Origin of the sequence: Streptomyces sp. NPDC013455 (assembly GCF_040632975.1) — a bacterium.
Lineage (GTDB): Bacteria > Actinomycetota > Actinomycetes > Streptomycetales > Streptomycetaceae > Streptomyces.
The window spans coordinates 224,679-280,845 of sequence record NZ_JBEYCX010000008.1 but is presented as its reverse complement, the minus strand read 5'-3'; the positions used below and the strand labels follow the sequence as shown (position 1 = coordinate 280,845).

General features: G+C 72.6%; 49 protein-coding genes and 1 tRNA gene (2 of these 50 only partly in view). 31 read left to right on the top strand and 19 right to left on the bottom strand.

Going from position 1 to position 56,167, the window contains the following annotated elements; genetic code table 11:
* Window positions 1-240, bottom strand: partial view of a serine hydrolase gene (locus tag ABZ576_RS16245; protein ID WP_360740590.1) — the 5' portion only. It extends 684 nt beyond the left edge of the window; only the first 240 of its 924 coding nucleotides appear in the window; it begins with the start codon at window positions 238-240; its stop codon lies beyond the left edge, outside the window.
* Between the two features lie 493 nt (window positions 241-733).
* Window positions 734-1,192, bottom strand: a complete 459-nt coding sequence (locus ABZ576_RS16240) for a MarR family winged helix-turn-helix transcriptional regulator (protein WP_360740588.1) — start codon at window positions 1,190-1,192, stop codon at window positions 734-736.
* Window positions 1,193-1,464: 272 nt separating this feature from the next.
* Here ABZ576_RS16240 and ABZ576_RS16235 point away from each other — a divergent pair, with 272 nt between their 5' ends.
* Window positions 1,465-1,821 (top strand): peptidase inhibitor family I36 protein, encoded by a 357-nt coding sequence (locus tag ABZ576_RS16235; protein ID WP_360740586.1) that lies wholly within the window; start codon window positions 1,465-1,467, stop codon window positions 1,819-1,821.
* A gap of 640 nt (window positions 1,822-2,461) precedes the next feature.
* Here the strand turns inward: ABZ576_RS16235 and ABZ576_RS16230 are convergent.
* Both ABZ576_RS16230 and speB read right to left on the bottom strand, forming a co-directional pair.
* Window positions 2,462-4,147: a thiamine pyrophosphate-binding protein gene (locus tag ABZ576_RS16230; protein WP_360740584.1), complete on the bottom strand. Its 1,686-nt coding sequence runs from the start codon at window positions 4,145-4,147 to the stop codon at window positions 2,462-2,464.
* 36 nt (window positions 4,148-4,183) lie between these two features.
* Window positions 4,184-5,152 carry an agmatinase gene (speB, locus tag ABZ576_RS16225; protein WP_360740582.1) on the bottom strand — a complete coding sequence of 323 codons (969 nt, stop codon included), beginning with the start codon at window positions 5,150-5,152 and terminating at the stop codon, window positions 4,184-4,186.
* A gap of 190 nt (window positions 5,153-5,342) precedes the next feature.
* Between speB and ABZ576_RS16220 the strand changes: the two genes are divergently transcribed.
* Both ABZ576_RS16220 and ABZ576_RS16215 read left to right on the top strand, forming a co-directional pair.
* Complete coding sequence (locus ABZ576_RS16220) at window positions 5,343-6,908, top strand: helix-turn-helix domain-containing protein (protein WP_360740580.1); 1,566 nt, start codon at window positions 5,343-5,345, stop codon at window positions 6,906-6,908.
* Between the two features lie 79 nt (window positions 6,909-6,987).
* Complete coding sequence (locus tag ABZ576_RS16215) at window positions 6,988-7,776, top strand: phosphatase (RefSeq protein WP_360740578.1); 789 nt, start codon at window positions 6,988-6,990, stop codon at window positions 7,774-7,776.
* A gap of 70 nt (window positions 7,777-7,846) precedes the next feature.
* Here ABZ576_RS16215 and ABZ576_RS16210 read toward each other — a convergent pair whose 3' ends face one another.
* Entirely contained in the window at window positions 7,847-8,194 is a 348-nt protein-coding gene (locus ABZ576_RS16210) for a hypothetical protein (protein ID WP_360740576.1), read from the bottom strand.
* A gap of 323 nt (window positions 8,195-8,517) precedes the next feature.
* Between ABZ576_RS16210 and ABZ576_RS16205 the strand changes: the two genes are divergently transcribed.
* Entirely contained in the window at window positions 8,518-8,712 is a 195-nt protein-coding gene (locus tag ABZ576_RS16205; RefSeq protein ID WP_360740574.1) for a hypothetical protein, read from the top strand.
* 79 nt (window positions 8,713-8,791) lie between these two features.
* Here the strand turns inward: ABZ576_RS16205 and ABZ576_RS16200 are convergent, their stop codons facing one another.
* The 3 genes from ABZ576_RS16200 to ABZ576_RS16190 all read right to left on the bottom strand — a co-directional run bounded on the left by ABZ576_RS16200 (window position 8,792) and on the right by ABZ576_RS16190 (window position 11,642).
* A complete protein-coding gene (locus tag ABZ576_RS16200; protein ID WP_360740572.1) occupies window positions 8,792-9,658 on the bottom strand; it encodes an acyl-CoA thioesterase II in 867 nt (288 codons plus the stop codon).
* A gap of 8 nt (window positions 9,659-9,666) precedes the next feature.
* Window positions 9,667-10,824, bottom strand: a complete 1,158-nt coding sequence (locus ABZ576_RS16195) for an acyl-CoA dehydrogenase family protein (RefSeq protein ID WP_360740570.1) — start codon at window positions 10,822-10,824, stop codon at window positions 9,667-9,669.
* A gap of 218 nt (window positions 10,825-11,042) precedes the next feature.
* Complete coding sequence (locus ABZ576_RS16190; protein ID WP_360740568.1) at window positions 11,043-11,642, bottom strand: TetR/AcrR family transcriptional regulator; 600 nt, start codon at window positions 11,640-11,642, stop codon at window positions 11,043-11,045.
* A gap of 96 nt (window positions 11,643-11,738) precedes the next feature.
* Here ABZ576_RS16190 and ABZ576_RS16185 point away from each other — a divergent pair, with 96 nt between their 5' ends.
* The 10 genes from ABZ576_RS16185 to ABZ576_RS16140 all read left to right on the top strand — a co-directional run bounded on the left by ABZ576_RS16185 (window position 11,739) and on the right by ABZ576_RS16140 (window position 24,732).
* On the top strand, window positions 11,739-13,355 hold the full coding sequence (locus ABZ576_RS16185) for a carboxyl transferase domain-containing protein (RefSeq protein WP_360740566.1): 1,617 nt from the start codon (window positions 11,739-11,741) through the stop codon (window positions 13,353-13,355).
* An 11-nt stretch (window positions 13,356-13,366) separates the two neighbouring features.
* Window positions 13,367-15,322 (top strand): biotin carboxylase N-terminal domain-containing protein, encoded by a 1,956-nt coding sequence (locus ABZ576_RS16180; RefSeq protein ID WP_360740564.1) that lies wholly within the window; start codon window positions 13,367-13,369, stop codon window positions 15,320-15,322.
* Window positions 15,319-16,263, top strand: coding sequence for a hydroxymethylglutaryl-CoA lyase (locus ABZ576_RS16175; RefSeq protein WP_360740562.1), 945 nt, complete (start codon window positions 15,319-15,321; stop codon window positions 16,261-16,263). The genes ABZ576_RS16180 and ABZ576_RS16175 overlap by 4 nt, the downstream gene beginning before the upstream one ends.
* Window positions 16,264-16,268: 5 nt before the next feature.
* Window positions 16,269-17,429, top strand: a complete 1,161-nt coding sequence (locus ABZ576_RS16170) for an acyl-CoA dehydrogenase family protein (protein WP_360740560.1) — start codon at window positions 16,269-16,271, stop codon at window positions 17,427-17,429.
* Between the two features lie 133 nt (window positions 17,430-17,562).
* Window positions 17,563-18,612 (top strand): ABC transporter substrate-binding protein, encoded by a 1,050-nt coding sequence (locus ABZ576_RS16165; protein WP_360740558.1) that lies wholly within the window; start codon window positions 17,563-17,565, stop codon window positions 18,610-18,612.
* 145 nt (window positions 18,613-18,757) lie between these two features.
* Window positions 18,758-19,612 (top strand): siderophore-interacting protein, encoded by an 855-nt coding sequence (locus ABZ576_RS16160; protein ID WP_360740557.1) that lies wholly within the window; start codon window positions 18,758-18,760, stop codon window positions 19,610-19,612.
* A gap of 120 nt (window positions 19,613-19,732) precedes the next feature.
* Entirely contained in the window at window positions 19,733-21,175 is a 1,443-nt protein-coding gene (gene desA, locus ABZ576_RS16155) for a lysine decarboxylase DesA (protein WP_360740555.1), read from the top strand.
* Window positions 21,159-22,445, top strand: a complete 1,287-nt coding sequence (locus ABZ576_RS16150; RefSeq protein ID WP_360740553.1) for a lysine N(6)-hydroxylase/L-ornithine N(5)-oxygenase family protein — start codon at window positions 21,159-21,161, stop codon at window positions 22,443-22,445. Before desA ends, ABZ576_RS16150 begins: the two co-directional genes overlap by 17 nt.
* Window positions 22,442-22,966 carry a GNAT family N-acetyltransferase gene (locus ABZ576_RS16145; RefSeq protein ID WP_360740552.1) on the top strand — a complete coding sequence of 175 codons (525 nt, stop codon included), beginning with the start codon at window positions 22,442-22,444 and terminating at the stop codon, window positions 22,964-22,966. The genes ABZ576_RS16150 and ABZ576_RS16145 overlap by 4 nt, the downstream gene beginning before the upstream one ends.
* Entirely contained in the window at window positions 22,963-24,732 is a 1,770-nt protein-coding gene (locus tag ABZ576_RS16140) for an IucA/IucC family siderophore biosynthesis protein (protein ID WP_360740550.1), read from the top strand. The genes ABZ576_RS16145 and ABZ576_RS16140 overlap by 4 nt, the downstream gene beginning before the upstream one ends.
* A gap of 65 nt (window positions 24,733-24,797) precedes the next feature.
* Here the strand turns inward: ABZ576_RS16140 and ABZ576_RS16135 are convergent, their stop codons facing one another.
* Complete coding sequence (locus tag ABZ576_RS16135; RefSeq protein ID WP_360740548.1) at window positions 24,798-26,399, bottom strand: beta-N-acetylhexosaminidase; 1,602 nt, start codon at window positions 26,397-26,399, stop codon at window positions 24,798-24,800.
* Window positions 26,400-26,479: 80 nt separating this feature from the next.
* Between ABZ576_RS16135 and ABZ576_RS16130 the strand changes: the two genes are divergently transcribed.
* Complete coding sequence (locus ABZ576_RS16130; protein ID WP_360740546.1) at window positions 26,480-27,352, top strand: DUF4429 domain-containing protein; 873 nt, start codon at window positions 26,480-26,482, stop codon at window positions 27,350-27,352.
* Between the two features lie 57 nt (window positions 27,353-27,409).
* Here the strand turns inward: ABZ576_RS16130 and ABZ576_RS16125 are convergent, their stop codons facing one another.
* The gene (locus ABZ576_RS16125) at window positions 27,410-28,975 is read right to left on the bottom strand and encodes a metallophosphoesterase family protein (RefSeq protein ID WP_360740544.1); all 1,566 of its coding nucleotides are present in this window, start codon (window positions 28,973-28,975) and stop codon (window positions 27,410-27,412) included.
* A gap of 165 nt (window positions 28,976-29,140) precedes the next feature.
* Between ABZ576_RS16125 and ABZ576_RS16120 the strand changes: the two genes are divergently transcribed.
* Both ABZ576_RS16120 and glmS read left to right on the top strand, forming a co-directional pair.
* The gene (locus ABZ576_RS16120; RefSeq protein WP_360740542.1) at window positions 29,141-29,398 is read left to right on the top strand and encodes a hypothetical protein; all 258 of its coding nucleotides are present in this window, start codon (window positions 29,141-29,143) and stop codon (window positions 29,396-29,398) included.
* A gap of 42 nt (window positions 29,399-29,440) precedes the next feature.
* Window positions 29,441-31,258, top strand: coding sequence for a glutamine--fructose-6-phosphate transaminase (isomerizing) (gene glmS / locus ABZ576_RS16115; RefSeq protein ID WP_360740540.1), 1,818 nt, complete (start codon window positions 29,441-29,443; stop codon window positions 31,256-31,258).
* A gap of 265 nt (window positions 31,259-31,523) precedes the next feature.
* On the opposite strand, the gene ABZ576_RS16110 is transcribed toward glmS, so the two are convergent.
* Entirely contained in the window at window positions 31,524-32,051 is a 528-nt protein-coding gene (locus ABZ576_RS16110; RefSeq protein ID WP_360740538.1) for a universal stress protein, read from the bottom strand.
* A 314-nt stretch (window positions 32,052-32,365) separates the two neighbouring features.
* Between ABZ576_RS16110 and ABZ576_RS16105 the strand changes: the two genes are divergently transcribed.
* The 4 genes from ABZ576_RS16105 (at window position 32,366) to ABZ576_RS16090 (ending at window position 35,256) form a co-directional block, all read left to right on the top strand.
* Window positions 32,366-32,635: a hypothetical protein gene (locus ABZ576_RS16105; RefSeq protein ID WP_360740536.1), complete on the top strand. Its 270-nt coding sequence runs from the start codon at window positions 32,366-32,368 to the stop codon at window positions 32,633-32,635.
* 378 nt (window positions 32,636-33,013) lie between these two features.
* Window positions 33,014-34,234, top strand: a complete 1,221-nt coding sequence (locus ABZ576_RS16100) for a helix-turn-helix domain-containing protein (protein WP_360740534.1) — start codon at window positions 33,014-33,016, stop codon at window positions 34,232-34,234.
* 210 nt (window positions 34,235-34,444) lie between these two features.
* A complete protein-coding gene (gene orn / locus ABZ576_RS16095; RefSeq protein ID WP_360740532.1) occupies window positions 34,445-35,047 on the top strand; it encodes an oligoribonuclease in 603 nt (200 codons plus the stop codon).
* A gap of 136 nt (window positions 35,048-35,183) precedes the next feature.
* Window positions 35,184-35,256: transfer RNA gene (locus ABZ576_RS16090), tRNA-His, on the top strand.
* A 186-nt stretch (window positions 35,257-35,442) separates the two neighbouring features.
* Here ABZ576_RS16090 and ABZ576_RS16085 read toward each other — a convergent pair.
* Window positions 35,443-36,498, bottom strand: coding sequence for a LacI family DNA-binding transcriptional regulator (locus tag ABZ576_RS16085; protein ID WP_360740530.1), 1,056 nt, complete (start codon window positions 36,496-36,498; stop codon window positions 35,443-35,445).
* A 313-nt stretch (window positions 36,499-36,811) separates the two neighbouring features.
* Between ABZ576_RS16085 and ABZ576_RS16080 the strand changes: the two genes are divergently transcribed.
* The 4 genes from ABZ576_RS16080 to ABZ576_RS16065 all read left to right on the top strand — a co-directional run bounded on the left by ABZ576_RS16080 (window position 36,812) and on the right by ABZ576_RS16065 (window position 41,572).
* On the top strand, window positions 36,812-38,140 hold the full coding sequence (locus ABZ576_RS16080) for an ABC transporter substrate-binding protein (protein ID WP_360740528.1): 1,329 nt from the start codon (window positions 36,812-36,814) through the stop codon (window positions 38,138-38,140).
* The gene (locus tag ABZ576_RS16075; RefSeq protein WP_360740526.1) at window positions 38,137-39,162 is read left to right on the top strand and encodes a sugar ABC transporter permease; all 1,026 of its coding nucleotides are present in this window, start codon (window positions 38,137-38,139) and stop codon (window positions 39,160-39,162) included. Before ABZ576_RS16080 ends, ABZ576_RS16075 begins: the two co-directional genes overlap by 4 nt.
* Complete coding sequence (locus ABZ576_RS16070) at window positions 39,159-40,043, top strand: carbohydrate ABC transporter permease (protein ID WP_360740524.1); 885 nt, start codon at window positions 39,159-39,161, stop codon at window positions 40,041-40,043. Before ABZ576_RS16075 ends, ABZ576_RS16070 begins: the two co-directional genes overlap by 4 nt.
* Window positions 40,044-40,141: 98 nt before the next feature.
* The gene (locus ABZ576_RS16065; protein WP_360740522.1) at window positions 40,142-41,572 is read left to right on the top strand and encodes a GH1 family beta-glucosidase; all 1,431 of its coding nucleotides are present in this window, start codon (window positions 40,142-40,144) and stop codon (window positions 41,570-41,572) included.
* Between the two features lie 35 nt (window positions 41,573-41,607).
* Here the strand turns inward: ABZ576_RS16065 and ABZ576_RS16060 are convergent, their stop codons facing one another.
* From ABZ576_RS16060 to ABZ576_RS16045, 4 genes are all read right to left on the bottom strand, one after another.
* Window positions 41,608-42,711 (bottom strand): hypothetical protein, encoded by a 1,104-nt coding sequence (locus tag ABZ576_RS16060; RefSeq protein WP_360740520.1) that lies wholly within the window; start codon window positions 42,709-42,711, stop codon window positions 41,608-41,610.
* A 254-nt stretch (window positions 42,712-42,965) separates the two neighbouring features.
* A complete protein-coding gene (locus ABZ576_RS16055; protein WP_360740518.1) occupies window positions 42,966-44,435 on the bottom strand; it encodes a cellulose binding domain-containing protein in 1,470 nt (489 codons plus the stop codon).
* A 134-nt stretch (window positions 44,436-44,569) separates the two neighbouring features.
* Complete coding sequence (locus tag ABZ576_RS16050) at window positions 44,570-45,973, bottom strand: HAMP domain-containing sensor histidine kinase (RefSeq protein WP_360740516.1); 1,404 nt, start codon at window positions 45,971-45,973, stop codon at window positions 44,570-44,572.
* Entirely contained in the window at window positions 45,970-46,674 is a 705-nt protein-coding gene (locus ABZ576_RS16045) for a response regulator transcription factor (RefSeq protein WP_360740514.1), read from the bottom strand. Before ABZ576_RS16045 ends, ABZ576_RS16050 begins: the two co-directional genes overlap by 4 nt.
* Window positions 46,675-46,772: 98 nt before the next feature.
* Between ABZ576_RS16045 and ABZ576_RS16040 the strand changes: the two genes are divergently transcribed.
* Entirely contained in the window at window positions 46,773-47,285 is a 513-nt protein-coding gene (locus tag ABZ576_RS16040) for a hypothetical protein (protein ID WP_360740512.1), read from the top strand.
* 52 nt (window positions 47,286-47,337) lie between these two features.
* On the opposite strand, the gene ABZ576_RS16035 is transcribed toward ABZ576_RS16040, so the two are convergent.
* Entirely contained in the window at window positions 47,338-48,204 is an 867-nt protein-coding gene (locus ABZ576_RS16035) for a fused MFS/spermidine synthase (RefSeq protein ID WP_360740510.1), read from the bottom strand.
* A gap of 34 nt (window positions 48,205-48,238) precedes the next feature.
* Window positions 48,239-48,646 (bottom strand): hypothetical protein, encoded by a 408-nt coding sequence (locus ABZ576_RS16030; RefSeq protein WP_360740508.1) that lies wholly within the window; start codon window positions 48,644-48,646, stop codon window positions 48,239-48,241.
* Between the two features lie 265 nt (window positions 48,647-48,911).
* Between ABZ576_RS16030 and ABZ576_RS16025 the strand changes: the two genes are divergently transcribed.
* Window positions 48,912-50,399 (top strand): hypothetical protein, encoded by a 1,488-nt coding sequence (locus tag ABZ576_RS16025; RefSeq protein WP_360740506.1) that lies wholly within the window; start codon window positions 48,912-48,914, stop codon window positions 50,397-50,399.
* Between the two features lie 443 nt (window positions 50,400-50,842).
* Here the strand turns inward: ABZ576_RS16025 and ABZ576_RS16020 are convergent, their stop codons facing one another.
* Window positions 50,843-51,439, bottom strand: a complete 597-nt coding sequence (locus tag ABZ576_RS16020) for a histidine phosphatase family protein (protein ID WP_360740504.1) — start codon at window positions 51,437-51,439, stop codon at window positions 50,843-50,845.
* 253 nt (window positions 51,440-51,692) lie between these two features.
* Between ABZ576_RS16020 and ABZ576_RS16015 the strand changes: the two genes are divergently transcribed.
* The 4 genes in view from ABZ576_RS16015 to ABZ576_RS16000 are tightly spaced (each overlapping or abutting the next) and all read left to right on the top strand, a layout consistent with a single transcriptional unit that may run on beyond the window.
* The gene (locus tag ABZ576_RS16015; RefSeq protein ID WP_360740502.1) at window positions 51,693-52,637 is read left to right on the top strand and encodes a phosphatase PAP2 family protein; all 945 of its coding nucleotides are present in this window, start codon (window positions 51,693-51,695) and stop codon (window positions 52,635-52,637) included.
* Window positions 52,603-54,006, top strand: coding sequence for a hypothetical protein (locus tag ABZ576_RS16010; protein WP_360740500.1), 1,404 nt, complete (start codon window positions 52,603-52,605; stop codon window positions 54,004-54,006). The genes ABZ576_RS16015 and ABZ576_RS16010 overlap by 35 nt, the downstream gene beginning before the upstream one ends.
* Window positions 53,997-55,586 carry a hypothetical protein gene (locus tag ABZ576_RS16005; protein WP_360740498.1) on the top strand — a complete coding sequence of 530 codons (1,590 nt, stop codon included), beginning with the start codon at window positions 53,997-53,999 and terminating at the stop codon, window positions 55,584-55,586. Before ABZ576_RS16010 ends, ABZ576_RS16005 begins: the two co-directional genes overlap by 10 nt.
* On the top strand, window positions 55,583-56,167 hold the beginning of the coding sequence (locus tag ABZ576_RS16000) for an AAA domain-containing protein (protein WP_360740496.1). It continues 753 nt past the right edge of the window; the window shows 585 of its 1,338 coding nt (coding positions 1-585); the start codon lies at window positions 55,583-55,585; its stop codon lies beyond the right edge, outside the window. The genes ABZ576_RS16005 and ABZ576_RS16000 overlap by 4 nt, the downstream gene beginning before the upstream one ends.

The window sequence follows — 56,167 nt, the reverse complement described above, 5'->3', positions numbered from 1 at the left end:
CGTGCAGGTGGTCTTGGTGCTGCGGTCGTACAGGCCGACGGCGACGGTGCCCTTGCGGTTGGCCAGGGCCGCCGTGATGTCCTTCGCCAGCTTGTCGGCCAGGCCCGCCTTGGCGGACGTGCAGGTGACCGCGGGCGTGGTCGCGGCGGCCGGCGTCGCGGCGGTGACGGTCGGTATGAGCACCGCGGCACTGACGGCGGCCGCGAGCGCGCCGGCCCGACTGAATGTCCGGTAAGTCATGGAAAGTCCCCTTGAACGTCGTACGGGCGTCCCCCTGAACGCCGTTGAGCGCACCCGTGCGCTGTCTGAGAGGACTCGCCAGGGCGGTCGGAAGTTGTACGCATGTTCGCAGGGCTGGAGTTCGGGGCCGCGGTGGGCGCCGGTCCACCGGCCGGAGCGGCCGGCCGTCGACCGGTCGCGGTGCCACTGGTACGACAGCGGGTTGTTCACGTGGCGTGACGGTGGCCGGCTCGTCGCTCCGTTTCCCCACGGCCACGGGCTGGAGCGCCCCCTGCTGGTCCGCCGTTCCACCGTGCCCCACAAGAAGGACAGGAAGACCGGCGGACCCGTCCGCGAGATCGCCTACTCTCTGTGCCGCACAGACCCCGGTGTCACCCTGGGCGCGCTGGTGACGGCCGCCGGGCAGCGGGGGACGGTGGAGGAAGCGTTCCGGGTGGCCAGGGGACGGGTGGGCTGCACGCGCTCACTCACCGTGAAACCACCGGCCGCAGCATCAGTGGTGCCAAGCCCGCCCGCCCGTGTTGTGGATGAACCGCTGCAACACCTTGAGGGTGGTCAGGTACTCCTCGTCGGAGATACCCGCGTGCCGTTCCGCCCAGAGCTCGTCCTGAAGGGCCGCGGCCTTGTCGTAGAACGCCCTGCCCTCGGCCGTGATGCCCAGGCGTCCCTCGGCATCCTCGGTGATCCAGCCCTGGGCGATGATCGTGTCGATCTCCGACTCCATGATTTCCGGGCCGGTGTCGAGGTAGTTCCGAAGGAGACGGGACACTTCGTCACGGGTCTTGACGGTGTCGGCCCTTGCCACCTGTGCGAGGACCCACCACTGCGGTTGGGTGGTACCGATGCCGGCCAGGGCGGCCCGGGTGCGGGCGACGACGGCCTTGTAGGCCGCCCAACTCCAGTAGCCGATGGGCTGCTTGATCAGGTCGGCGTCGCTGTGTGAGTACTCCATGGCCGGGCTCCCTGCCGTTGTCCGAGTCGGTTCGACGAGATCGACCGTAGAAACTCAACCGGACTTGAGGTCAAGGGCGTAGCGGTCGGCTCCTCCGGGAGGTTGCTGCTCACTCACCGTCAGAACACCGGTGTAGTACTAGTCCCACTTCTTCCCTCACATCCGCGACGGCTCCACTGTTTCCGGGCGTGTCCCGCCGGCCGGACCCCATCCTGGCGACGCCCGGTGCACCGCACTGCCGGGCATCCCGACTCCTCCACCGGAGAGCCCACATGAAGCAGCTCCGCGCCTGGACGCTGGCCGCCGCCCTCGCCGTGACCGCCGTTCTCCTGCCCGCGCAGACCGCGACGGCCCGCGCCGCCGCCCCCTCCTGTCCCGACGGCTCCGTCTGCTTCTGGAGCGGCGAGGGCTTCGGCGGCTCGTACTGGGAGTGGACGGCCCGCAGCGGCTACCGCGACCTGCCGCCGGGCCTGCACGACCACGTGGGCTCGTTCGTCGCCTCCACCCGCGCCTGCTTCATCAACTGGAGCCCGGTGGAGAAGCGTGACGTCTTCAACGGCGACTGGCGCTCCCAGTACCTGGGCGACTTCGGCGGACGGATCGACGGGGTGGGCCCGGGCGGCTGCTGAACCGCCGGGGCGTTCGCCTGGTCCCGAAGACCGTCCAGCGCGGACGGTTTTGGCTAGAGTTGCCGGTGACGTGCGCGGTTCTGGTTCCCGCCGCAAGGACACGGGCGTGAGCTCGTCGGCGCACGTCGGCGCGGTGAGGTCTGGCCCCGGGGGCCACCGGAGCCAGACCGCGGTGCATGCGCCGGGTGGGTCCGGCCGACTTGGGGCCGGTCGGACTCACCTCGCTCTTCGGCGAAGCAGTCCCCTTCGGCCCGAACCCCGTTCCCGTCGTCGCCCTACTTGGCGAACGCCTGCACACACACCGCGACAAGGGGGGCCAATGGCGTCAGGATCGCGACCGTGACCCGCGCCCACCGGGGAAGCGGTTCCGGCTCACGTTCCGTGGTGCCACGCCTTCTCCTTGCCATGCCCGTGCTCCTCTCGCCGTAGCGTCCCGCGGTGCGGGATCCGGCCCTGGCGGACCGGAGCACTGGACGGCGATCGAAGCACCAGCGACACAGAGCATACTGGCGCTCCCCGGCCAGGACGGCACCTTCCGACCATCAACTCGGCGGATGAATCGCTTACTTGACGCCCTGCGCGGTTGCGCGGGCCTCGGAGTCCGACGCGGTCTGGGTCCGGCTGCCACCGGCGCCCCCCGTCAGCCCAGGTGCGTAGGTGCGAACATGCGCAGCGTCGTGGGGAGGACGACCACCGACGGGCCGGGGGTGGACAGGGCCTTGGACAGGTCCTGTTCCAGGGTGTCCGGGGTCGTGCGCACGGCCGGTACGCCGAAGGACCCGGCGAGGGCCACGTAGTCGGGGCCGGGCAGGTCCGTCGCCGTGGCCTGCCCGAAGGCGTCCGTCATGTACTCGCGCAGGATGCCGTAGCCGCCGTCGTCGACGATCAGCCAGGTGACGTTCAGGGCGTACTGCCTCGCCGTCGCCAGCTCGGCGATGGAGTACAGCGCTCCGCCGTCGCCGGACACCGCCAGCACCGGCCGGGTGGGGTCCGCGACCGCCGCGCCCAGCGCCGCCGGGAAGCCGTAGCCGAGGCCGCCGGCGCCCTGGGCCGAGTGCATGCGGTTCGCGCCCCGGGGGTCGAACGCCGACCAGGCCCAGTACGCCAGGATCGTCATGTCCCAGAAGGACGGCGAGTCGGCGGGCAGGGCCCGGCGCACGGCCGCCAGCACGTCCTGCTCCAGGCCCAGGTCCTGGGCCGCGATCCGGGCCGCCACCTTCGCCAGCAGCTCGCGCACCCGCTCCGGCGCCGACTCGTCCGTGCGCTCCTCCACCGTCTCCAGCAGGGCCTGGAGGGCCGGTCGGGCGTCCGCGTGGATGCCGAGCGCGGGGTGGTTGGACTCCAGCTTGCCGAGGTCCACCTCGATCTGGACCACCCGGCCGCGCGGTCGGAACGTGTGGTAGTTGGAGGACAGTTCACCCAGGCCCGAGCCGACCACCAGCAGGACGTCGGCGTCCTCCAGGAAGTCGGTCGTGTGCCGGTCCTCCAGCCAGGACTGGAGGGACAACGGGTGCGTCCAGGGGAAGGCGCCCTTGCCGCCGAAGGTCGTCACCACGGGCGCCCGCAGCTTCTCGGCCAGCTGCCGCAGCTTCCCGGAGGCGTCCGCGCGGACCACCCCGCCGCCCGCGATGATCGCCGGGCGCGCCGCACGGGACAGCAGGTCGGCCGCCACCGCCGTCAGTTCCGGGCGCGGGAGCAGGTCGTCCGGGGTGGCGTCCACCGCCGTCACCACCGGCAGGTCCGTCTCGGCCAGCAGCACGTCCTGCGGGATCTCCACCCACACCGGGCCGTGCGGGGCCGTCAGGGCCGACGTCCAGGCCGCCGCGATCGCGGAGGGGATCTGCGAGGGGGTGCGGACCGTGTGGACCGACTTGACCACGCCCCGGAACGAGGCCGCCTGGTCGGGGAGTTCGTGGAGGTAGCCGTGGCGGCCGCCGCCCAGGCCCGCCCGGGGGACCTGGCTGCTGATCGCCAGGACGGGGGCGGAGGCGGCCGCCGCCTCCTGCAGCGCGGCGAGCGAGGTCAGCGCGCCCGGTCCGGTCGACAGCAGGAGCGGGGCCGCCTCACCCGTGACACGGCCGTACGCGTCCGCCGCGAAGCCCGCGTTGTTCTCCATCCGCAGGCCGATGTAGCGCAGCGAGGAGCGGCGCAGGGCGTCGAACACACCGAGGGCGTGCTGGCCGGGCAGACCGAAGACGGTGGTCGCGCCGAGCCCGGCCAGCGTCTCCACGACGAGGTCCCCGCCGTTGCGTCCGGCCGGAGGGTGCAGTGCGGCCTCCGTCTGCGCGGGCGTCGGGCGGAGCACCAGGTCGTGGTCGTGGGTCACTGTTCTCGGTCCCCGTTCTCGGTCCCCTGAGGGGTGTCAGGCGGTGCGGGCCGCCGCGATCTGGCGGCTCATGATGGTGGTCAGCTCGTAGGCCGTGTGGGAGGCCGCGACCGAGGTGATCTCGGCGTGGTCGTACGCCGGGGCGACCTCGACCACGTCCGCCGAGACCAGGTTGCAGGATGCCAGCCCGCGCAGGATCTCCAGGAGCTCGCGGGAGGTCATGCCGCCCGCCTCCGGGGTGCCGGTGCCGGGCGCGTGGGCCGGGTCGAGGCAGTCGATGTCGATGGAGATGTAGAGCGGGCGGTCGCCGATGCGCTGGCGCAGCTGGTCGGCCACCTCGTCGGCGCCCCGGCGGTAGACGTCCGCCGAGGTGACGATGCCGAAGCCCATCTTCTCGTCGTCGGTGAGGTCCTGCTTGCCGTAGAGCGGGCCGCGGATGCCGACGTGGGAGAGCGCCTCGGTGTCGAGGATGCCCTCCTCGACGGCACGGCGGAACGGGGTGCCGTGGGTGTACTCGGCGCCGAAGTAGGTGTCCCAGGTGTCCAGGTGGGCGTCGAAGTGGAGCAGGGCGACCGGGCCGTGCTTCTTCGCGACCGAGCGCAGCAGCGGCAGGGCGATGGTGTGGTCGCCGCCCAGGGTCATCAGGCAGGCGCCGGTGCCGAGCAGCTCGTCCGCCGCCGCCTCGACGGTCTCGACGGCCTCGTTGATGTTGAACGGGTTGACGGCGATGTCGCCGCCGTCCGCCACCTGCGCGAGGGCGAAGGGGGAGGCGTCCTGCGCCGGGTTGTACGGGCGCAGCAGCCGGGACGCCTCGCGGATCGCGTTGCCGCCGAAGCGGGCGCCCGGCCGGTACGAGACGCCGGAGTCGAACGGCACGCCGACGACGGCGACGTCGGCGGTGCCGACCTCGTCGAGGCGGGGCAGCCGGGCGAAGGTCGCGGGACCGGCGTACCGCGGGATGCGGGAGGAGTCGACGGGGCCGCGGGGCGTCTCGGTGCTGCTCATGGTCGTTTGCCTTCTTTCCTGCGCTTCGCCGCGCATGTACTGCTTCCCTACGACTCTACTGGTGTGCCGGGACCGGTTCGGACGCGAGTTCGGGGGTGGTCGGGCCCCTTCGACAGTAGGTGGCCGGGCGACGGCTGCGAAGTGTACGTTTCATCCATATGGCACGGACGGGATGGAGGGAACGCACACCATGCCGGAGACGGCCGCCCCGGCGGTCCCGCCGACCCCGCCGGTACCGCTCCAGTCCCTGCTGGCCCGGGAGGACCTCGCCCTGCGGCAGATCGCGGGCCCGGCGGACCCGGGCGTCGTGATCCACTGGGCGCACACCTCGGAGATGGCCGACCCGTACCCGTACCTGCTGGGCGGTGAGCTGCTGCTCACGGCCGGGGTGCACATCCCGGAGACGGCCCGCGGCGAGGGCGGCACGGGCCGGCCGGGTGAAGCCGGGGGCGCGGCGGAGTACTTCGACGGCTACGTCTCCCGGATCGTGGCGGCGGGCGGAGCGGCCCTCGGTTTCGGGCTGGCCCCGGTGCACGACACGGTCCCGCGGGCCCTGGTGGCCGCCTGCGACCGCCGGGGCCTGCCCCTGCTGGAGGTTCCGCCGCAGACCACCTTCTCCGGTGTGGCCCGCGCGGTCTGGCAGCTGATGGCGCAGGCGCGGACGGCCGAGCTGCGCCGCGTCACCGAGGCCCAGCAGCAGCTCGCGGCGGCCGCGGCCCGCCCGGACCCCGTCCCCGCGGTGCTGCGCCGGCTGGCCCAGCGGCTGGGCGGGCGCGCGGTGCTCTACGGGCCGGACGGCACGGAGGTCGCGGCGGCGGGCCGCAGGGCCCCGGAGGGCGTACCGGCGGCCCTGGCGGAGCTGGCCGGGGTGGTCCGACCGGTACCCCCGGCATCCCCGCAGCCCGGGGGCGCGCCGGCCGCCGACCCGCAGCCCGTCCCCCGGCCGCAGCCCGCCTCCGCCGCCGGCGCCCTAGGACCCACCCGCCTCTCCGTCTACGCCCTCGGCGCCGGCGGCGGCTTCGTGCTCGGGGTGGCCACCGCCCGGCGCGGTCCCGGCGATCACACCATCGCCTCCGTCGCCGCCGTGCTGCTGGCCCTGCTGACCGGCGAGCACCAGAGCGGGGCCGGGGCCGCCCGGTCCTCCGCCCTGGTACGGCTGCTGCTGGGCGCCCCGCCCGCCGAGGTGGCCCCCCTGCTCGGCACCGGCCGCCGCCTCGTCGTGCACGCGCGGCCGGACGCCCAGGTCCCGGACGCGATCGCCGCCTCCGCGCTCGGCGCCGCCCTGGGCTCACCTCTGGTCGACCTCGCCCCCGACCTCGTAAGGGTCCTGGTGCCGGCGGACCGGGAGCCGCAGCCGCAGCCCGGCTGGACGCTCGGGGTGAGTGCCGCCGCCGAGCCGCACGAGTGGCCGCAGGCCGACACCCAGGCCGCCCGGGCCCTCGCCCGCGCCCGCGCCACCCGTGCCCCGCTGGTCCGGCACGCCGCCCGGCCGGCCCTGGAGGACCTGGTCCCCCGGGCGGAGGCGCGGGCCCACGCGCGGGCGCTCCTCGCGCCGCTCGCGGGCCGGCCGGCGCTCGCCGAGACCCTGCGCGGCTGGCTGTCCCTGCACGGCAGTTGGGACCGCACGTCGGTGGCACTGGGCGTGCACCGCAACACCGTGCGGCAGCGGATCGCCCGCTGCGCCGCCCTCCTGGACGCCGACCTGGACGACCCGGACGTCCGCATGGAGTTGTGGTTCGCGCTGCGGCAGCAGTGAGCGCGCGAGCCGGGTGACGCCCGTCCCAGGGGGCGATATGCCGAGGACGCCCGCGGCACGCTGCCCCACAATGGGAGGCATGCCGATATCCGGGACACCCAGCCGCGCCCAGCTCCTCGACCACCTGGTGCGCACCCGTATCGCGGGGGACGTCGCCACACCTCGCGAGAACAACCTCTCCCACTACCGTCAGCTCGCCAACGGTGTCCGCAACTTCTGGTTCGGCCTGGAGCTGGGCGACCGCTGGACGGACGAGCAGGACGTGCTGGCGGTCATGGCCGAGCGCGTGGGTGTCAACGACGACCCCGAGTACCGGTACGGGCAGGACACCATCGATCCCGAACTGACCGTGGACGCGCTGGAGCGGATGGCGGCGCGGCTGCGCAAGGCGGCCGAGGGGCGGCAGCGGGTGCTGTTCGCGACCGGCCACCCGGGCGGCCTGCTGGACGTGCACCGGGCCACCGCCGCCGCGCTGCGCGCCGCCGGCTGCGAAATCGTCGTCATCCCCGACGGGTTGCAGACGGACGAGGGTTACGTCATGCAGTTCGCGGACGTGGCCGTGCTGGAGCACGGGGCGACGCTGTGGCACACCCACTCCGGCGAGCCGATGCGGGCCGTTCTCACGGGACTTGAGCGGCAGGGGCGTCCGCTGCCGGACCTGGTGGTCGCCGACCACGGCTGGGCGGGGTACGCCGGGCAGCACGGCGTGGACTCCGTCGGGTACGCCGACTGCAACGACCCGGCGCTGTTCGTCGCCGAGGCCGAGGGCACCGTCCAGGTGGTCGTGCCGCTCGACGACCACGTGGTCAGTCCCCGTCACTACGACCCGATGACGGCGTATCTGCTCGCGCAGGCGGGGCTTTCCTGACGCCGTGACAGGTGTGACGTGCGGTCCCGTCGCCGGGGCCGCACGTCGCGGTCAGTGGGTGGGGGCCGGGTCAGTGACCGTGCCCGCCTCCGCCGTGTCCACCTCCTCCGTGGCCGCCGCCGTAACCGCCGTGGTCACCGCCGTAACCGCCGTGGTCACCGCCGTAGCCGCCGTGGTCACCGCCGTAGTCGCCGTAGTCGTGGTCGCCCCAGCCGTAGTCGTCGTCATCGTGGTCCCACGAGCCCTTGTCGCCGTGGTGATGTCCCTTGTCGTCGTCTCCCCAGCTGTTGCTGTAGGAGCTGTGGGAGCCGTTGTCGGTGGCGGAGGCGGTGCCGGCCGTGCCGAACGCGGCTCCGCCGGCCAGCAGCAGGCCGGAGGCTGACAACGCGACAAGACGCCTCGTGCGCTGTGATCGCATGGAGATACCTTCCATTCCCATCGTCTCTCGCGGCTCCCGGGGAAGGCGCGAGGTGGATGGCCGCCGCCGCTGAAAGAAGAGGTGCGGCGCGGTCTTCAGGTGTCACCGCAGCCGGTTGAACGAAACGGCCTCAGGCTCCTCGACCACGGGGGTACACCGGGTGCACAGGGCATGCCGTTCGCTGCGGCTTTCACTCAAAGAGCCTAGACCCACAACAGTCACACGTCATCTCGGACGACACCCGGTCGCACCGTCCGGAGTGCGGACCGGCGGACCCTGCCGGAAAGTCGTGGCAAGTCCCTCTAGCAAAAAGGAGACACCCCATGCTTCGACGCATATCCCTGGTCCTCGCCGGTCTGCTCGCGGCCGGCGTCGTGGCCGCCGCTCCCGCCTCCGCCTACGGCGACGACGACGCGGGCGTCGACGGCGTCGGCGCCTGCTGGTTCTCCGGCGGCGCAGCGTCCGCCGGAGATGTGCATGCCAAGTGGTTCGACGGCGGCTGCGCCCACGCCGGCTGAGACCACGCGGGAGCGAGGCGGGCGGGATCCCCGGACGGGGGCCCGCCCGCCTCGCCGTGCCCGGGGCGGGCGGGGCAGGTCAGCGCGGGACGCGGACCACGCCCTCCTGGATGACCGTGATGGCGAGCCGCCCGTCCTGCGTGTAGATACGGGCCTGGCCGAGGCCGCGGCCGCCGTGCGCGGTCGGCGACTCCTGGTCGTACAGCAGCCACTCGTCGGCCCGGAACGGCCGGTGGAACCACATCGCGTGGTCCAGGGAGGCCCCGACGACGTCCCCGACGGCCCAGCCGCCGCGGCCGTGCGCGAGCAGGACCGAGTCGAGGAGGGTCATGTCGGAGACGTACGTGGCGAGGACGACGTGGAGGAGGGGATCGTCGGCGAGCTTGCCGTCGGTGCGGAACCACACCTGGGAGTGCGGCTCGCGCGGTTCGCCGTACCGGCCGAACGGCGGTTCTTCGACGTAGCGCAGGTCGATCGCCTCGCGGGCCTCCAGGAAGCGGGCGACGACCTGCGGGTCGAGGTGGTCGTAGCCGCTGAACCGCTCGCGGGAGGTGGGCAGCGCGACCGGGTCCGGCGCGGGTGGCATGGGGGCCTGGTGGTCGAGGCCGTCCTCGTACGTCTGGAAGGACGCCGACAGGGCGAAGATCGGCCTGCCGTGCTGGACCGCGACCACCCTGCGGGTGGTGAAGGAGCGGCCGTCGCGCAGGCGCTCGACGTTGTAGACGATGGGCGCGCCGGGGTCGCCCATGCGCAGGAAGTACGCGTGCAGCGAGTGGGCGGGGCGGTCGTCGGGGACCGTCCGCCCGGCGGCGACCAGCGCCTGGGCCGCGACCTGCCCGCCGAAGACCCGGGGGACGACGGCGGAGCGGGACTGGCCGCGGAAGATGTTCTCCTCGATCTGCTCGAGGTCGAGCAGATCGAGGAGATCCTGGAGTGCTTGGCTCACCCGTGTCCTTACAGGCCCATGTCCTTGGCGATGATCGACTTCATGATCTCGCTGGTGCCGCCGTAGATGCGGTTGACCCGGTTGTCCGCGTACAGGCGGGCGATCGGGTACTCGTTCATGTAGCCGTAGCCGCCGTGCAGCTGGAGGCAGCGGTCGATCACGCGGTGGGCGACCTCGGTGCAGAACAGCTTGGCGCTCGCGGCCTCGGCCGGGGTCAGCTCGCCGGCGTCCAGGGCCTCCGTGGCGCGGTCGGCGACCGCCTCGGCCGCGTCCACCTCGGCCTGGCAGGCGGCCAGCTCGAACTTGGTGTTCTGGAAGTGGGCGACCGGCTTGCCGAAGACGTGCCGCTCCTGCACGTACTGCTTGGCGAACCGGACGGCGGCCTTGGCCTGGGCGTAGGCGCCGAAGGCGATGCCCCAGCGCTCGGAGGCCAGGTTGTGGCCGAGGTAGGAGAAGCCCTTGTTCTCCTCGCCCAGCAGGTCCTCGACGGGCACCTTGACGTCGACGAACGCCAGCTCGGCGGTGTCGGAGGTGCGCAGGCCCAGCTTGTCGAGCTTGCGGCCGACCGAGTAGCCCTCGGACTTGGTGTCCACGGCGAACAGGGAGATGCCGTGCCGGCGGTCCTCGGCGGTGGGCGCGGCCGTACGGGCGCAGACGATCACCTTGTCGGCGTGCACACCGCCGGTGATGAAGGTCTTGGCGCCGTTGAGGACGTAGTGCGTGCCGTCCTCGGAGAGCTTGGCGGTGGTCTTCATGCCCGCGAGGTCGGAGCCGGTGCCCGGCTCGGTCATCGCGATGGCCCACATCTCCTCGCCGCTGACGAACTTCGGCAGGTAGCGCTTCTTCTGCTCGTCGTTGGCGAGCATCTTGATGTAGGGCAGGGCGAGCAGGACGTGCACGCCGGAGCCGCCGAAGCTGACGCCCGCGCGGGCGGTCTCCTCGTAGATGACGGCCTCGAACTTGTGGGTGTCCAGGCCCGCGCCGCCGAACTCCTCCGGCACGCTGATGCCGAAGACGCCCAGCTCGCCGAGCTTGTAGTAGAAGTCGCGCGGCGCCTGGCCGGCGGCGAACCACTCGTCGTACACCGGCACGACCTCGGCCTCGATGAAGGCGCGGAGGGTCTCCCGGAACGCCTCGTGATCCTCGTTGAACACCGTACGGCGCACGCCGCCACCTCCACGTACCTCGGCGCATGACTTCGGTATGTCTAAGCGCTTGCTCACTCAACCGTACCGGCGAGTACGGAATCGCGTCCAGAGGTGATCCGCCGTAACGCTCGTCACGCCGGGCCGGGCGTGCCGGGCGGGCCGCGACCCGCCGGCCACACGAGGCGGCCGCGCCGGCGACGGCCGCGCCGGCGACGGCCGGCGCGCGCCCGCGACGGCTACCGGGTGCCGGCCGCCGCGAACGCCCCGCGCGCCATCCGGTGCAGCAGGGCGGCGGTCGTGCCGCGGCCGGGCAGGGTGCCGGCGCGGCCCAGGTGGGGCGTGGAGTTCAGCAGGCCGAAGACGGAGTGGACGGCCGAGCGGGCGGCCGGCTCGGTCAGGTCCGGGTAGACCTCGCGGACCACCTCCACCCACAGCTCCAGGTACTGCCGCTGGAGCTGGCGCACCAGCTTGCGGTCGCTGTCGCGCAGGCGGTCCAGCTCGCGGTCGTGCAGGGTGATCAGGGGACGGTCGTCCAGCGCGAAGTCGATGTGGCCCTCGATCAGCGAGTCCAGCACCTCCGAGGCACCGGTCCGCCCGTCGGCCTCGGCCAGGCGGCGCTTGGCACCGGTCAGCAGCTGGCCGCTGATGCCGACCAGCAGCTCGGCGAGCATCGCGTCCTTGCCCGGGAAGTGCCGGTACAGACCGGGACCGCTGATGCCGACCGCGGCACCTATCTCGTCGACACCGACGCCGTGGAAGCCGCGCTCGGCGAACAGCCGCGCGGCCTCCTTCAGGATCTGCTCGCGCCGGGTGGGGGCGTCGGTTCTGGTGGCCATGCCGACAATTCTAGACAGCGAGGTTAGCGGTCGTTAACCTGAAGGAAATGGTTAACGCTCATTAACAGGTAGACCACCGGGTGAGGGGACCGCAGGATGCACGAGGCACCGGAGCTTCAGAGCGCGGCAGATCCCGCGTCGGAGGGCTGGCGGGCCAATGAACAGGCCCATCTCTCGCTCGTGGCCGAGCTGCGCGGCAAACTGGCCGCGGCGGCCCTCGGCGGCGGCGAGAGGGCCCGCGCCCGGCACACCGCGCGCGGCAAGCTGCTGCCACGGGACAGGGTGGACACACTGCTCGACGCGGGCTCACCCTTCCTGGAGCTGGCCCCGCTCGCGGCCGACGGGATGTACGAGGGACAGGCGCCGGCCGCCGGCGTGATCGCCGGGATCGGCCGGGTCGCCGGGCGCACGTGCGTGATCGTCGCGAACGACGCCACGGTCAAGGGCGGCACGTACTACCCGATGACGGTGAAGAAGCACCTGCGCGCCCAGGAGGTGGCCCTGGACAACCGGCTGCCGTGCGTCTACCTGGTCGACTCCGGCGGGGCCTTCCTGCCGATGCAGGACGAGGTCTTCCCGGACCGGGACCACTTCGGGCGCATCTTCTACAACCAGGCGCGGATGTCCGGCGCCGGGATCCCGCAGATCGCGGCCGTCCTCGGCTCCTGCACGGCGGGCGGGGCGTACGTCCCGGCGATGAGCGACGAGGCCGTGATCGTCCGCAACCAGGGCACGATCTTCCTGGGCGGCCCGCCGCTGGTGAAGGCGGCCACCGGCGAGGTCGTCACCGCGGAGGAGCTGGGCGGCGGCGAGGTCCACTCCCGGGTCTCCGGCGTCACCGACCACCTCGCCGAGGACGACGCGCACGCCCTGCGGATCGTCCGCGGCATCGTGGGCACGCTGCCGCCGGGCCAGTCGCCGCCCTGGGAGGTGCGGCCGGCCGTCGAGCCGAAGGTCGACCCGTACGGGCTCTACGGCGCGGTCCCCGTCGACTCCCGCACCCCCTACGACGTGCGCGAGATCATCGCGCGGGTGGTCGACGGCTCCCGGTTCGCCGAGTTCAAGGCCGAGTTCGGGCAGACCCTGGTCACCGGATTCGCCCGGATCCACGGCCACCCGGTCGGGATCGTCGCCAACAACGGCATCCTGTTCGCCGAGTCCGCGCAGAAGGGCGCCCACTTCATCGAACTGTGCGACCAGCGCGGGATCCCGCTGGTGTTCCTCCAGAACATCTCCGGGTTCATGGTCGGCAAGGACTACGAGGCGGGCGGTATCGCCAAGCACGGCGCCAAGATGGTGACGGCGGTGGCCTGCACACGCGTGCCGAAGCTGACCGTCGTCGTCGGCGGCTCCTACGGCGCCGGCAACTACTCGATGTGCGGCCGGGCCTACTCCCCCCGCTTCCTGTGGATGTGGCCCAACGCCAAGATCTCCGTCATGGGCGGCGAGCAGGCCGCCAGCGTCCTCGCCACGGTCAAGCGCGACCAGCTGGAGGCGCGCGGGGAGTCCTGGCCCGTGGAGGACGAGGAGGCGTTCAAGGCGCCGGTCCGCGCCCAGTACGAGCGCCAGGGCAACGCCTACTACGCCACCGCCCGGCTCTGGGACGACGGCGTGATCGACCCGCTGGACACCCGTCAGGTACTCGGACTCGCCCTGACGGCCTGCGCCAACGCGCCTCTGGGAGAGCCCCAGTTCGGCGTCTTCCGGATGTGAGGAGGGGAACCGTGTTCGACACAGTACTGGTGGCCAACCGGGGCGAGATCGCCGTACGCGTCATCCGTACGCTCCGCTCGCTGGGCGTGCGCTCGGTGGCGGTCTTCTCCGACGCCGACGCCGACGCGCGGCACGTCCGGGAGGCCGACACGGCGGTCCGGATCGGTCCGCCGCCGGCCGCCGAGAGCTATCTGTCGGTGGAACGGCTGCTGGAAGCCGCCGCCCGCACCGGCGCGCAGGCCGTCCACCCCGGCTACGGCTTCCTCGCCGAGAACGCGGGCTTCGCGCGCGCCTGCGAGGAGGCGGGGCTGGTCTTCATCGGCCCGCCGGCGGACGCGATCGCGCTCATGGGCGACAAGATCCGGGCCAAGGAGACGGTGGCGGCAGCCGGGGTGCCGGTGGTGCCCGGGGGCCGGGACCCCGGCCTCGCCGAGGCGGCCCGTGAACTGGGCGCGCCCGTGCTGCTGAAGCCGTCCGCCGGGGGCGGCGGCAAGGGCATGCGGCTGGTGCGGGACCTGACCGTGCTGGAGGAGGAGATCGCCGCCGCCCGCCGCGAGGCCCGCGCCTCCTTCGGCGACGACACCCTGCTGGTGGAGCGGTGGATCGACCGGCCCCGGCACATCGAGATCCAGGTGCTGGCCGACGGCCACGGCAACGTGGTCCACCTCGGCGAGCGCGAGTGCTCGCTGCAGCGGCGCCACCAGAAGATCATCGAGGAGGCGCCGAGCGTGCTCCTCGACGAGGAGACCCGGGCCGCGATGGGCGAGGCGGCCGTGCAGGCGGCCCGCTCGTGCGGCTACCGGGGCGCGGGCACGGTGGAGTTCATCGTGCCGGGCGGGGATCCCTCGCAGTACTACTTCATGGAGATGAACACCCGTCTCCAGGTGGAGCACCCGGTCACCGAACTCGTCACCGGGCTGGACCTCGTGGAGTGGCAGCTGCGGGTGGCGGCCGGGGAGCGGCTTGGCTTCACGCAGGGGGACGTGACGCTGACCGGGCACGCGGTCGAGGCCCGGATCTGCGCGGAGGACCCCGCCCGCGGGTTCCTGCCTTCCGGTGGCACGGTCCTGCTGCTGCGCGAGCCGCGGGGCGACTGGGCGTCCCCCCTGTCCGAGCGGGACCCGGAGCGCGGTGGCGTCCGCACCGACTCCGGGCTCAGCGAGGGCACCGAGGTGGGCAGCCTGTACGACCCGATGCTGTCCAAGGTGATCGCCTACGGACCCGACCGGCCGGCCGCGCTGCGCAGGCTCCGGGCGGCGCTCGCGGAGACGGTCACGCTGGGCGTGCAGACCAACGCGGGTTTCCTGCGGCGGCTGCTGGCGCACCCGGCGGTCGTCCAGGGGGACCTGGACACCGGCCTGGTCGAGCGGGTGGTGGACGAGCTGGTGCCCACCGGCGTACCGGAGGAGGTGTACGAGGCGGCGGCCGCCGTCCGGCTGGAGGCGCTGCGGCCCCGTGCCGGGGGCTGGACCGACCCCTTCTCGGTGCCGAGCGGCTGGCGCCTGGGCGGGACGCCGAAACCGCCCGCCTTCCACCTCCGGGTGCAGGAGCCCGTGGCGTACACGCCGAGGGGCGGTCACGACGTCACCGCGGACCGGGTGAGCGTCACCCTGGACGGCGTCCGGCACACCTTCCACCGCGCCGGTGACTGGATCGGCCGCGACGGCGACGCCTGGCAGGTACGCGACCACGACCCGGTGGCCGCGTCGCTGAACCGCGCGGGCCACGCGGGCGCCGACTCGCTGACCGCCCCCATGCCCGGCACGGTCACCGTCGTGAAGGTCGCCGTCGGGGACGAGGTGACCGCCGGACAGAGCCTGCTGGTGGTGGAGGCGATGAAGATGGAGCACGTCATCTCCGCGCCGCACGCGGGCACCGTCGCCGAGCTGGACGTGGCTCCCGGCACGACGGTCGCGATGGACCAGGTGCTCGCCGTGATCGCGCCGCACGAGGAGGTGGCGCGATGAGCGCCGACGGTCTGCCCATGGTCGTCCCGGCCGCCGGTCTGCCCGCGCGGGTGCGGATCCACGAGGTCGGCGCGCGCGACGGGCTGCAGAACGAGCAGCGGGCCGTGCCGACGGCGGTGAAGGCGGAGTTCATCCGCCGGCTGGCGGAGTCGGGCCTGACGACGATCGAGGCGACGAGCTTCGTGCGCCCCGACTGGGTGCCGCAGCTGGCCGACGCGGAGGAGTTGTTCGGCGAGGTCCGCGGGATCCCGGGGGTGGCCCTGCCGGTGCTGGTGCCCAACCGGCGCGGGCTGGACCGGGCGCTGGCCCTCGGGGCCGACCGCGTCGCCGTGTTCGCCAGCGCCACCGAGTCCTTCGCGAAGGCCAACCTCAACCGCACGGTGGACGAGTCGCTGGCCGTGTTCGAGCCGGTGGTGCGGCACGCCAAGGACGCGGGCGTGCACGTGCGCGGCTATGTGTCGATGTGCTTCGGCGACCCGTGGGAGGGCGCGGTGCCGCCGCACCAGGTGGCCCGCGTGTGCACGGCCCTGCGGGACATGGGCTGCGACGAACTGAGCCTCGGCGACACGATCGGGGTGGCCACCCCCGGCCAGGTGCGCGGCCTGCTCGGCCTGCTGAACGAGCGGGGCGTGCCGACGGACGTGCTCGGCGTGCACTTCCACGACACCTACGGCCAGGCGCTCGCCAACACCCTGGCCGCCCTCCAGCACGGCGTCACCACCGTGGACGCCTCCGCGGGCGGCCTCGGCGGCTGCCCGTACGCCAAGTCCGCCACCGGCAACCTCGCCACCGAGGACCTCGTGTGGATGCTGCACGGCCTCGGCATCGAGACCGGGGTCGACCTCGGCCGTCTGACCGCCACCAGCGTGTGGATGGCCGCCCACCTGGACCGGCCCAGCCCGTCCCGTACCGTCCGCGCTCTCTCCCACAAGGACCAGTGATCAGCATGGACCACCGCCTCAGCCCCGAGCTGGAGGAACTCCGCCGCACGGTGGAGGAGTTCGCGCACGATGTCGTGGCGCCCAAGATCGGCGATTTCTACGAGCGGCACGAGTTCCCGTACGAGATCGTCCGCGAGATGGGCCGCATGGGCCTGTTCGGACTGCCGTTCCCGGAGGAGTACGGCGGCATGGGCGGCGACTACCTGGCCCTCGGCCTCGCGCTGGAGGAGCTGGCCCGGGTGGACTCGTCGGTGGCCATCACCCTGGAGGCGGGCGTCTCGCTGGGCGCCATGCCCCTGCACCTGTTCGGCACCGAGGAGCAGAAGCGCACGTGGCTGCCCCGGCTGTGCTCGGGCGAGATCCTCGGCGCCTTCGGCCTGACCGAGCCGGACGGCGGCAGCGACGCCGGTGCCACCCGCACCACCGCCCGCCTGGACCCGGACACGGACGAGTGGGTGATCAACGGTACGAAGTGCTTCATCACCAACTCCGGTACGGACATCACCGGCCTGGTGACGGTCACCGCGGTCACCGGCCGCAAGCCGGACGGCAGGCCGGAGATCTCGGCCATCGTCGTCCCGTCCGGCACGCCGGGCTTCACGGTGGCGGCGCCCTACTCGAAGGTCGGCTGGAACGCCTCCGACACCCGCGAGCTGTCCTTCCAGGACGTCCGGGTGCCGGCCGCCAACCTGCTCGGCGAACAGGGCCGGGGCTACGCCCAGTTCCTGCGCATCCTGGACGAGGGCCGCATCGCCATCGCGGCGCTCGCCACCGGCCTGGCCCAGGGCTGTGTGGACGAGTCGGTGAAGTACGCCAAGGAACGGCAGGCGTTCGGCAGGCCGATCGGCGCGAACCAGGCCATCCAGTTCAAGATCGCCGACATGGAGATGAAGGCGCACACGGCCCGCCTGGCCTGGCGCGACGCCGCCTCCCGGCTGGTGGCCGGCGAGCCGTTCAAGAAGGAGGCGGCGCTGGCCAAGCTCTACTCCTCCACGGTCGCCGTCGACAACGCCCGTGACGCCACGCAGATCCACGGCGGTTACGGCTTCATGAACGAGTACCCGGTGGCCCGCATGTGGCGCGACTCGAAGATCCTGGAAATCGGCGAGGGCACGAGCGAGGTGCAACGCATGCTCATCGCACGGGAGTTGGGGCTGGCCGGCTAGGAAGTGCCGCGGTCCGCGCGCGGGGCCGGCACGGCGGGGGGCGACCCACCCCTGGACATCAGCTGAGGTTAGGCTAACCTACCTTCGAACTTGTCCGGCGGGCGCTTCGCCCCGTTCGAAAGCAGTCATACCCATGTCGCATGCCCGTGCCACCCACCTCACTCGCCGCGGACTGCTCGCCGCGGGCGGCGCCCTCGGACTCGGTGCCGCACTCGCCGCCTGCGGGGACGGCAAGGGCAAAGACGACACGAGCGACAAGGCCGCCAAGAACGCGTCCGGCCCCTGGTCCTTCAAGGACGACCGCGGCACGACCGTGAAGCTGGACAAGGTCCCGGCGAACATCGTGGCGTTCACCGGTGTCGCCGCCGCCCTGTACGACTACGGCATCCAGGTGAAGGGCGTCTTCGGTCCGACGAAGACCAAGGCCGGCAAGGCCGACGTCCAGGCCGGCGACATGGACGTCAGCAAGGTGACCGTCCTGGGCAACGCCTGGGGCCAGTTCAGCATCGAGAAGTACGCGAGCCTGGCCCCGGACGTGCTCATCACGACGCTGTTCGACGACGCCGGCACCCTGTGGTACGTCCCCGAGGAGTCGAAGAAGAAGATCGCCCAGCTGGCCCCCAGCGTCGGCATCTCCGTCTACGACCGCCAGATCACCCAGCCGCTGCAGCGCATGTGGGACCTCGCCGAGTCGCTCGGCGCGGACATGAAGGCCGCCGAGATCACCGCCGCCAAGAAGCGGTTCGAGGACGCCGCCGCCCGGCTGCGCGCCGCCGCGAAGGCCAAGCCCGACATCAAGGTGATGGCCGCCAGCGCGAGCGACCAGATCTTCTACGTCTCGGGCACCAACCTCTCCATCGACCTGGAGTACTTCAAGGCCCTCGGCGTGAACTTCGTGGAGCCGCCGGAGAGCGCCAAGGACAAGAACGGCGGCGGCGGCTGGTACGAGTCGCTGAGCTGGGAGAACGTCGACAAGTACCAGGCCGACATCATCATGATGGACGACCGCAGCTCGACGATCCAGCCCGCCGACATCACCAAGGCGACCTGGAAGAAGCTGCCCGCCGTCAAGGCCGGCCAGGTCATCTCCCGCTCCCCCGAGCCGATCCTGTCGTACGACAAGTGCGTGCCGCTGCTGACGAACCTGGCCGAGGCCCTGGAGAAGGCCAAGAAGGTCGGCTAGCCGCTTCGCCGCGAGGGCCGACGCAGCGCGGAGAGCCCCCTCGCACTCGGTGAACCGCCGGCCGTCCGTGGCCGGCCGAGCGGTTCACCGCGCCCCTCCGGGTGCGACCCCCAGCCCCCCCCTGAAACAGACTCAGGAGCCACAGATGACGACGGCCGTAGCCGCCCCGTTCCGTTTCTTCTCCCTCCAGGTCGTACGGACGAGGCGGCTGGGGCCGTCTCTCGTCCGGGTGAGCTTCGCCGGCCCCGACCTGCACGCCTTCCACTCGGACGGGTGTGACCAGTCCCTGTCGCTCTTCCTGCCCCACCCGGGGCAGACCGAGCCCGTCGTCCCGCTGGAGCTGGGCGACGGCTGGTGGCAGGGCTGGCGGGAACTGCCGGACGACGTCCGGGCGGTGATGCGGTCGTACACCCTCCGGTCCCTGCGGCGCGACGCCCAGGGCCACACGGCCGAGATCGACATCGACTTCGCCCTGCACGGCATCGACCCCGGCGCGGCCACCCCCGCCGGCCCCGCCTCCCGCTGGGCCGCGCGGGCCGCCGCCGGCGACCGGGTCCTGCTGCTGGGGCCGGCCGTCGCGGACAACCGCGCGATCCGCTTCCGTCCGCCCGCGGACACCGGCTGCGTGGTCCTGTGCGGCGACGAGACGGCCGTACCGGCCGCGACCGCGATCCTCGAATCCCTCCCGGCCGGCACCCGGGCGCGCGCCTGGCTGGAGGTGCCGCACGCCGGTGACATCCAGGACGTGCGCACGGACGCGGACGCGGAGATCACGTGGCTCGTACGGCACGACGGGTCCCCCACGGCCGTCGACGCCGTGCGGGCCGCCGCGCTGCCGGACGCCGGGCGGGCCTACGTGTGGCTCGCGGGCGAGTCCGGCACGGTCAAGGCGCTGCGGCGGCACTTCGTCGGCGAACGCGGGGTGGACCGGCGGCGCGTCACCTTCGTCGGTTACTGGCGGCAGGGCATGACGGAGGAACAGCTCCGGGCCGCGGAGTAACCCCCGCCGGGTGACGCCGGTCACCGGAGAGGTGTGCCACACACGATCAAACTTAGGTTAGGCTAACCTAAGTTGATCCGATCCGATCCTGCACGGACCGTCCCCTCGGAGGACCCCCACATGCGCTCGCACCTGCTCAATGGCCTCACCGCGGAGCACTACCGCCGCTCCGTGACCGAAGGAGTCGAGCGGGTGGCGGCCAAACTCGCCACCACCGACCGTCCGTTCACCGGCGTCACCGTGGACGACCTCTCCCCCCGTATCGACGCGATCGACCTCGACCAGCCGCTGGGTGACACCGCCTCCGTGCTGGACGAACTGGAGGACGTCTACCTCCGGGACGCGGTCTACTTCCACCACCCCCGCTACCTCGCCCACCTCAACTGCCCCGTGGTCATCCCGGCGGTGCTCGGCGAGGCGGTGCTCTCCGCGGTCAACTCCTCCCTGGACACCTGGGACCAGTCGGCCGGCGGCACCCTCATCGAGCGCAAGCTCGTCGACTGGACGGCCGCCCGCATCGGCCTCGGCCCGGCCGCCGACGGCGTGTTCACCTCCGGCGGCACCCAGTCCAACCTCCAGGCGCTGCTGCTGGCGAGGGAGGAGGCCAAGACCGAGTCCCTCGCCAAACTGCGCATCTTCGCCTCCGAGGTGAGCCACTTCAGCGTGAAGAAGTCCGCGAAACTGCTCGGCCTCGGCCCGGACGCCGTCGTCTCCGTCCCCGTCGACCACGACAAGCGCATGCAGACGGTCGCGCTCGCCCACGAGCTGGAGCGGTGCGCCGCCGACGGCCTGGTGCCCATGGCCGTCGTCGCCACCGCCGGCACCACCGACTTCGGCTCCATCGACCCGCTGCCGGAGATCGCCGAGCTGTGCGCCCAGTACGGCGTCTGGATGCACGTCGACGCCGCCTACGGCTGCGGACTGCTCGCCTCCCTGAAGTACCGGGACCGGATCGACGGCATCGAGCGCGCCGACTCGGTCACCGTCGACTACCACAAGTCCTTCTTCCAGCCGGTCAGTTCCTCCGCCCTGCTGGTCCGGGACGCGACCACCCTGCGGCACGCCACCTACCACGCGGAGTACCTCAACCCGCGCCGCATGGTGCAGGAACGTATCCCCAACCAGGTCGACAAGTCCCTCCAGACCACCCGCCGCTTCGACGCCCTCAAGCTGTGGATGACGCTGCGCACGATGGGCGCCGACGGCATCGGACAGCTCTTCGACGAGGTCTGCGACCTGGCCCGGGAGGGCTGGAAGCTGCTCGCCGCCGACCCGCGCTACGACGTCGTCGTCGAGCCCACGCTGTCCACCCTCGTCTTCCGCTACATCCCGTCGGCCGTCACCGACCCGGCCGAGATCGACCGCGCCAACCTGTACGCCCGCAAGGCCCTGTTCGCCTCGGGCGACGCCGTGGTCGCGGGCACCAAGGTCGGCGGCCGCCACTACCTGAAGTTCACCCTGCTCAACCCCGAGACACAGGCGGCCGACATCGCCGCCGTCCTCGATCTGATCGCCGGCCACGCCGAGCAGTACCTGGGAGAGTCCCTTGACCGCGCGTCCTGAAGCCCACGCCGAGACCTACGACTTCGTGGGGATCGGGCTCGGCCCCTTCAACCTCGGCCTCGCCTGCCTCACCGAGCCGATCGACGAACTCGACGGCGTCTTCCTGGAGTCCAAGCCGGACTTCGAGTGGCACGCCGGGATGTTCCTGGACGGCGCCCACCTCCAGACCCCGTTCATGTCGGACCTGGTCACGCTGGCCGACCCCACCTCGCCGTACTCCTTCCTCAACTACCTGAAGGAGAAGGGCAGACTCTACTCGTTCTACATCCGCGAGAGCTTCTACCCGCTGCGCGTGGAGTACGACGACTACTGCCGCTGGGCCGCCGGCAAGCTGAGCAGCGTCCGCTTCGGCACGACGGTCACCGAGGTGACCTACGAGGACGAGCGGTACGTCGTGCGCACCGAGGGCGGGGAGACCTACCGCGCCCGCCACCTGGTCCTCGGCACCGGCACGGTCCCCTTCGTGCCGCAGGCGTGCCAGGGGCTGGGCGGGGACTTCCTGCACAACTCCCAGTACATGCACCGCAAGGCGGAGCTGCAGAAGAAGAAGTCCATCACGATCGTCGGCAGCGGGCAGAGCGCGGCCGAGATCTATTACGAGCTGCTCGCCGAGATCGACGTGCACGGCTACCAGCTCAACTGGGTCACCCGCTCCCCGCGGTTCTTCCCGCTGGAGTACACCAAGCTGACCCTGGAGATGACCTCCCCGGACTACATCGACTACTTCCGTGCGCTGCCCGAGGAGACCCGGTACCGGCTGGAGAAGCAGCAGAAGGGCCTGTTCAAGGGCATCAACTCGGACCTCATCGACTCGATCTTCGACCTGCTGTACCAGAAGCACGTCGAGAGCGGCGACCGCCCGGTGCCCACCCGGCTGCTCACCAACTCCACGCTGAACACCGCCTCGTACGAGGACGGCGCCTACACCCTCGGCTTCCGCCAGGACGAGCAGGGCAAGGACTTCGAGATCCGCTCCGAGGGCCTGCTCCTGGCCACCGGCTACCACTACACGCCGCCGGCCTTCCTCGCGCCGGTCCGCGACCGCCTGCGCTTCGACGGCCACGGCCGCTTCGACGTGGCCCGCAACTACGCCATCGACGTCACCGGACGCGGCGTCTTCCTGCAGAACGCCGGCGTCCACACGCACAGCATCACCAGCCCCGACCTGGGCATGGGCGCGTACCGGAACGCGTACATCATCCGTGAGCTGCTCGGCACGGAGTACTACCCGGTCGAGAAGTCCATCGCCTTCCAGGAGTTCGCCGTATGACCTTCACGTTCCGTACCGTCGACCCGCTCCGGGACGCCGAACTGCTGCACTCCTGGGTCACCCACCCCAAGGCGGCCTTCTGGATGATGCAGGACGCGAAACTGGAGGACGTCGAGCGCGCCTACATGGAGATCGCGGCCGACGAGCACCACCACGCGCTGCTCGGGCTGCGCGCCGGCCGGCCCGCCTTCCTCATGGAGAAGTACGACCCCGCGCACCGGGAGCTGGTCGGGCTGTACGAGCCGCAGCCGGGGGACGTCGGCATGCACTTCCTGACCCCGGCCACGGACACCCCCGAACACGGGTTCACCAAGGCCGTCATCACCGCCGTCATGGCCCACCTCTTCGAGGACCCGGCCGTGCAGCGCGTCGTCGTCGAACCCGACGTCCGCAACAAGGCCGTGCACGCCCTGAACGAGGCCGTCGGCTTCGTGGCCGAGCGCGAGATCGACAAGCCGGAGAAGCGGGCCCTGCTGAGCTTCTGCACCCGCGAGCAGTTCGAGAAGGCGGTGGCCGCATGACCCTCATCGACTCCGTGGCCCACCTCTCCCCCGAGCGCTGGGCCACCGCCAACCGGCTGCTGCTGCGCAAGGCGCTCGCCGAGTTCGCGCACGAGCGCCTCATCACGCCCGTGGAGGAGGGCGGCCGGTACGTCGTGCGCAGCGACGACGGGCAGGTCGCCTACCGGTTCAGCGCCGTACGACGGGCCCTGGACCACTGGGAGGTGGACGCCGGCTCGATCACCCGGCACGGCGAGGACGGCGAGCTCCCGCTGGCGGCCCTGGACTTCTTCATCGAGCTGAAGGAGTCCCTCGGACTGAGCGACGAGATCCTGCCGGTCTACCTGGAGGAGATCTCCTCCACCCTCTCGGGCACCTGCTACAAGCTCACCAAGCCCCGCGTCACCTCCGCGGAGCTGGCGGCGAGCGGTTTCCAGGCCATCGAGACCGGGATGACCGAGGGCCACCCGTGCTTCGTCGCCAACAACGGGCGGCTCGGCTTCGGCGTCCACGAGTACCTGTCGTACGCGCCCGAGACCGCGAGCCCGGTCCGGCTGGTGTGGCTGGCCGCACACCGCTCGCGGGCGGCGTTCACGGCGGGCGTCGGCATCGAGTACGAGTCCTTCCTGCGCCAGGAGCTGGGCGAGCGGACGGTGGAGCGGTTCCACGCCGTCCTCGCCGAGCAGGGCCTCGACCCGGCCGACTACCTCTTCATCCCGGTCCACCCCTGGCAGTGGCGGAACAAGCTCAGCGTCACCTTCGCCGCCGAGGTCGCGCGCAGGCACCTGGTCTGCCTCGGCGAGGGCGACGACGAGTACCTGGCCCAGCAGTCGATCCGCACCTTCTTCAACACCAGCGACCCGCACAAGCACTATGTGAAGACGGCCCTGTCGGTCCTCAACATGGGATTCATGCGGGGCCTGTCGGCCGCCTACATGGAGGCGACCCCGGCCATCAACGACTGGCTGGCCCAGCTGATCGAGAACGACCCGGTGCTGAAGTCGACCGGCCTCACGATCATCCGGGAGCGGGCCGCCGTCGGCTACCGGCACCTGGAGTACGAGCGGGCCACCGACCGCTACTCGCCCTACCGCAAGATGCTGGCCGCGCTGTGGCGGGAGAGCCCGGTGCCCTCCCTGCAGAACGGCGAGTCCCTCGCGACCATGGCCTCCCTGCTGCACGTGGACGACCAGGGCGCCTCCTTCGCCGGCGCGCTGATCGCCCGCTCGGGCCTGACGCCCACCGAGTGGCTGCGCGGCTACCTGCGGGCCTACTACACCCCGCTGCTGCACAGCTTCTACGCCTACGACCTGGTGTTCATGCCGCACGGCGAGAACGTGATCCTGGTCCTGGAGGACGGGGCGGTGCGGCGGGCGATCTACAAGGACATCGCCGAGGAGATCGCCGTCATGGACCCGGACGCGGCCCTGCCGCCCGAGGTGCGGCGGATCCGGGTCGAGGTCCCGGACGACCAGAAGCTGCTGTCGATCTTCACGGACGTCTTCGACTGCTTCTTCCGCTTCCTCGCCGCCCACCTCGCCACCGAGGGCGTCCTGGCGGAGGACGACTTCTGGCGCACGGTCGCCGAGGTCACCCGCGAGTACCAGGAGGCGACCCCCGAACTGGCCGACAAGTTCCGCCAGTACGACATGTTCGCCCCCGAGTTCACGCTGTCCTGCCTCAACCGGCTCCAGCTGCGCAACAACCGGCAGATGGTGGACCTCGCCGACCCGTCCGGCGCGCTCCAGCTGGTCGGCACCCTCAGCAACCCCATCGCCGGATTCTGACCGGAAAGACGGACGGGCCCCCCGGAGTACGGTCCTCCGGGGGGCCCGTCGGCTCGGGGCCGGTGTCAGCGCGCCGGCCAGGGCACCTGCGGCGAGCGGTAGTAGCGGATGCCGAGGGCGTCCCAGCGCGGGCCCTGCGCGGCCAGCCGCACCCGGTAGGCGCTCCAGCCGTGCGTGGCCGCCGGCGACCAGCCCAGTTCGGCCGCGCCGGCGAGCCGCGGGAAGGCCATGTACTCGATATCGGCGGACGTATCCACGGTCTCCGACCACAGGGGCGCCTCCACGCCCCGCACCGCCGAGGCCGGGACACCGGCCAGATAGGTGCCCGGGTCCCAGTCGTAGGACCGCCTCACCTCCACCAGCCCCGCCCAGTCCGTGCCGGGCCCGGTGGACCTCGTGTACTTCATGTCGAGGTAGAGCCGGTCGGCCGGGGACAGGATCAGCCCCGTGCCGTTCCGGGCGGCCTGCGCGACGCGTGCCTTCTCCGCCGCGCCGGTGCCGTCCAGGCCCCAGTACTGGGCGAGGGCGCCCTCGGCCGGGTGCGCGCCGGTGAGCTGGTGCCAGCCGACGGCCTTCTTGCCGTACCGGGCGACGACCGGCTGCACACGGTCCATGAACGCCACGTAGTCGGCGTGGCTGGTGGAGTGCGCCTCGTCGCCGCCGATGTGCAGGTAGCGGCCCGGGGTGAGCGCGGCCAGCTCCCGGACGACGTCGTCCACGAAGTCGTAGGTGATCCGCTTGGGCACGCACAGCGAGCTGAAGCCGACCCGGGTGCCGGTGTACAGCGGGGGCGCCACGCCGTCGCAGTTGAGGGCGGCGTAGGAGGCGAGGGCGGCGTTGGTGTGACCGGGCATGTCGATCTCGGGGACGACCTCCAGGTGGCGGGAGGCCGCGTAGCGGACGATCTCCCGGTACTGCGCCTTGGTGTAGTGACCGCCGCGGCCGCCGCCGACCTGGGTGGAGCCGCCGTAGGAGGCCAGGCGCGGCCAGGAGTCGACCGCGATCCGCCAGCCCTGGTCGTCGCTGAGGTGCAGGTGCAGCGTGTTGACCTTGTACAGGGCCAACTGGTCGATGTAGCGCTTGACCTGGGCGACCGTGAAGAAGTGCCGGGAGACGTCCAGCATGGCGCCCCGGTAGGCGTACCGGGGCCGGTCCCGCACGGTGCCGCCCGCTATCCGCCAGGGGCCGGGCTGGACGGTCTTCTTCTCGACGGCGGCGGGGAGCAGCTGGCGCAGGGTCTGCACGGCGTGGAAGAGCCCGGCCGGGGTCCGCGCGCTGAGGGTCACCCCGTCGGCGGCGCTGTGCAGCCGGTACCCTTCCGCGCCGAAGTCGCCGTCCTGAAGCCGTAACCGGATGCCTGCGCCGCCCCGCTCGGTGACGGGCAGCGGGTAACCGGTGGCCGGGCGCAGCAGGCCGGCGAGGTAGGTGCCGATGCGGCGGACCTCGGGGGAGCCGTCGACGTGGATGCCGGTCGCGCGGGTGACCCGGTACGGGGCCCCGCCCGGCGAGACCGAGGCCGGTGCCGGGATCACCCGGTCCAGTGGGACCGGGGCGGCGGCGCGCGCCTCGGGGGCCGCGCCGAGGGTGACGGCACCGGCCGCCGCGAGCAGCAGAAGCGAGCCCAGAATGCGGGGAGTTCGGGGAGTCGTGCTGTGGTTCCGTCTCACATGCGCTCCCTTGGGGATGGGGTCGACCGTCAGACATGGTCGAGACCACTGTCCCGCAGATCGGGTGGAACAATCCCCGCATGGCGGAAATCATCCAGAAGGACGGCACCTGGACCTTTGACGGCGACGTGCTGCGGATCATCCCGGGCCGGGACAAGAACGTGAGCCCGCTCCGCCGGGAACTGGGCGAAGTCGCCGTTCCGCTGGGGGCCTTGGCCGGTGTCTCCTTCGAACAGGGGCGGCGGTCGGGGCGGCTCAGGCTGCGGCTGCGCGACGGCGCCTGCCCGCTGCTGCAGGCCACCGGCGGCCGGCTCGCCGAGGCGCACGACCCCTACCGGCTGACCGTGGAGCCCGACCGGTACGGCGTCGCCGAGTACCTCTCGGACGAGGTGCGCGACGCGCTGCTGCTGGACGGCGTCTCCCCCGCGCCGGTCACCGGGTACCTGCTGCCCGGCCCGGCGCTGCCGGCGTCCGCCTCCGCCGGGGACGGCACGGCGAGCTTCGACGGCGAGCGGGTGCGGCTGGAGTGGAACTGGAAGACGGAGGACGCCAAGGCCTCCGCCGGCCCGCGCACGATCTCCCTCGCGGACCTCGCCGGCGTTCAGTGGCAGCCGGCGGCCGGGCTGGAGAACGGGTACCTGCGCTTCCTGGTGCGCGGCGCCCCGGCCGGCGCACCGCCGAAGTACGACCCGAACGCCGTCGAGCTGTGGGGCTTCCGGAAGGATCCGCTGATGGCGCTGGTCGCGGCGGCGGTCCAGGCGCGCCTGCCGCACCCTTCGGCGGCGGGGGCGGACCCGCGCGAGGATCCGCCCCCGCCGGCCGGGAAGCCCGCCGGGGACGACCACGACACGCTGCTGCGCCGGCTGCGCGAGCTGGGCGAGCTGCACCGGGACGGGGTGCTGACGGACGAGGAGTTCGCCCTGGCCAAGCAGGCGGTCCTCGGCCGTCTGTGAGGACCGCCCGTGGCGGACGCGCCCGGCCGTCCGGGCGGCCCCGGTCCGCCGCCGCGTCTACTTGGCCCTGCGGGACACCGTGAAGTGGTCGATGCGCTCACCGGTCTCGGCGATGCCCGACACCTTCAGCGTGGTGTGCCGGCCCTTCGGCGCGGGTGTGACGTCCACGCGCAGGAAGGAGTAGTCGAGGTAGCGCACCCGGGACCAGGCGACGGTCTCGTGGACCTTGCCCTCCTTGGTGTTGACGAACGAGGCGACCGAGTCGAGCTCGTGCTCGTGGCCCTCGTAGGTGTCCGGGGCGGAGAAGGCGTACAGGCTGCGGCCGGCCGCGCCCGCGGTGACGTACACCACACCTTCGGTCTCGGGGTAGGCCGTGCCGCCGATCGGCAGCTTCTTGGCGACCTCGCCGCCCTTGATGACGTCGGTGCGCTCGTACTGGTGGTTGTGGCCGTTGATGACCAGGTCCACCGTGTACTTCTCGAACAGCGGCACCCACTCCTGGCGCACTCCGCCTTCCGAGGCGTGGGCGGTGGAGGTGCAGTAGGCGCAGTGGTGGAAGAAGACGACGATGAAGTCGACGTCCTTGGCGGCGCGGTACTCCCGCAGCCGGCTCTCCAGCCACTTGGTCTGGGTTCCGCCTGAAATGCCCAGGTTCGCCGGAATCTCGTAGGAGATGTCGTTGGCGTCGAGCGAGATGACCGCCGTGTTGCCGTAGACGAAGGAGTAGACGCCCGGCAGGTTCCTGCGGTCGGGGCCGTTGCCGGGGAGGGTCCAGCGGGCCTCCTCTCCGCCGTAGCCGTTGGGCGAGTACCAGGCCTCCATGTCGTGGTTGCCGTAGGCCGGCATCCACGGGACCTGCTTGGCGACCGACTCGGTCTGGTGCAGGAACTGGTCCCAGGTGCGCGAGTCGAACCCGGTGTCGGTGGTCTTGCCGGCGCCGGAGGGGTCGCCGTAGGCGATGTCACCGGCGTGCAGGTGGAAGGCCGGGTTCTGGCCGAGGATCAGCGCGTTGTTGGCCAGTCCGTGGTAGCCGACGCCCTCGTCGCCGAAGGCGGTGAAGGTGAAGGGCGCCTTGTGGGCCGGGGCGGTGGTGAAGGTGCCGAGGGTGCCCAGCAGGTGCGGGGCGGCCGGGTCGAAGCCCTGGTGGCCGACGCCGTAGTAGTACGTCCTGCCGGGGCGCAGGTGGGTGAGCCGGGCGTGCAGGTAGTACTGGGTGTGGTCGCCGCTCGCGCCGACGCCGGCCGGGGTGTGCAGGGTGCGGACCTCGGCCTCGATCCTGCGGGAGAGGTCCCAGGGGTGGGCACCGATGCGGATGAACGGCTTCTTGACCGCGACCGGGACCTGCCAGGAGACGGTCACCTCGGTGCGCGGGTCGCCACCCCAGGCCAGGTGGCGGCCGAAGGGTGCGACGTGGGAGCCGTCGACGGGGGTGGCGGCCGGGGCGGTGCGCGCCGTCGGCACGGCGGCCCCGGCACTGGCGCCCGGCACGAACGCGCCGCCCGCGACGGCACCCAGGGTGACCGCGCCGCCCCTGATCAGGGTGCGCCGCGAGAATCTGGCGCGCAGGTACTCGTGCTGTTCGGCCATGCTCATGCGTGCGGCCAGCTTCTCGGGTACTCCCATACGAGGAATGTCCATGGCGTCTGAAACTCGTCGGCTCAGGCAACGAGATGCGGGACACGGCATGGACGGCGCGCGAACAGAGCACCATAAGAGATTCAACAGCCGCCTGCCCGGAATCGGGCACGATTCTTGCGAATCAGGCGCCGGTACTCCAGGATCTACCGGGTGCACGACGAACTTGTTGATCATCTGACGCGGTCCACGCCCCTCAGCCGGGGCGAGGCGCTGCGTGTGGTCCAGGACGTGCTCGCCTACTTCGACGAGACGACCCAGGAGTTCGTCCGTCGCCGCCACCGCGAACTCCAGGCCCACGGCCTGGTGAACGCGGAGATCTTCGAACGGATCGAGGCGGACCTGAAATACCGGGCGGTGGCGCCGCCGGAGCTGACGCTCAGGCAGCTGCGCCGCATGGTCTACGGCTAGCAGCCGGACCGGACCAGCGACAGCCAAGGGATACCTCTATACATGTGCGGAATTGTCGGATACATCGGGAAGCGTGACGTCGCCCCCCTCCTCCTGGAGGGCCTCCAGCGCCTGGAGTACCGCGGCTACGACTCCGCGGGCATCGTCGTCACCTCCCCGAAGACGCCCGGCCTGAAGATGGTCAAGGCCAAGGGCCGGGTGCGCGACCTGGAGGCCAAGGTCCCGGCGCGCTTCAAGGGCACCACCGGCATCGCGCACACCCGCTGGGCCACCCACGGCGCCCCCTCCGACCTGAACGCCCACCCGCACATGTCGGCCGACGGCAAGGTCGCCGTCGTCCACAACGGCATCATCGACAACGCCGCCGACCTGCGCCGCAAGCTGGAGGCGGACGGCGTCGAGTTCCTCTCCGAGACCGACACCGAGGTCCTCGTCCACCTGATCGCCCGCTCGCAGGCCGAGAAGCTGGAGGACAGGGTCCGCGAGACGCTGCGGGTGGTCGAGGGCACCTACGGCATCGCCGTGATGCACGCCGACTTCTCGGACCGCATCGTCGTCGCCCGCAACGGCTCCCCGGTGGTCCTCGGCATCGGCGAGAAGGAGATGTTCGTCGCCTCCGACATCGCCGCGCTGGTCGCCCACACCCGGCAGATAGTGACGCTCGACGACGGCGAGATGGCCACCCTCAAGGCCGACGACTTCCGGACTTACACCACCGAGGGCACCCGCACCTCGGCCGAGCCGACCACCGTGGAGTGGGAGGCGGCGTCGTACGACATGGGCGGCCACGACACCTACATGCACAAGGAGATCCACGAGCAGGCCGACGCCGTGGACCGCGTGCTGCGCGGCCGCATCGACGACCGGTTCTCCACCGTGCACCTCGGCGGCCTCAACCTGGACGCCCGCGAGGCCCGGCAGATCCGCCGCGTGAAGATCCTCGGCTGCGGCACCTCGTACCACGCGGGCATGATCGGCGCCCAGATGATCGAGGAGCTGGCCCGCATCCCCGCCGACGCCGAGCCGGCCTCCGAGTTCCGCTACCGCAACCCGGTGGTCGACCCCGACACCCTCTACATCGCGGTCTCCCAGTCCGGCGAGACGTACGACGTGCTGGCCGCCGTGCAGGAGCTGAAGCGCAAGGGCGCCCGGGTTCTCGGCGTGGTCAACGTGGTGGGCTCGGCGATCGCCCGCGAGGCGGACGGCGGCATCTACGTGCACGCCGGCCCCGAGGTGTGCGTGGTCTCCACCAAGTGCTTCACCAACACCACGGTCGCCTTCGCGCTGCTCGCCCTGCACCTGGGCCGCACCCGCGACCTCTCCGTCCGCGACGGCAAGCGGATCATCGAGGGGCTGCGCAGGCTGCCGGCGCAGATCACCGAGATCCTCAAGCAGGAGGAGGAGATCAAGCAGCTCGCCGAGGCCTACGCCGACGCCCGCTCGATGCTCTTCATCGGCCGCGTCCGGGGCTACCCCGTGGCCCGCGAAGCCTCCCTGAAGCTCAAGGAGGTCTCCTACATCCACGCCGAGGCCTACCCCGCCTCCGAGCTGAAGCACGGCCCGCTGGCCCTCATCGAGCCGGCCCTGCCCACGGTCGCGATCGTCCCCGACGACGACCTGCTGGAGAAGAACCGTGCGGCCCTGGAGGAGATCAAGGCCCGCGAGGGCAAGATCCTCGCGGTGGCCCACCAGCACCAGGAGAAGGCGGACCAGACGGTCCTCGTCCCCAAGAACGAGGACGAGCTGGACCCGATCCTGATGGGCATCCCGCTCCAGCTCCTGGCCTACCACACGGCGAAGGCCCTGGGCCGGGACATCGACAAGCCCCGCAACCTGGCCAAGTCGGTGACGGTGGAATAGGCCCCGCCGAACGGACGCCCCCGGCGGCGCGGGGAACCGGGCGACCGGTCCCCGCCCGCACGGGCCCGGCGACGGAAAGGACCCCCGCGTGGCCACCTACCCGCGGGGGTCCTTCCCGTGCCGCCAGGTGTCAGCCGGCGGCCGTCACTGACCGGTGTATGCCCCGCACGACGGCACGGACACCTCCTGCGCGCCACCGGTTCGCCGCGTCGCGAAGGGAGTTGACGGGGCGTGGGGCGGGAGAGGGCGACGGGGCGTGCGACGCCTACGGGATGACGATCACGGGCCGCTGCGCCCGCTTGGCGAGCCGGCCCGCGACGGAGCCGAAGATCCGGCCGACGATGCCGTGGGTGGAGCCGACCACGATCGCGTCGGCCTCGTATTCCTTGCCCACCTCTTCGAGCTCGTGGCAGATGTCCCCGCCCCGCTCGACCAGGATCCACGGCACCTCGGCCAGGTAGTCCGCACAGGCCAGCTCCAGCCCCAGGACCTCGGTGCGGTGGTCCGGCACGTCGACGAAGACCGGCGGCTCGCAGCCGGCCCACACCGTGGTGGGCAGCCGGTTGGCGACATGGACGATGATCAGGCCGGAGTGGGAGCGGTGGGCCATGCCGATCGCGTAGGCCAGAGCCCGCTCACTGGAGGTGGAGCCGTCGAAGCCGACGACGACTCCGTGCCGGAAGGCGGGATCGCAGGAAGGGCGTGACTCTTCCGCCGCCAGGGGATCGGCCGCCGTGGGATCGGCGACCGGCCGCTTGCGGTCCGCTGGTTCGAAGAATTCGTGACCGGCCATGGCTGTCTCGGCGTTGTGATCCTTTATGGGTGGGACGACAGTGTGCGGCGGAGCTGTGTCCGGGAAACATCTTCCCAAGCCCATACCCCCAAGGGTACGGCGGCACGCCTCCTGAGCCCAGATACCGCGCACGCTCCGTGAGCGGCCCCCCGACGTCCGTAGGGGTTCACCGGAGCATGCACGAGCCGCGCCCGTAACGCAATGGTTGCTGCCCCGTACAGGCGGTTTGCACGGCGTTCACAGATGCGCGGCCGGTGACCGACGCGCCGGACGGGCGTTGAACCGGGGTGAACCACCGCCACAGGGAGTACGAGATGCCCGGACCCCGATCCAGCAGCGAGCCGCGCCCCGCGCCGGACACCGCGGGCGATGTGATCCGCTGGGCCGCCTTCAGCTGCGTGCTCGTGCCGGTGGTCCTCGTCTGGTACGGCACCTCGCTGGCCGGCGCCGCGGGCGCCGCGCTGGGCCTCGCCGCCGTCACGGCCGCGTGCCGGGTGCTGCTGCGCCGGTCCGAGCGGTGCGCCGAGCGTTGCGCCGCGCAAAGAGGCGGACGTCACACCCGGGGGAAGACACCGGTCGACTGACCTGTTTCCGCGCCTCCGAACGCAGCTTTTCAGCCAACTTCTGGATATCGACCAGGAGGGGTCCGAACCACCCCGCAACCCCCGTTCCACCTGCACGGAAAGGGTCCAGGGGGCGCTGCGCACCCTACGCGGTTTGGCCACCGCGACAAGGCGCACTTCCCTGCACGCCTCACGAGTGCAACCCTTCGTGATCGAATGCTTCACGCCAAGTTGTCATGTCGACAATGTGCCGCGTGTGGAACTGGTCACCGTGCGATCGCGGGAGCCAGTAAATTCGATCTTGACTGTCTTACGGCGGGGGACTCGTGCAGGACCGAGGGGAAACGTGCAGGAGCGACACAACCGAGGAGCCGCGACCACCGAGGGGGGCTTAGCAGTATGAGCCACGACTCCACTGCCGCGCAGGAGGCCGCGGTCCGGAAACTGTCCGGGCGACGGCGCAAGGAGATCGTCGCGGTGCTGCTGTTCAGCGGCGGACCCATCTTCGAGAGTTCCATTCCGCTGTCGGTGTTCGGGATCGACCGCCAGGACGCCGGCGTGCCGCGCTACCGCCTGTTGGTGTGTGCCGGCGAGGAAGGCCCACTGCGGACCACAGGGGGCCTGGAACTCACCGCACCGCATGGGCTGGAGGCGATCTCCCGGGCCGGGACGGTCGTCGTACCGGCCTGGCGGTCGATCACCTCGCCGCCGCCGGAGGAGGCACTCGACGCGCTGCGTCGGGCACACGAGGAGGGCGCCCGCATCGTCGGGCTGTGCACGGGCGCGTTCGTGCTCGCGGCGGCCGGACTGCTGGACGGCCGCCCGGCGACCACCCACTGGATGTACGCACCGACGCTGGCCAAGCGCTACCCGTCGGTCCACGTCGATCCACGGGAGCTGTTCGTCGACGACGGCGACGTGCTGACGAGCGCGGGTACCGCGGCCGGAATCGATCTCTGTCTCCACATCGTGCGGACGGACCACGGCAACGAGGCGGCCGGCGCGCTCGCCCGGCGCCTGGTGGTACCGCCGCGCCGGTCGGGCGGCCAGGAGCGCTATCTCGACAGGTCTTTACCCGAGGAGATCGGCGCCGACCCGCTCGCCGAGGTCGTCGCCTGGGCGCTGGAACACCTCCACGAGCAGTTCGACGTGGAGACACTGGCGGCACGCGCCTACATGAGCCGCCGTACGTTCGACCGCCGGTTCCGCTCGCTGACCGGGAGCGCTCCGCTGCAATGGCTGATCACGCAGCGGGTGCTCCAGGCGCAGCGGCTGCTGGAGACGTCGGACTACTCCGTGGACGAGGTGGCCGGCCGCTGCGGGTTCCGCTCGCCGGTCGCGCTGCGCGGGCACTTCCGCCGCCAGCTCGGCTCGTCCCCCGCCGCCTACCGGGCCGCCTACCGGGCTCGCCGGCCGCAGGGCGACAAGCCCGGTGAGGCGGAGCCGCCGGTGCAGCAGCACGGACAGCAGGGCGCGCCCACGGGCCTGCCCGGGCACGGGCCGGTCGGCCCGCCGCCCGCACTGCTGCACGACCACCGGGACGGCGGGGTGCCGATGCAGAGCCGCCGGGCCGCGGCCGGGGCGGTGGGCCTGCTGCCGGGCCCGCGCAGCGGCAACTGAGCGGTGGCGTGACGCGTCAGCGTGACGCGTCAGCGCGACGCGGTAGCGCGACGCGGTAGCGCGACCGAGCGGTAGTGCGACCGAGCGGTGGCGCGACGGAACGACCGAAGGGGGCGGAGCCGGACTCCGCCCCCTTCGCCGTGCCCGCGCACCGACGAGGTCGCCGCACGGTCGGTCCAGCTCAGCGCGGCTCGCCGTAAGGTGAGACACATGAACGATCGCATGGTGTGGATCGACTGCGAGATGACCGGCCTCTCGCTGTCCGACGACGCTCTCATCGAGGTGGCCGCCCTCGTCACCGACTCCGAGCTCAACGTGCTCGGCGAAGGGGTGGACATCGTCATCCGCCCGCCGGCCCAGGCGCTGGAGACGATGCCGGAGGTGGTCCGTCAGATGCACACCGCGTCCGGGCTGCTCGCCGAGCTGGAGGGCGGCACGACCCTGAAGGACGCCGAGGAGCAGGTCCTGGCGTACGTGCGCGAGCACGTGAAGGAGCCCGGCAAGGCGCCGCTGTGCGGCAACTCCGTCGGCACCGACCGCGGCTTCCTGCTGCGGGACATGCCGACCCTGGAGGACTACCTGCACTACCGGATCGTGGACGTGTCCTCGGTCAAGGAGCTGGCCCGCCGCTGGTACCCGCGGGCGTACTTCAACAGCCCGGAGAAGAACGGCAACCACCGGGCCCTCGCCGACATCCGCGAGTCGATCGCCGAGCTGCGCTACTACCGGGAAGCCATCTTCGTCCCGCAGCCCGGCCCGGACTCCGACACCGCGAAGGCGATCGCCGCCAAGCACGTCCTGCCCGCGCAGTAGCCGCCCGGGGGTCCGCGAGGGCCCCTCCGGAGGGTCCGCCGGGCCCTCGCGAAAACGTGTGCGCGAGCACCCCTTCGGACCCTGTAGACTTCTTCTCGGCCGGTCGGGGAAGGCACCGAACGAACCGCCGGTCATGGTGGGTGTAGCTCAGCTGGTAGAGCACCTGGTTGTGGTCCAGGATGCCGCGGGTTCGAGTCCCGTCACTCACCCTGAGTGATCAGCCGGTGACTCCGTCGCAAGACGGGTCACCGGCTGATCTTTTTGTACCGCCAGAGTCTCAGCTGACGGCATGCGCCCGCTCCGGCGGGGCTCCCGGTCGCGGCCGGCGGCCGCCGCCGCGGGCTCGCCCGGCGGGCACCGGCCCGCTCACACCCCCGCGGCCCCGGCGCCCGACCTCACGACGACGCCCGCACCACCAGTTCCGTCGGCAGCACCGCCTGGCGTCGGTCCAGCTCGCGGGAGGCGGGTGGGCGGCGGTCGGAGATCTCCGTGAGGAGGAGGTCGATCATCGCGCGGCCCATCTCCTGGATGGGCTGGCGGACACTGGTGAGCGGCGGGTCCATGTGCCGGGCGATGGCGGAGTCGTCGTACCCGACCAGGGCGACGTCGTCGGGGATGCGGCGGCCTGCCTCGCGCAGCACCTGCCGCGCGCCGGCCGCCGTCACGTCCGAGCCGGCGAAGACCGCGTCCAGGTCGGGGTGGCGGGCGAGCAGCGCCGTCATCGCCCGGCGGCCGCCCTCCTCGGTGAAGTCGCCGCGCTCGATGAGGAGTTCGTCCGCCGGGTGGCCCGCATCCCGCAGGGCGTCGCGGTAGCCGTCGACACGGCGCTGGGCGCCGTAGACGTCCAGGCGGCCGGTGATGTGCGCGATCCGGCGGCGGCCCCGGCCCAGCAGGTGCTCCACCGCCGAGCGGGCACCGCCGTAGTTGTCGGAGTCCACCGAGGTCAGCGACTCGGCCGCCGAGCGCGGGCCGCTGATCACGGCCGGGATCTCCAGCTGGGCCAGCAGGTCCGGGAGCGGGTCGTCGGCGTGGACCGAGACCAGCAGGACGCCGTCGACACGGTGGGCCGCCAGGTACTGGGCCAGGCGCTGCCGCTCGCGGTCGCTGCCGGCGAAGATCAGCAGCAACTGCATCTCGGTCTCCGACAGTTCCGCGCCGACCCCGCGCAGCATGTCGGAGAAGTAGGGCTCGGCGAAGAACCGGGTCTCCGGCTCGGGGACGACCAGGGCGATGGCATCGGTGCGGTTGGCCGCGAGGGCGCGGGCGGCCGTGTTGGGGACGTAGCCCAGCTCGGCGACGGCCGCCTCGACCGCCGCGCGGGTGGCGTCACTGACCCGGGGCGAGCCGTTGATCACCCGGGAGACCGTGCCCCGCCCGACCCCGGCCCGAGCGGCGACCTCTTCGAGGGTGGGCCGCCCTCCGCTCCGGCCCCGCCCTCCGTGGCTTGCCATGGGCTCCGCCTTTCTCACCGCGTCCTGCCTTGCTTCTGGCTGGAATCTAACAGTCCCGGCCCCGGTGACGAGCGGTCCGAGGTCGCGCGAGGGCAGTTAACAGGCAGATAACTGAACGCGGTTCGCCCCGTCCGTTCCCTTGACACCCCGGCGGGAACCGACGACTCTTCAACACATCACCTGTGGGAGCGCTCCCACAGTACCTGACACCTACACAACCCGCACGTTCCCCGCCCGAGCCGCAGCGAGCACGAACGGGCCCGATCCATGCAGTTGGCCGGGGGGTCGGCACGTCAGGCAACAGGAGGACGCAATGCGCACGAGCATCCGCCGGTCCCATCGGCTGATGGCCCTCGCGGCCGTGGCCGCACTGACCACGGGGCTGCTGGCCGGCTGCGCCAACGACTCGGACGACGACTCGAACGACTCGGGCGGCGACGGCGGTGGCGGCAAGGGCAAGATCACGCTGACCATAGGAACCTTCGGCGTCTTCGGCTACAAGCAGGCCGGCCTCTACGACGAATACATGAAGCTCCACAAAGACATCAACATCAAGGAGAACGTCACCACTCGTACCGACGTCTACTGGCCGAAGGTACTCACCCGCCTCCAGGCCGGCTCCGGCACCGACGACATCCAGGCCATCGAGGTCGGCAACATCACCGAGGCCGTGCAGACCCAGGCGAACAAGTTCGTCGACCTCGGCAAGGAGGTCGACAAGTCGCAGTGGCTGGACTGGAAGCTCGCGCAGGCGACCACCAAGGACGGCAGGACCATCGGCCTCGGCACCGACATCGGTCCGATGGCGATCTGCTACCGCAAGGACCTGTTCCAGAAGGCCGGCCTGGAGACGGACCGCAACAAGCTCGCCGCCCAGTGGAAGGGCGACTGGGCCAAGTACGTCGACCTGGGCAAGCAGTACATGAAGAAGGCGCCCGGCGGCACCAAGTTCGTGGACTCCGCGTCCTCGGTCTACAACGCGGCCCTCGGCGGCGGCGAAACCCGGTACTACGACGAGGACGGCAACGTCGTCTGGGACCGGTCCACCGGTGTGCGGGACGCCTGGGACGCGGCGATGACGGTCGCCACCAGCGACATGTCGGCGAAGCTGAAGCAGTTCGACAAGCCGTGGGACCAGGGCTTCGCCAACGGCACCTTCGCGACGGTGGCCTGCCCGGCCTGGATGATCGGCTACATCCAGCAGAAGTCCGGTGACACGGGCAAGGGCAACTGGGACGTCGCCGCGGCCCCGACCGCGGCCAACTGGGGCGGTTCCTTCCTCGGTGTGCCGACGGCGGGCAAGCACCAGAAGGAGGCCATCGAGCTGGCGAAGTGGCTGACCGCGCCGGAGCAGCAGGCGAAGGTCTTCGCCAAGCAGGCCAGCTTCCCGTCCACCCCGTCGGCGTACGCGAGCCTGACGCCGGCCGCGGACACCACGGCGTACTTCTCGAACGCGCCGATCACGCAGATCTTCTCCGAGTCGGCGAAGACGATCCCGACGCAGTACTTCGGCACCAAGGACCAGCCGATCAACACCGCGCTCACCGACGTCGGCATCCTCCAGGTCGAGCAGAAGGGCAAGTCGCCCGAGCAGGGCTGGGACGCCGCGAAGAACGAGATCAAGGACGTGCTCGGCCAGTGAGCAGCTCCAAGCAGGCTCTCGCGCATTCCGCGTCGAGCGCCGAGGCCGCGCCCGGCTCCTCGCCGGGCGCGGCCCGGGGCGCTCGCGGTCGCGGTGCGCCGGCGGGCGCCGACTCCTGGCGCAGCCGGCTGTACCGCTGGGACATGAAGGCGTCGCCGTACGCCTTCGTCGCCCCCTTCTTCCTCCTCTTCGGGGCCTTCTCCCTGGTCCCCCTGCTCTACACGGCCTGGTACTCGCTGCACGACGTGCAGCTGTCGGCCCTCGACCACCAGACCTGGGCGGGCCTGGACAACTACGAGAACCTGCTGTCCTCGGACTTCTTCTGGAACGCCCTGAAGAACACCCTCACCATCGGCATCATCTCGACCGTGCCGCAGCTGCTGGCCGCGATCGGGCTCGCGCACCTGCTCAACTACAAGCTGCGCGGCTCGACCGCGTGGCGGGTCGTGATGCTGACGCCGTACGCCACCTCCGTGGCCGCCGCGACCCTGGTGTTCACGCTGCTGTACTCCTGGGACGGCGGCATGGTCAACTGGATCCTCGAGTTCTTCGGGGTCGACCCGGTCAACTGGCGGGAGTCCGACTGGGGTTCGCAGTTCGCGGTGTCGTCGATCGTGATCTGGCGGTGGACCGGGTACAACGCGCTGATCTACCTGGCCGCCATGCAGGCCATTCCGGCCGATCTGTACGAGTCGGCGGCGATCGACGGGGCGAGCCGCTGGCAGCAGTTCCGGCACGTGACCATCCCGCAGCTGCGGCCGACGATCCTGTTCACGGTGGTCGTCTCCACCATCGGCGCGACCCAGCTCTTCGGTGAGCCCTTGCTGTTCGGCGGGGTCAGCGGGACCAAGGGCGGCTCGGAGCACCAGTACCAGACGCTCGGCCTGTACATGTACGACCAGGGCTGGATCATCGGCAACCTCGGCAAGGCGTCCGCGATCGCCTGGTCGATGTTCCTCATCCTGCTGATCATCGCCGCGGTCAACCTGCTGCTCACCCGACGGCTGAGGAAGTCCCAATGACCACCACTGAACTGACGCCGGCCCGGAAGAACGGCGGGCGCCGGGGCCGGATGGGTGCCGGCAAGCAGCTGCACGCGGGCCCGGTGGCGTACCTCGTGCTGACCGTGTTCGCGCTGGTCTCGCTCGCTCCGCTGGTGTGGACGGCGATCGCGGCCTCCCGCACCGACCGGCGGCTGGCCGAGACCCCGCCGCCCCTGTGGTTCGGCGGCAACCTGTTCAAGAACCTGGAGGCGGCCTGGGACCAGGCCGGGCTCGGCACCGCGATGTTCAACTCGCTGATCGTGGCGGGCACGATCACGGTGAGCACGGTGCTGTTCTCGACGCTGGCCGGCTTCGCCTTCGCCAAGCTGCGGTTCCGGTTCTCCAACGTGCTGCTGCTGCTGACCATCGGCACGATGATGATCCCGCCGCAGCTGGCCGTCGTACCGCTGTATCTGTGGATGTCGGACTTCGGCTGGTCGAACCAGCTCCAGACGGTGATCCTGCCGAGCCTGGTGACCGCCTTCGGTACGTTCTTCATGCGGCAGTACCTGCTGCAGGCGCTGCCGGGCGAACTGATCGAGGCGGCCCGGGTGGACGGGGCGAGCAGCCTGCGGATCGTCTGGCACGTGGTCTTCCCGGCGGCACGGCCCGCGATGGCGGTGCTGGGCCTGCTGACCTTCGTGTTCGCCTGGAACGACTTCCTGTGGCCGATCATCGCCCTGAACCAGCAGAACCCGACCGTGCAGGTGGCCTTGAACTCGCTCGGCACCGGGTATGTCCCCGACCAGGCGGTGATCATGGCGGGCGCGCTGCTCGGCACGTTGCCGCTGCTGATCGCCTTCCTGCTGTTCGGCAAGCAGATCGTGGGCGGGATCATGCAGGGCGCGATCAAGGGCTGATCCGCCCGTTCCGTCCCCGGGGGCCGGGTCACCGCCGGCCCGGCCCCCTCCTCCGCATTCATCCACCGGCACTCGACACCCTTCATGGGAGCGCTTCCATGCCTGACTCCGTTTCGTCCGTCACCTTTCCTCCCGCCTTCCTCTGGGGCGCCGCGACCTCGGCTTACCAGATCGAGGGGGCGGTGCGGGAGGACGGCCGCACGCCCTCGATCTGGGACACCTTCAGCCATACGCCGGGCAAGACGGCCGGTGGCGAGACGGGGGACGTCGCGGTCGACCATTACCACCGCTACCGCGACGACGTGGCGCTCATGGCGGAGCTGGGCCTGAACGCGTACCGCTTCTCCGTCTCCTGGTCCCGGGTGCAGCCGACGGGCCGGGGACCGGCGGTCCAGCGCGGCCTGGACTTCTACCGCCGCCTGGTGGACGAGCTGCTGTCGGCCGGCATCAAGCCGGCGATCACGCTCTACCACTGGGACCTGCCGCAGGAGCTGGAGGACGTGGGCGGCTGGCCGGAGCGGGACACCGCCTTCCGGTTCGCCGAGTACGCCCAGATCGTCGGGGAGGCGCTGGGTGACCGGGTGGAGCAGTGGATCACCCTGAACGAACCCTGGTGCAGCGCCTTCCTGGGCTACGGGTCCGGGGTGCACGCCCCCGGCCGCACCGATCCGGCGGCCTCCCTGCGCGCCGCCCACCACCTCAACCTGGCCCACGGCCTGGCCGCTTCGGCCCTGCGGGCGGCGATGCCGTCCCGCAACCAGATCGCGATCAGCCTCAACTCCTCGGTGGTAAGGCCGCTCACCCAGGACCCGGCCGACCTGGACGCGGCCCGCCGGATCGACGACCTGGCCAACGGCGTCTTCCACGGCCCGATGCTGCACGGGGTGTACCCGGCGACGCTGCTGGAGGCCACGCGCTCGGTGACCGACTGGTCGTACGTCCTCGACGGCGACCTGCGCACGATCAACACCCCGCTGGACGCGCTCGGCCTGAACTACTACACCCCGGCCCTGGTCTCCGCCGCGTCCGGCGAGCTCAAGGGCCCCCGGGCGGACGGTCACGGGGCCAGCGACCACTCGCCGTGGCCGGGCGCCGACGACGTCCTCTTCCACCAGACCCCCGGCGACCGCACGGAGATGGGCTGGACGATCGACCCGACGGGCCTGTACGACCTGCTCATGCGCTACACCCGCGAGGCGCCCGGCCTGCCCCTGTACGTCACGGAGAACGGCGCGGCCTACGACGACAAGCCCGAGCCCGACGGCAGCGTCCACGACCCGGAGCGCATCGCCTACCTGCACGGCCACCTGGCGGAGGTGCGCCGTGCCATCACCGACGGCGCCGACGTGCGCGGCTACTACCTGTGGTCCTTGCTGGACAACTTCGAGTGGGCGTACGGCTACGGCAAGCGGTTCGGCGCGGTGTACGTGGACTACGCGACGCTGGAGCGGACGCCGAAGGCGAGCGCTCGCTGGTACGGGGAGACGGCGCGCACGGGGGTGCTGCCGCCGGTCGAGCCGGTCTCCTGAACGGGCGGGCGCGGCCCGTCGGGGGGCGGGCCGCGTCAGCAGGACGCGAGGGTCCCGGGATCGCCGGCGAGGGCGGTGGCCGTGACCCAGCCGGTCGCGCCGCCGGCCAGCCGCAGCCGGACCCAGAGGCCGCTGGTCCGGCCGTGGGCGGTGACCTCCTCGCCCTGCCCGGCGCAGACCGCCTGGTAGTCGAAGCCGGCCACGACGGTGGCGACCGGCTCGCCGGTCGTGCTCGGTGCGGAGCGGACGGGCGCGCCCGCGTCGGCGTGGACGCCGGTGGTGTCGGTGGGGACGGCGTCCGGGCTTTCGCCGGGCGTGCCCTGCGGGGAGGCGGTGCCGGTCGGGGAGGGCGTGCCGTCCACCGGTGAGGGGCTCGGCGGGACGGCGGGCCCGGAGACGTAGACCGTGGCCGCCTGCTCGGCGCTCGCGGTGACCTCGTCCCCGGGTCCCGGCTGCCCGTCGGCGGCCGGGGGCAGCTGGACGGAGCCCTCGGGCGCGGTGGGGATGACCACCCGGGTCACCGTGCCCTCGGGGCGGTCGGCCGGTTCGGTGGCGTACCGGACGGTGAGGCAGAGGGCGGCCAGCCCGGCCACCGTGTCCGCGACGGAGTCACCGGCCGACACCTCCGGCAGGGTGACCGGAATGCTCCCGCCGTCCGGGCAGGAGGCGGCCGAGGCGGTGGGGACCGGGGTGCTCTGCGGGGTGTCGGATATCTTCAGCGTTCCGCCGGTGTTCCGCCGGGTGAAGTCGGCCCGGAGAATTCCCTTCGCGGGAACCAGTGGGACGCCGTCGAGCGCCGGTTCCACCGTGTGCTTGGTGCGGACCAGAAAACCGGATTCGACCAGTCCGAGTTTTCTGTCGACATACCGGATGACGGCGGTGAGATATCCCTTGGGATTTTTCTCGAACTGGTGCTCCACACCGGTGTTTACACTGAACACGCCGATCGGTGTCACGAAATTCCTGCCCGCGGAGACACTGATCTTCCCGGCGGAGTCGAGGGTGAAGGTCACCGGCACGAAGGCCGGGGTGAAGGAGACGGACGAGTCCTGCGGCTCGCAGCCCGCCGCGCCCAGCAGGGCGCCCATGGACACCCCCGCCAGCAGCAGGGCGATCACACGCGTGCGTATCGAGCCCATGTCCCGCTCCCCCCGATTCACCGCCGGCCCACGACGGCCCGGGCATCGTAGCGGCGCATTTCACGGACCCGCCACGGGAAATGACCGGCTGGGACCGCAGGGGTGGATGAGGCGGGGCCCGGCGCATTCGATCCGCCGGGCCCGATATGCACGCGTCGGCGGCCGGGACGACCACGCGTACGCCTACTCGTGCGCCTACGTGTGCGCCTATTCGTACGCCACTTGCACGCCTACCTGCACGCCTGCTTGTACGCCTACTTGTACGCCGCGAACGCCTTCGAGAACGCGAACGGTTCCTGGGTGATCGAGCTGCACGTCGCGTCGGCGGTCGGCTGGGTGCCGCCGGCGCACTGCTTGTCGCGGGTCGCGGACCACATGGAGAGCCAGCCCAGGCCCTTGGACCGGGCGAAGTCCACCAGCTGGGTGGCGTCGCCGACCTTGAAGACCTCGCTGGAGACGTCGTTGACGCCGATCATCGGGGTGACGGCGACGGCCTTCCAGGCGGCGGCGTCGGACAGCCCCAGCACGCTCTTGACCTGGGCCTGGGTGGCCGTCGCGGCCTGCTCGGCGTAGGTGCCCATGTCACCGCTGTAGGCGGGGCCGTAGTCCATCGCCATGATGTTGACCGTGTTGATCTTCACGCCCTTGGCCTTGGCGTCGGCGAGGAGGTTCACGCCGTCCTGGGTGAGGCCCTCGGGCATCACCGGGAGGGTGAAGGAGACGTCCAGGCCGGGGTGCTGGGACTGGAGCTTGGCGATGGCCTGGGCACGGCGGGAGTTGGCGGCCGTGTTCGGCAGCGCGCCGCCCTCGACGTCGAAGTCGACCTTGGTCAGTTTGAACGCGTCGACCGCCTTGCCGTAGGCCGCCGCCAGCGCGTCGGCGGAGGAGCAGGTGGTGGCCAGCTCGGAGCCGGAGGCGCCGCCGAAGGAGACCCGGACGTCACCGCCCTTGGCACGCAGCGCGCCGATCTGCGCGGCCACGCCGTCGCCGGTGAGGTCCGTGACGCCGCCCCACTTCGGGGTGCAGCCGCCGCCGTCGGTGAGGAAGGCGAGGTTGTAGTTCTTCACCCCGGTCGCCTCGGCGGCGCCGAGGAGGTCGAAGGCCGGGTAGAGGGAGGTGTCGACGTAGGGGGCGAAGCCCGCGGAGGCGGTGGTGCCCGTTCCGGTGCCGGTGCCGCCGGTCTGCGACGGGGTGGGGGCGGGGGTGGCGGTCCCGGTGGGCGTGGGTGTGGTCGCGGTGGGGGTCGGGGCCGGGGACTGCGACTGGGTCGGACGGCCGCTCGGCTCGGGGGTGGCGCCGCCGTCCGCGGAACACTGGGCGCCGTCGATACGACAGCCCGTCGGGTCGCCGCTGCCGCTCACCACGAAGCCGACGGTCACCGAAGCGCCGGGGGCCAGGCCGCCGGTGTCCCACCCGGCCGGCTTCACGGTGACGTGCCGGCCGCTGACGCTCGACTCCCCGTTCCACAGGGAGCCGAGCCGGGCGTCCGCCGGGAGGTCGAACTCCAGGGTCCAGCTCTTCCCGGCCTGGCCGCTGTTGTTGGTCACGACGTACTGCGCGGTGTAGCCGGTCGACCAGTCGCTGGTCCTGGTGTACGCCGCGTTCACGCCGGCCGCGTTGGCGGTGCCGGTGAGCAGGACCGCGCCGCCGCCGATCACGGCCGCGGCCAGCAGGCCGCCTATCGCCTTGTTCCTGCCACTGATCCTGCGCCGGTGCGTGCTCATGCGCGTGCCTGCTTTCGCTGCTCACTGAGGGGGACACAGGGGTTCACGGCCCTGTGGGATGCGGCAGCACGCTAGCGAGCCGGGATCGGGCAAACGGCTTGTTCCGGACGGTTGTTGCGGATCTTAGGGTGCGCTTAAGGAAGGGATCGGGGTCGGTTAAAGGTCGAGACCAGTCGGCCCGGCCGGCGGCGGCGCACCGCGTCCCGCCGGCGCCGGCCCACCGGTTTCCGTCCGTCCAGCTGGAACCAGATCCGCACCTCGGTGCCGCCCAGCACCGAGGCGCCGATGCGGACGTCACCGCCGGTGGACTCGGCGAGCCGGCGGACGATGTCCAGGCCGAGGCCGGTCGAACCGGTGTTGCCCGAGCCACGGCCGCGGGCCATCGCCGCCTCGGGGTCGGGTATGCCGGGGCCCGCGTCGGAGACCAGCACGATCACCGCGTCGTCGGCGTTGTGCACGTCGACCGCGAAGGCGGTGCCCTCCGGGGTGTGCCGGAAGACGTTGCCGAGCAGCGCGTCGAGCCCGGCGGCCAGGTCGGCGCGGGCCACGGGCAGGCGCACCGGCCGGTCGACGCCCGCCACCCGCCACTTGCGGCCCTCGTCCTCGGCGAGTGCGGACCAGAACTCCATCCGCTCGCGCACCACTTCGGCCGCGTCGCAGCCGGCGCCGGGTCCGGCGGCGGCGGTCTGCGGCTTGGCCTCCCGGGCCGTACGGATGATGGTGTCGACCTCGCGCTCCAGCTGGGCGACGGCGGCCCGGGTCTGCTCGGCGGCCGCTCCGCCGCCGAGGGAGGCCGTGTTGAGGCGGAGCACCGTGAGCGGGGTGCGCAGCCGGTGCGAGAGGTCGGCGGCCAGTTCCCGCTCGTTGGCCAGGAGCTGGACGACCTGGTCGGCCATGGAGTTGAACGCGACCGCGGCCAGGCGAAGTTCGGTCGGCCCCTCCTCCGGCACCCGGGCGCCCAGTTTCCCCTCGCCCAGCTCGTGCGCACCGTCGACGAGGCGCCGCGCGGGCCGGACCATGCGCACCCCCAGCCGGTCGGCGACGGCGACCGAGCCGACGATCAGGGCGAGGCCGACGGCCGCGAGCACCGCCCAGGCCGTGCCGACGCCGTTGGTCACCTCGGACTCCGGGACGAACACCTCGACCACCGCGATAGCGCCGGAGCCGAGGGCGACCGGCTGGAGCAGGGTGGAGCCGCCGGGCACCGCGGTGGTGGAGGCGCGGCCCAGTCTCCGCACGGCCTCGATGTCCGGGCCGGCGGCGCGCTGCCGGCCGAGGTCGAGCGCGTCCCGGCCGGCGTCGGCGGGCAGGTGGACCGCCATCCCGGAGCCGGCGCCGGCCGAGGCCACCACCCGCTCCAGCTCGTCGCGGTCGGTGGTGATGGACAGCGCGGGGGCGACCGCGGCGGCCTCCCGCTCCGCGCCTGCGAAGGCACGGTCGCGGGCCATCTCCTTGACGACCAGGCCGAGCGGTACGGCGAAGGCGACCACGACCATCGTGGTGACCGCCAGGCACACCTTGACCAGGGCCCATCTCATCGCGGCTCCCCCTCCACCGGGGGTTCGAGCTTCACGCCGACCCCCCGGAGCGTGTGCAGGTAGCGCGGCCGGGCGGCCGTCTCGCCCAGCTTCCGGCGCAGCCAGGACAGGTGGACGTCGATGGTCTGGTCGTCGCCGTAGGACTGCTGCCAGACCTCGGCGAGGAGTTCCTTGCGCGCGACGACGACACCGGGCCGGCCGGCGAGGAAGGCCAGCAGGTCGAACTCGCGGCGGGTCAGGTCGAGCCGTACGCCGTCCAGTTCGGCCTGGCGGCGCAGCGGGTCGACGGTCAGCCCGCCGACGCGGAGCACCGGGGAGGACGGGGCCTCGGCGCCGCCGGACCGGGCCCGGCGCAGCACGGCCGCGATGCGCGCGGAGAGGTGCTCGACGGAGAACGGCTTGGTCAGATAGTCGTCCGCCCCGGCGTTCAGCAGCCGGACGATCTCCGTCTCGTCGTCCCGGGCGGTGGCGATGATGACGGGCACGTCGGTGATGCCGCGCAGCATCTTCAGGGCCTCGGAGCCGTCCAGGTCCGGCAGTCCGAGGTCCAGGATGACCACGTCGAAGCGGAAATGGGCGACCTCGCGCAGCGCCTCCAGTGCCGTACCGACGCTGCGCACCGTGTGGGCGGCGTCGGTCAGCTGCCGGATGAGCGCCGAGCGTACGAACTGGTCGTCCTCGACCACGAGCACACTTGCCATGCGCCGCACCGTACGCCATGCGGACGACACCGGGCGGGCGCCTGTGGACAACCGGGGCAGGTGCGCACCGCGGCGCGGCTGGGGCAGTATGGCCCGCCATGCGCAGAGGACTCGTACACGTACTGGCGTGGCTGCTCGCGACGGGAGCGGCGGTCACGCTGTCCTGGTGGGGCGTGCACACGGTGATGGCCGGGACGGCGTACGACCCGCCGCGCGCCCTGCCCGTCACGGCGGCCGGGACGGACACCCGGGCCGCGGCGTCCGCCTCCCGGACGCCGGCCGCCTCCGTCACCCCGTCACACGAGCGGACGTCCCGGCCGGAGCCGGCGCCCGAGCGCACCCCGGCCCGCACACGGCGGCCCTCCCCGTCCCCCACCGCCACGGCCTCCGGCCGCGTGAAGTCCTACGACACCGACGGCGGCCGCGCGGTGTTCGACCTGGGCGTCCTGGACGCGACCCTGGTCTCGGCGACCCCGGGGGCCGGCTGGTCGATGCAGGTGTGGAAGACGGAAAGCTGGATCCGGGTGGAGTTCAGCCGGGGCACGGACCGGGTGTCGGTGTTCTGCACCTGGCACGACGGGCCGCCCCGGGTGGAGGTGGGCACGTACTGACCCCGCCGGGGCGAGGGCCGTCCGCCTGCGCGGTCCCGGGCCGGAGCGGGCCTCAGTGGAACACCGAGGGCGGCGGGGCCGGGGAGGCCACCGCGGCATCGTCCGTCACGGGCGGCGCGCCACCGGCGAAGTCGGTGAGCGCCCTGCCGTGTTCGACCCGGCCGGGATGGGCGTCGGAGGCGGCCCGGCGGGTGAGTTCGGCGAGGGGCAGCGGGAGGTCGGAGGCGACCAGGACGGCGTTGCCGAAGCGCTTGCCGCGCAGGACGGCCGCGTCGGCGATCAGCGCGAGTTCCGCGAACCGGGCGGCGGCGGTGGCGATCTGGCCGCGCACGTGCGCGAGTGGCGGGCCGTCGGCGATGTTGGCCGCGTAGACGCCGGAGGGCTTCAGCGCCCGGCGGACCTCGTCCAGGAACTCGGTGGAGGTGAGGTGGGCGGGGGTGCGGGCGCCGCTGAAGACGTCGGCGATCACCAGGTCCGCCCAGCCGTCGGGCACCTTGGCGAGGCCCGCGCGGGCGTCCACCGCACGCACCCGGATCCGCGCGCCCGGATCCAGCGGCAGCTCCCGGCGGACCAGGTGCACCAGGCTCGCGTCCCGTTCCACGACCTGCTGGGTGGAGCGGGGCCGGGTCGCCGCCACGTACCGGGCGAGGGTGAACGCGCCGCCGCCGAGGTGGACGGCGTGCACCGGCTTCCCGGGCGGGGCGAGGAGGTCGATGACGTGCCCGAGCCGGCGCTGGTACTCGAAGGACAGGTACGCCGGGTCGTCGAGGTCGACGTGCGACTGGGGCGCGCCGTCGATCAGCAGTGTCCACGCCCGGGAGCGGTCCGGGTCGGGCACGAGCCGCGCCAGCCCGCCGTCGACCGGCTCCTCGACGGCCGCGACGGCGGCCGTGCGCCGCGTGTTCCTGGACCTGCCCATCCGTCCATTCTCGCAGCCGCCGCGGACCCGCGCGTCAGCGGCGGCTGTCGGCGGCCTCGATCAGCCGGGCCGCCTCCCCCAGGGCCCGGCGCAGCACCACCGGGTCGGTGGCCAGGTCGGCCTCGCCGGGCGGCAGCAGCCAGTCGGAGCCCGCCACCGGGGGCTCGGGGTCCAGGCGCAGCCCGCGGCCGTCCGTCTCGGTGCAGGTGCTGCCCGGCACGTCCCAGCCGGCCGCCGTGCCGGCCGGCACCAGGAAGCCGAGGGTGTCGCAGCCGTCGTCGTGCAGGACGGGCCCCACCGCGTCCACGGCGCCCCGCCGCAGGATGTCGACGGCCTCCAGGCCCTGCCGGGCCGGGACCGTCACGAGGTCGCATCTCGCGTCACCGCCCCCGGGCCCGAACCCCGGTGACGTGCACGGTTCGTTGCTCTGGCTGGTCTCCATGCCGGCCTCCACCACACAGCCCTGTTGCGGTCCATGGAGTCCAACGCGTCGGCGCGTCAACGGCTACGGCACAAGTGCGCCGCAAAGGATGGCACTTCATGGCAGATCGTGCATGAGATATCCGGTTTGTAGCCAAACACCGCGTGGCGGGTCCTTCACAGCAGGTACGTTCATGCCCGCCGGAACCAGAGCGTCACACGGGCAACTCGCCCCGGAACCTCCCCGGTCCCGGCTGGTTCGACGGTTCGCACGAGAGGACCCGGCCATGGCGTCGTCAACGGTGACCTCGTCACAGCCCGAACGGCCACCCCGGCCGAACGCCGCCTTCCGGCAGCTGCGCGGCCGGCGCTCACCGGCCGAGTTCGCGGCGCTGGTGCGGCGGGCGGCACGCGAGATCGGTGAGCGGGTGAGCTGTGACGCTCGCTACATCGGCCGGGTGGAGGCGGGCGAGATCCGCTGCCCCAACTACGCGTACGAACGGGTGTTCCTGCACATGTTTCCCGGCCGCACGCTCACCGACCTCGGCTTCTCCCCCCGCTCGTCCGTGCGCGGACGCGCGGCGCGTACGGCCGTGGAGGCGCCGGGCGGAGGCGGCCCCGGCGGGGTGCCCGGTGAGTCACCGGGGGCAGGCGAGCCGTACGACACCCGGGAACCGCACGAACCTCCCCCCCGTTCCCCGCTGCGCGTGGACAGAGGGGACCCCCATGAGAAAGACCCCCTGAACCACGAGGAGAGCGACGTGCTGCGTCGCGCATTCATGACCGGCGGAGGCGCCACGGTGGCCGCCGCCACGCTGGCCCCGCTGGGGCTCACCACCGGCGCCGCGGCGGCGGAACGGCCGCCGCGGCGCGCCGGCACCCCCGAGGCGGCCGCCCTGGAGGAGGCCGTCCGCCGCATCCGGCTGCTCGACGACCGGCACGGCGCGGACGGCCTCTACCGGCGCGCGGCGGCTCCGCTGCGCGCGGCCTACGCCCTGCTCGACGCCGGGGCGACCCGGCAGACCACGGCCGACCGGCTGCACGCGGGCGCCGGTGAACTCGCCATCTCCGTCGGCTGGCTGGCCCACGACTCCGGCCGCTTCGACGACGCGCGCTCGCACTACGCGGAGGCGCTGGCCACCGCCCGCATGACCGGGGACCCGGGGCTGGAGGCGCACGCCTTCTGCAACACCGCGTTCCTGGCCCGCGACACGGGCCGCCCCCGGGAGGCGGTGCGGGCCGCGCAGGCCGCGCAGCGCGCCGGCCGGCCGCTCGGCTCCGCCCGGCTGATGTCCCTGCTCGCGCTGCGCGAGGCGGGCGGCTGGGCGGGGCTCGCCGACCGCACCGGCTGCGAGCAGGCGCTGGCCCGCGCGCACGCCCTCTTCGAGCGGGGCCACTCGGACGCCGACCCCGAGTGGATGAGCTTCTACGGGGAGGCCGAGCTGGAGGGGCTGGAGGCGCAGTGCTGGTCCACGCTGGGCGACTGGCGGCGGGCCTCCCGGCACGCGCGGCGCGCGGCGCGGCTCCAGGATCCGCACTTCACCCGCAACATCGCGCTCTACACCGCCGAACTGGCCGACGACCTCGCCCGCGAGGGCCGTCCCGACGAGGCGGCGGAGGCCGGCCTGCGGGTCCTGGCCCTGCTGGACCAGGTCCAGTCGTCGCGCATCCAGACGATGCTGGCGGGCACGGCCCGCGTCCTGCTGCCGCACCGGCGGGCGTCGGGGGTGTCGGAGTTCCTGGACCGGCACGCGTCGCTGCCACGGCGGACGTGACCGGGCGTCCGGCTGCACGGGCCGGCCCGGTCGCCGCTGACCCCGCTGCGGAACGCATCACCGCCACGGCGGACGCGACCAGGCGTCCGGCTGCGCGGGCCGGCCCGGCCGCCGCTGACCCCGCTGCCGCACGCGTCACCGCCACGGCGGACGCGACCGGGCGTCCGGCTGCACGGGCCGGCGCGGTCGCCGCTGACCCCGCTGCCGCACGCGTCACCGCCACAGCGGGCGCGACCAGGCGTCCGGCGCACGGGCCGGCGCGGTCGCCGGGGCGCCGCGGGCCGGCGCGGCCGCTCGCCCGCGTCAGGGGAGTGCTTCCCCGGGACACCGGACAGGACGCGGCCGGCCCGTCGGCGGTGCCTCGCCGGCGGCCGGCACCGCGGCGTGCCGGGGGCCGCGGCGGCCCCGCCCCGGCGCCGGCCGGTCCCGGCGCCGGCCGGCGGTCAACCCGCCAGGTGGCCCACGTCGTTCCAGCTCTCGATCGCCGGCTCGCCGTAGGCCCAGCCCAGGACGGACAGCGACGTCGGGTTCAGGCGTATGCGGGCCGCGAAGTCCAGCGGCAGGCCCAGCCAGCGCGCCCCGATGGACCGCAGGACGTGGCCGTGGGCGAAGACCAGGACGTCGCGGTCGGCGGAACGCGCCCACGCCACCACCTCGTCCGCGCGCGCGGTCACGTCGGCGATGCTCTCGCCCTCCGGCACGCCGTCCCGCCAGATCAGCCACCCGGGCCGGACGGCCTGGATCTCGGCCGGGGTCATCCCCTCGTACGCGCCGTAGTCCCACTCCATCAGCGTGTCCCACGCCGTGGCACGGTCGCCGAAGCCCGCCAGTTCGCACGTCTCACGCGCGCGCGAGAGCGGGCTGGTACGCACCTCCGCGCCGGCCAGCCCGTCCAGCGGAGCGCGGTGCAGGCGCTCGCCGAGCAGCTTGGCCCCGCGCCGGCCCTCTTCCAGCAACGGCACGTCGGTTCTGCCGGTGTGCTTGCCGGACAGCGACCATGCCGTCTGTCCGTGCCGGGCCAGCACGATGCGCGGTGCCATGAAGAGACCCCTCCGGGAAGGTGACGCCGTCCCGGCGCCACGGACAACACGACGGGGACGGCAGGTGGATGTGGTCCTTCCATCATCGCTCACCCGGTCCCCAGGCAACCGGGCGGGCGATCTCGGCGTCTTCGTGGGCTGAGCGCCCGCCGGGCGTGACCGCGGTGCCCGTCCTGGGCGGCGTAGGGACACCGTAAAGTGGCACGGTCGCCCGCCAGGGCGCACCACACAGCAGAAGGGGGAGGGCGGTCGGATGGCGCGCACCGAGACACCGGGCACCGAGGCGGCCCTGCGATCCCGGCTGCGCTGGTGGACCGAGCTGCCGTTGATCCTGCTGGTCTACGGCTGCTACTCGGCCGGCCGGCTCCTCGCGCGCGGTGACGTCGGCAGCGCCGTGGACCACGGCCTGGCGATCCTGCGCGTCGAGAAGGCCCTGTACCTGGACGCGGAGCACCCGCTCAACCGGCTGTTCACGCGCGAGGCATGGATCGGGGTGCCGGCCGACTTCTGGTACGCCTCGCTGCACTACCTGGTCACGCCCGCCGTCCTGATCTGGCTGTTCCGTGCGCGCACCCGGCACTACCGGGCGGCCCGCACCTGGCTGATGACGTCGACGTTCATGGGTCTGATCGGCTTCACCCTGCTGCCGACCTGCCCGCCCCGCCTGCTCCCCGCCGGCCACGGCTTCGTGGACACGATGGCGCAGTACAGCTCGTACGGCTGGTGGGGCGGCGAGGCCAGTGCGCCGCGCGGCATGGGCGGCATGACCAACCAGTACGCGGCGATGCCGAGCCTGCACGTGGGCTGGGCGCTGTGGTGCGGTGTGATGCTGTGGCGGTACGGCGGCACGCGCCTGACGAAGGTCCTCGGTGTGGTCTACCCGCTGGTGACCACGCTCGTGGTGATGGGCACCGCCAACCACTACTTCCTGGACGCGGCCGCGGGTGCGGCCGTGATGGGGGCCGGCTTCCTGCTGGCACCGCGGGTGACGCGCGCCCTGGACCTGGTCCGGGACCGGCTGCCGCGGCGCACCGCACCGGTCGGGGGCGGCGCGGGTTCCCCGATTGTCAGTGCCGGATGCCAGACTTCCGCGGGTGAGCGAATTCCACGGCAGCGCGCGTCGCAGCTCGACCCCGCGGCCGGACCGGACGCCTCCCCCAGCGATGCGGGAGAAGAGGCTCCGGCACCGGCTCGCTGAGCTGCGCGGTCCCGACGTACCGGCCAAGGCCCTGGACGCGCGCGCCCTCGCGGCGCTCGCCGCCAACCCCGGGTGCGCGCGGCGGGCCATCCTGGACGGCGCCGGGGTGGACAAGGCCCGGCTGGCGACCGCGCTGGGCGCGCCGTCCGGCTTCGGACAGTCGCAGTTCGCGCTGACCCGGGGCAACGCGTTCGAGGCGCGGGTCAAGGCCGACGGCGGCGCCGAGCTGCTGCGGCTGGTGCACGCCCACCTCGATCCGGGCGCCGAACCGCCGGCCGGCGCGGCCGTACCCGACCTGACCGCGCACGGCCCCGAGGGGCGTACGGCCCGTACGGCGCTGGCGCTGCGCGAGGCCACCCGGGCCGGCGGCTGGACGCTGCTGGACCATCCGATGCTCGCCCTGGACGTGGCGGGCTCGCTCGCCTTCCTGGAGCCGGACGCGGTGGTGGTGCACCCGGACGGCAGCTGGTCCGTGGTGGAGATCAAGTCCTTCCCGATGGTGGACGGTTCCGCGGACCCGGCGAAGGTGGGCGGGGCGGCCCGGCAGGCGGCGGTGTACGTACTCGCCCTGGAGGAGGTCGCCGCACGGCTCGGCGCGGAGCCGGAGGACCGCGGCGCCGAGGCATCCGCACGGCTCGGCGCGGAGCCGCGAGGGGACGGTGACGGGCCACCGGAAGGGGACGGTGCCGGGCCACCGGAAGGGGACGGTGACGGGCCACCGGAAGGGGACGGTGACGGGCCACCGGAAGGGGACGGTGACGGGGCGCCGCCCGAAGGGGGCGCCCCGCGGGCCGCTGTCGTCCCGCGCGTGCGCCACCGGGTGCTGCTGGTCTGCCCGAAGGACTTCTCCAACCTGCCCGCGGGCTCCGCCGTGGACGTCCGCAGGCAGCGCGCGGTCACCGCACGCCAGCTCGCCCGGCTCACCCGCGTCGAGGAGATCGCCGACGCGCTGCCCGAGGGCGTCTGCTTCGCGCCCGACCGGCCCGCCGAAGAGCTCACGGCGGCCGTGGCCGCGGTGCCGGCCAGCTACGCGCCGGAGTGCCTGTCCGCCTGCGAACTGGCCTTCCACTGCCGGGACCGGGCCCGCGCAGCCGGTGCCGTCACCCATCTCGGCCGGCCCCTGCGGGCGGAGCTGGGCGGACTCGCCACGGTCGAGGAGGTCCTCGCGGCGGCCCATGGCGAGAGCGGCGACCCGGACGACCCGGCGGTGGCCGCGCTGCGCCGTGCGGCGGCCCTGCGCGCGGAGGCCCTCCGGACGGCGCGGGAGGCCACGGCCACGCAGGCACCGGACCCCCGGGCGGCCGACGGGGGCGCGGCCGGGTGCGCGAGGGTGCCGGCGCCGGCCGGGGAGGCGGTCCGGTGTCCCTGATCACCACCCTCGCCCGGCTGGAGGCCGTCGGCAGCGGCCGGGCCCAGCCGGCCGCGACCGTCCGGCACCGGCACCTGTCCGAGCGTCCGCTGGTGTTCGTGCCGCTCACCACGGCCGGTGAGACCGGCGCCCCGCTCGGCGCGCTGGTCGGCACCGACCGGGACGCGCCCCGGCTGCTGGCCGTGCCGCAGCCCCGCGACCGCGACCTGCGCTTCACGTTCCTCGCCGACCTGGCCGACGTCGTCCTGCCGTACATCGACGCCTACGCGCAGTCCGTGGAGGCGGCCGAGCGCACCGAGACCGACCCGGAGACCGGCAAGCGGGTCAAGGTCGAGGTGGAGCTGTGCGCGGACGCGCCCCAGCTGATCGTGCCGAGCCGCGCGGGCCTGGACTTCGTCCGGCTGCTGGGCCGCTCGATGCGGTTCCGGCGCACCGCCGAGCAGGACCCGGACGCGCCCTATCCGGCGCCGCCCCGGGTGCCGCTGCTCGGCCGCTGGCTGACCCACTACGGCGAGCGGGCCCGGGTGCCCGGCTCCTCGCTGCTGCTCGCCCTGACCGACGTGCTGTCCCGGCACTGGGCGACCGGCCAGTCGGGTCTGGAGGACGAGCACCTGGGCGCCCTGCTCGCCTGGATCGACCCGCCGCGGGACCTGACCGGCGCCGAGGCCGCCCGGCGGGCCGAACTGGCCCGGGACGCCGACGGCCAGCTGCTGTGCCCGCCGGCCGGCCCCGCCACCGACCCGGCGTTCGACAACAAGCTGCTGGCCCCGGCGATCGAGCGCTACGACCGTGCGCGTACGGCCCTGGCCGCCGCCGAGGACCCGCTGGAGGCCGACACCCGGCTGGCCGCGCTCACCAGGGCCGAGCTGGAGGTCCGCGAGCTGGTCGCGAGCCGTACCCGGCCCACCTGGGACGCGGTGTGGCGGGGTCTCGACCTGCTGCGGGCGCTGCCGGAGGGGGCGCGGGTGGCGGAGCGCTGGACCCGGGACCGCTGGTCGTTCACCGGGCACCGGGACCGGGTGCTGGCCGGCGAGCCGCCGCAGCCGCGCCGGGACGACGCGGTGACGGCGGCGAACAAGCTGGCCACGCGCGAGCGTGAGCAGGCCCGCCTGGAGGCGCAGGAGGCGCTGGACGACCCGTTGGTGATGGCGGGCCGGCGGCTGGCCGGGGAGGCGTTCGCGGGGGAGGTGACCGACGTCGCGATGGCGTACAGCGAGGGCAGGCGGCCCGGTCCGCGCCCGCTGGTGACGGTCCGCACGGAGGACCGGCCGCATCTGGCCGAGCGGGCGAAGGTGTACCGCTCGCTGGGCGGCCGGCCGCAGTCGGCGGAGTTCGCCGGGTACGACGGCGACGACTGCCTGGTGCTGCGGATCCTGGACAAGATGGGCCGCGGCAAGGAGCCCGAGCCCGGGTCCGTGCCGGAGAAGGGCGACCGCGTCTGCTTCACGCTGTTCGAGCACGAGCAGCGCGGCGGCGCGAAGCTGCCCGACCCGGAGCAGACCCCGTGGACGCACGGCGGCCCGCCGGGCGAGGCCGTGCCGGAGGCCCCCGACACCGTGACCGAGGAGGACGTCCTGTGACGACCGTCGACTTCGATCCCGGAGCCGCGGCCGCCCGTGCCACCGACGCGATCCTCGACGACACGCTGCACGGCACCGAGCGGGGCGTGGTGGTGGACTCCCCGCCGGGCGCCGGCAAGTCGACCCTGGTGGTCCGCGCGGCCCTGGAACTCGCCGGCGCCGGGCGCCCGCTGATGGTGGTGGCGCAGACGAACGCCCAGGTCGACGACCTGGTCCTGCGGCTCGCCGAGAAGAACCCGGACCTGCCGGTCGGCCGTCTGCACAGCAGTGACGCCGACGCGTACGACAAGGCGCTGGACGCCCTGCCCCAGGTCCGCGCGTCGGCGAAGGCGGCGGAGCTGAAGGGCCTGCCGGTGGTGCTGTCCACGGCCGCGAAGTGGGCGCACGTGACGGTGGACGAGCCGTGGCGGCACGCGATCGTGGACGAGGCGTACCAGATGCGCTCGGACTCGCTGCTCGCGGTGGCCGGCCTGTTCGAGCGGGCGCTGTTCGTGGGCGACCCCGGCCAGCTGGACCCCTTCTCCATCGTCGGCGGCGAGCAGTGGGCGGGCCTGTCCTACGACCCTTCGGCCTCCGCCGTC

What these genes read in the sequence shown, in the direction of transcription:
- ABZ576_RS16065 (WP_360740522.1), top strand. Translation starts at nt 40,142, where the DNA reads ATGCCTGACTCCGTTTCGTCCGTCACCTTTCCTCCCGCCTTCCTCTGG.
- ABZ576_RS16130 (WP_360740546.1), top strand. Translation starts at nt 26,480, where the DNA reads ATGGCGGAAATCATCCAGAAGGACGGCACCTGGACCTTTGACGGCGAC.
- ABZ576_RS16025 (WP_360740506.1), top strand. Translation starts at nt 48,912, where the DNA reads ATGGCGTCGTCAACGGTGACCTCGTCACAGCCCGAACGGCCACCCCGG.
- ABZ576_RS16010 (WP_360740500.1), top strand. Translation starts at nt 52,603, where the DNA reads ATGCGGGAGAAGAGGCTCCGGCACCGGCTCGCTGAGCTGCGCGGTCCC.
- ABZ576_RS16170 (WP_360740560.1), top strand. Translation starts at nt 16,269, where the DNA reads ATGGACCACCGCCTCAGCCCCGAGCTGGAGGAACTCCGCCGCACGGTG.
- ABZ576_RS16110 (WP_360740538.1), bottom strand. Translation starts at nt 32,051, where the DNA reads ATGGCCGGTCACGAATTCTTCGAACCAGCGGACCGCAAGCGGCCGGTC.
- ABZ576_RS16210 (WP_360740576.1), bottom strand. Translation starts at nt 8,194, where the DNA reads ATGCGATCACAGCGCACGAGGCGTCTTGTCGCGTTGTCAGCCTCCGGC.
- ABZ576_RS16085 (WP_360740530.1), bottom strand. Translation starts at nt 36,498, where the DNA reads ATGGCAAGCCACGGAGGGCGGGGCCGGAGCGGAGGGCGGCCCACCCTC.
- ABZ576_RS16030 (WP_360740508.1), bottom strand. Translation starts at nt 48,646, where the DNA reads ATGGAGACCAGCCAGAGCAACGAACCGTGCACGTCACCGGGGTTCGGG.
- ABZ576_RS16145 (WP_360740552.1), top strand. Translation starts at nt 22,442, where the DNA reads ATGACCTTCACGTTCCGTACCGTCGACCCGCTCCGGGACGCCGAACTG.
- glmS (WP_360740540.1), top strand. Translation starts at nt 29,441, where the DNA reads ATGTGCGGAATTGTCGGATACATCGGGAAGCGTGACGTCGCCCCCCTC.
- desA (WP_360740555.1), top strand. Translation starts at nt 19,733, where the DNA reads ATGCGCTCGCACCTGCTCAATGGCCTCACCGCGGAGCACTACCGCCGC.
- ABZ576_RS16100 (WP_360740534.1), top strand. Translation starts at nt 33,014, where the DNA reads ATGAGCCACGACTCCACTGCCGCGCAGGAGGCCGCGGTCCGGAAACTG.
- speB (WP_360740582.1), bottom strand. Translation starts at nt 5,152, where the DNA reads ATGAGCAGCACCGAGACGCCCCGCGGCCCCGTCGACTCCTCCCGCATC.
- ABZ576_RS16140 (WP_360740550.1), top strand. Translation starts at nt 22,963, where the DNA reads ATGACCCTCATCGACTCCGTGGCCCACCTCTCCCCCGAGCGCTGGGCC.
- orn (WP_360740532.1), top strand. Translation starts at nt 34,445, where the DNA reads ATGAACGATCGCATGGTGTGGATCGACTGCGAGATGACCGGCCTCTCG.
- ABZ576_RS16190 (WP_360740568.1), bottom strand. Translation starts at nt 11,642, where the DNA reads ATGGCCACCAGAACCGACGCCCCCACCCGGCGCGAGCAGATCCTGAAG.
- ABZ576_RS16220 (WP_360740580.1), top strand. Translation starts at nt 5,343, where the DNA reads ATGCCGGAGACGGCCGCCCCGGCGGTCCCGCCGACCCCGCCGGTACCG.
- ABZ576_RS16040 (WP_360740512.1), top strand. Translation starts at nt 46,773, where the DNA reads ATGCGCAGAGGACTCGTACACGTACTGGCGTGGCTGCTCGCGACGGGA.
- ABZ576_RS16160 (WP_360740557.1), top strand. Translation starts at nt 18,758, where the DNA reads ATGACGACGGCCGTAGCCGCCCCGTTCCGTTTCTTCTCCCTCCAGGTC.
- ABZ576_RS16070 (WP_360740524.1), top strand. Translation starts at nt 39,159, where the DNA reads ATGACCACCACTGAACTGACGCCGGCCCGGAAGAACGGCGGGCGCCGG.
- ABZ576_RS16015 (WP_360740502.1), top strand. Translation starts at nt 51,693, where the DNA reads ATGGCGCGCACCGAGACACCGGGCACCGAGGCGGCCCTGCGATCCCGG.
- ABZ576_RS16105 (WP_360740536.1), top strand. Translation starts at nt 32,366, where the DNA reads ATGCCCGGACCCCGATCCAGCAGCGAGCCGCGCCCCGCGCCGGACACC.
- ABZ576_RS16165 (WP_360740558.1), top strand. Translation starts at nt 17,563, where the DNA reads ATGTCGCATGCCCGTGCCACCCACCTCACTCGCCGCGGACTGCTCGCC.
- ABZ576_RS16235 (WP_360740586.1), top strand. Translation starts at nt 1,465, where the DNA reads ATGAAGCAGCTCCGCGCCTGGACGCTGGCCGCCGCCCTCGCCGTGACC.
- ABZ576_RS16020 (WP_360740504.1), bottom strand. Translation starts at nt 51,439, where the DNA reads ATGGCACCGCGCATCGTGCTGGCCCGGCACGGACAGACGGCATGGTCG.
- ABZ576_RS16215 (WP_360740578.1), top strand. Translation starts at nt 6,988, where the DNA reads ATGCCGATATCCGGGACACCCAGCCGCGCCCAGCTCCTCGACCACCTG.
- ABZ576_RS16175 (WP_360740562.1), top strand. Translation starts at nt 15,319, where the DNA reads ATGAGCGCCGACGGTCTGCCCATGGTCGTCCCGGCCGCCGGTCTGCCC.
- ABZ576_RS16050 (WP_360740516.1), bottom strand. Translation starts at nt 45,973, where the DNA reads ATGAGATGGGCCCTGGTCAAGGTGTGCCTGGCGGTCACCACGATGGTC.
- ABZ576_RS16060 (WP_360740520.1), bottom strand. Translation starts at nt 42,711, where the DNA reads ATGGGCTCGATACGCACGCGTGTGATCGCCCTGCTGCTGGCGGGGGTG.
- ABZ576_RS16205 (WP_360740574.1), top strand. Translation starts at nt 8,518, where the DNA reads ATGCTTCGACGCATATCCCTGGTCCTCGCCGGTCTGCTCGCGGCCGGC.
- ABZ576_RS16045 (WP_360740514.1), bottom strand. Translation starts at nt 46,674, where the DNA reads ATGGCAAGTGTGCTCGTGGTCGAGGACGACCAGTTCGTACGCTCGGCG.
- ABZ576_RS16035 (WP_360740510.1), bottom strand. Translation starts at nt 48,204, where the DNA reads ATGGGCAGGTCCAGGAACACGCGGCGCACGGCCGCCGTCGCGGCCGTC.
- ABZ576_RS16185 (WP_360740566.1), top strand. Translation starts at nt 11,739, where the DNA reads ATGCACGAGGCACCGGAGCTTCAGAGCGCGGCAGATCCCGCGTCGGAG.
- ABZ576_RS16240 (WP_360740588.1), bottom strand. Translation starts at nt 1,192, where the DNA reads ATGGAGTACTCACACAGCGACGCCGACCTGATCAAGCAGCCCATCGGC.
- ABZ576_RS16125 (WP_360740544.1), bottom strand. Translation starts at nt 28,975, where the DNA reads ATGGGAGTACCCGAGAAGCTGGCCGCACGCATGAGCATGGCCGAACAG.
- ABZ576_RS16080 (WP_360740528.1), top strand. Translation starts at nt 36,812, where the DNA reads ATGCGCACGAGCATCCGCCGGTCCCATCGGCTGATGGCCCTCGCGGCC.
- ABZ576_RS16055 (WP_360740518.1), bottom strand. Translation starts at nt 44,435, where the DNA reads ATGAGCACGCACCGGCGCAGGATCAGTGGCAGGAACAAGGCGATAGGC.